64 protein-coding genes and 1 tRNA gene (1 of these 65 running past the window's edge) are annotated in these 57,402 nt (G+C 41.2%); 12 read left to right on the plus strand and 53 right to left on the minus strand.

All coding sequences use genetic code 11. The features are described 5' to 3' along the window. A protein-coding gene (locus M1D81_RS11725; protein WP_456266818.1) for an STAS domain-containing protein crosses the window boundary here: on the minus strand, nt 1–268 show its start. It extends 608 nt beyond the left edge of the window; the window shows 268 of its 876 coding nt (coding positions 1–268); the start codon lies at nt 266–268; its stop codon lies off the left edge, out of view. Nucleotides 269–365: 97 nt separating this feature from the next. Between M1D81_RS11725 and M1D81_RS11730 the strand changes: the two genes are divergently transcribed. After that, nucleotides 366–436, plus strand: a tRNA-Gln gene (locus M1D81_RS11730). Between the two features lie 55 nt (nt 437–491). Here the strand turns inward: M1D81_RS11730 and M1D81_RS11735 are convergent. Next, the gene (locus M1D81_RS11735; protein ID WP_007501232.1) at nt 492–872 is read right to left on the minus strand and encodes a Spx/MgsR family RNA polymerase-binding regulatory protein; all 381 of its coding nucleotides are present in this window, start codon (nt 870–872) and stop codon (nt 492–494) included. Nucleotides 873–1,084: 212 nt separating this feature from the next. Here M1D81_RS11735 and M1D81_RS11740 point away from each other — a divergent pair, with 212 nt between their 5' ends. Continuing rightward, a complete protein-coding gene (locus tag M1D81_RS11740; RefSeq protein WP_003217440.1) occupies nt 1,085–1,327 on the plus strand; it encodes a DUF2626 domain-containing protein in 243 nt (80 codons plus the stop codon). A gap of 246 nt (nt 1,328–1,573) precedes the next feature. Here M1D81_RS11740 and M1D81_RS11745 read toward each other — a convergent pair whose 3' ends face one another. Continuing rightward, nucleotides 1,574–2,212 carry an MBL fold metallo-hydrolase gene (locus M1D81_RS11745; protein ID WP_456266817.1) on the minus strand — a complete coding sequence of 213 codons (639 nt, stop codon included), beginning with the start codon at nt 2,210–2,212 and terminating at the stop codon, nt 1,574–1,576. A gap of 157 nt (nt 2,213–2,369) precedes the next feature. Here M1D81_RS11745 and M1D81_RS11750 point away from each other — a divergent pair, with 157 nt between their 5' ends. Further along, nucleotides 2,370–2,543 carry a DUF2759 domain-containing protein gene (locus tag M1D81_RS11750; RefSeq protein WP_003217333.1) on the plus strand — a complete coding sequence of 58 codons (174 nt, stop codon included), beginning with the start codon at nt 2,370–2,372 and terminating at the stop codon, nt 2,541–2,543. Between the two features lie 223 nt (nt 2,544–2,766). Here the strand turns inward: M1D81_RS11750 and M1D81_RS11755 are convergent, their stop codons facing one another. The 10 genes from M1D81_RS11755 to rpmG form a co-directional block, all read right to left on the minus strand. Then, nucleotides 2,767–3,081, minus strand: coding sequence for an MTH1187 family thiamine-binding protein (locus M1D81_RS11755; protein ID WP_024427984.1), 315 nt, complete (start codon nt 3,079–3,081; stop codon nt 2,767–2,769). A 76-nt stretch (nt 3,082–3,157) separates the two neighbouring features. Then, entirely contained in the window at nt 3,158–4,411 is a 1,254-nt protein-coding gene (locus M1D81_RS11760) for an MFS transporter (protein ID WP_280149440.1), read from the minus strand. A gap of 156 nt (nt 4,412–4,567) precedes the next feature. Next, the gene (locus M1D81_RS11765) at nt 4,568–5,692 is read right to left on the minus strand and encodes a M14 family metallopeptidase (RefSeq protein ID WP_456266816.1); all 1,125 of its coding nucleotides are present in this window, start codon (nt 5,690–5,692) and stop codon (nt 4,568–4,570) included. An 85-nt stretch (nt 5,693–5,777) separates the two neighbouring features. Next, entirely contained in the window at nt 5,778–7,697 is a 1,920-nt protein-coding gene (locus tag M1D81_RS11770; protein WP_456266815.1) for an LTA synthase family protein, read from the minus strand. Nucleotides 7,698–7,910: 213 nt separating this feature from the next. After that, a complete protein-coding gene (locus tag M1D81_RS11775) occupies nt 7,911–8,864 on the minus strand; it encodes an ROK family glucokinase (protein ID WP_456266814.1) in 954 nt (317 codons plus the stop codon). A gap of 13 nt (nt 8,865–8,877) precedes the next feature. Further along, complete coding sequence (locus M1D81_RS11780; RefSeq protein WP_456266813.1) at nt 8,878–9,081, minus strand: YqgQ family protein; 204 nt, start codon at nt 9,079–9,081, stop codon at nt 8,878–8,880. 70 nt (nt 9,082–9,151) lie between these two features. Further along, nucleotides 9,152–10,690 carry a rhomboid family intramembrane serine protease gene (locus tag M1D81_RS11785; protein ID WP_456266812.1) on the minus strand — a complete coding sequence of 513 codons (1,539 nt, stop codon included), beginning with the start codon at nt 10,688–10,690 and terminating at the stop codon, nt 9,152–9,154. An 86-nt stretch (nt 10,691–10,776) separates the two neighbouring features. Continuing rightward, entirely contained in the window at nt 10,777–10,950 is a 174-nt protein-coding gene (locus M1D81_RS11790; RefSeq protein ID WP_456266811.1) for a hypothetical protein, read from the minus strand. A 390-nt stretch (nt 10,951–11,340) separates the two neighbouring features. Next, nucleotides 11,341–11,901, minus strand: a complete 561-nt coding sequence (locus M1D81_RS11795; protein WP_456266810.1) for a 5-formyltetrahydrofolate cyclo-ligase — start codon at nt 11,899–11,901, stop codon at nt 11,341–11,343. Between the two features lie 47 nt (nt 11,902–11,948). Further along, nucleotides 11,949–12,098 carry a 50S ribosomal protein L33 gene (gene rpmG, locus M1D81_RS11800; protein WP_008360061.1) on the minus strand — a complete coding sequence of 50 codons (150 nt, stop codon included), beginning with the start codon at nt 12,096–12,098 and terminating at the stop codon, nt 11,949–11,951. 413 nt (nt 12,099–12,511) lie between these two features. Here rpmG and M1D81_RS11805 point away from each other — a divergent pair, with 413 nt between their 5' ends. Together M1D81_RS11805 and M1D81_RS11810 are read left to right on the plus strand one after the other, a co-directional pair. Further along, on the plus strand, nt 12,512–12,859 hold the full coding sequence (locus tag M1D81_RS11805) for a hypothetical protein (protein ID WP_456266809.1): 348 nt from the start codon (nt 12,512–12,514) through the stop codon (nt 12,857–12,859). Further along, nucleotides 12,856–13,335, plus strand: coding sequence for an endolytic transglycosylase MltG (locus M1D81_RS11810; protein ID WP_456266808.1), 480 nt, complete (start codon nt 12,856–12,858; stop codon nt 13,333–13,335). Before M1D81_RS11805 ends, M1D81_RS11810 begins: the two co-directional genes overlap by 4 nt. Nucleotides 13,336–13,378: 43 nt before the next feature. Here the strand turns inward: M1D81_RS11810 and pstB (M1D81_RS11815) are convergent, their stop codons facing one another. The 9 genes from pstB (M1D81_RS11815) to M1D81_RS11855 all read right to left on the minus strand — a co-directional run bounded on the left by pstB (M1D81_RS11815) (nt 13,379) and on the right by M1D81_RS11855 (nt 22,978). Continuing rightward, entirely contained in the window at nt 13,379–14,161 is a 783-nt protein-coding gene (gene pstB / locus M1D81_RS11815) for a phosphate ABC transporter ATP-binding protein PstB (RefSeq protein ID WP_456266807.1), read from the minus strand. 15 nt (nt 14,162–14,176) lie between these two features. Continuing rightward, entirely contained in the window at nt 14,177–14,989 is an 813-nt protein-coding gene (gene pstB / locus M1D81_RS11820; RefSeq protein WP_024422992.1) for a phosphate ABC transporter ATP-binding protein PstB, read from the minus strand. A gap of 23 nt (nt 14,990–15,012) precedes the next feature. Further along, on the minus strand, nt 15,013–15,897 hold the full coding sequence (gene pstA, locus M1D81_RS11825; RefSeq protein WP_456266806.1) for a phosphate ABC transporter permease PstA: 885 nt from the start codon (nt 15,895–15,897) through the stop codon (nt 15,013–15,015). Beyond that, nucleotides 15,897–16,823 carry a phosphate ABC transporter permease subunit PstC gene (pstC, locus tag M1D81_RS11830; protein WP_024422994.1) on the minus strand — a complete coding sequence of 309 codons (927 nt, stop codon included), beginning with the start codon at nt 16,821–16,823 and terminating at the stop codon, nt 15,897–15,899. Before pstC ends, pstA begins: the two co-directional genes overlap by 1 nt. Before the next feature lie 79 nt (nt 16,824–16,902). Then, nucleotides 16,903–17,820, minus strand: a complete 918-nt coding sequence (locus tag M1D81_RS11835) for a phosphate ABC transporter substrate-binding protein (protein WP_456266805.1) — start codon at nt 17,818–17,820, stop codon at nt 16,903–16,905. A 214-nt stretch (nt 17,821–18,034) separates the two neighbouring features. Then, on the minus strand, nt 18,035–20,170 hold the full coding sequence (locus M1D81_RS11840) for a peptidoglycan D,D-transpeptidase FtsI family protein (RefSeq protein WP_456266804.1): 2,136 nt from the start codon (nt 20,168–20,170) through the stop codon (nt 18,035–18,037). A 122-nt stretch (nt 20,171–20,292) separates the two neighbouring features. Further along, entirely contained in the window at nt 20,293–21,579 is a 1,287-nt protein-coding gene (locus M1D81_RS11845) for an MFS transporter (RefSeq protein ID WP_024422996.1), read from the minus strand. A 121-nt stretch (nt 21,580–21,700) separates the two neighbouring features. Then, a complete protein-coding gene (gene sodA / locus M1D81_RS11850; RefSeq protein ID WP_007501264.1) occupies nt 21,701–22,309 on the minus strand; it encodes a superoxide dismutase SodA in 609 nt (202 codons plus the stop codon). Between the two features lie 183 nt (nt 22,310–22,492). Next, on the minus strand, nt 22,493–22,978 hold the full coding sequence (locus M1D81_RS11855; RefSeq protein WP_456266803.1) for a DUF456 domain-containing protein: 486 nt from the start codon (nt 22,976–22,978) through the stop codon (nt 22,493–22,495). Nucleotides 22,979–23,123: 145 nt separating this feature from the next. On the opposite strand from M1D81_RS11855, the gene M1D81_RS11860 reads away from it, so the two are divergent. Continuing rightward, complete coding sequence (locus M1D81_RS11860; protein WP_456266802.1) at nt 23,124–23,882, plus strand: DUF1189 domain-containing protein; 759 nt, start codon at nt 23,124–23,126, stop codon at nt 23,880–23,882. Nucleotides 23,883–23,953: 71 nt separating this feature from the next. On the opposite strand, the gene M1D81_RS11865 is transcribed toward M1D81_RS11860, so the two are convergent. Next, nucleotides 23,954–24,499, minus strand: coding sequence for a GNAT family N-acetyltransferase (locus M1D81_RS11865; RefSeq protein WP_456266801.1), 546 nt, complete (start codon nt 24,497–24,499; stop codon nt 23,954–23,956). Between the two features lie 198 nt (nt 24,500–24,697). Here M1D81_RS11865 and M1D81_RS11870 point away from each other — a divergent pair, with 198 nt between their 5' ends. Both M1D81_RS11870 and ispG read left to right on the plus strand, forming a co-directional pair. Beyond that, nucleotides 24,698–25,000, plus strand: coding sequence for a hypothetical protein (locus tag M1D81_RS11870; protein WP_039180007.1), 303 nt, complete (start codon nt 24,698–24,700; stop codon nt 24,998–25,000). A 105-nt stretch (nt 25,001–25,105) separates the two neighbouring features. Continuing rightward, nucleotides 25,106–26,221 (plus strand): flavodoxin-dependent (E)-4-hydroxy-3-methylbut-2-enyl-diphosphate synthase, encoded by a 1,116-nt coding sequence (gene ispG / locus M1D81_RS11875; protein ID WP_024423001.1) that lies wholly within the window; start codon nt 25,106–25,108, stop codon nt 26,219–26,221. A 45-nt stretch (nt 26,222–26,266) separates the two neighbouring features. Here the strand turns inward: ispG and M1D81_RS11880 are convergent, their stop codons facing one another. Next, entirely contained in the window at nt 26,267–26,629 is a 363-nt protein-coding gene (locus tag M1D81_RS11880; RefSeq protein ID WP_456266800.1) for a cell division protein CrgA, read from the minus strand. 139 nt (nt 26,630–26,768) lie between these two features. Between M1D81_RS11880 and M1D81_RS11885 the strand changes: the two genes are divergently transcribed. Next, nucleotides 26,769–27,347, plus strand: coding sequence for a 5' nucleotidase, NT5C type (locus M1D81_RS11885; protein WP_456266799.1), 579 nt, complete (start codon nt 26,769–26,771; stop codon nt 27,345–27,347). 66 nt (nt 27,348–27,413) lie between these two features. On the opposite strand, the gene M1D81_RS11890 is transcribed toward M1D81_RS11885, so the two are convergent. From M1D81_RS11890 to M1D81_RS11910, 5 genes are all read right to left on the minus strand, one after another. After that, a complete protein-coding gene (locus M1D81_RS11890) occupies nt 27,414–28,331 on the minus strand; it encodes an ROK family protein (protein ID WP_456266798.1) in 918 nt (305 codons plus the stop codon). A gap of 120 nt (nt 28,332–28,451) precedes the next feature. Then, entirely contained in the window at nt 28,452–28,880 is a 429-nt protein-coding gene (locus M1D81_RS11895) for a Fur family transcriptional regulator (protein WP_456266797.1), read from the minus strand. Next, the gene (locus tag M1D81_RS11900) at nt 28,858–29,718 is read right to left on the minus strand and encodes a metal ABC transporter permease (RefSeq protein ID WP_263905425.1); all 861 of its coding nucleotides are present in this window, start codon (nt 29,716–29,718) and stop codon (nt 28,858–28,860) included. Before M1D81_RS11900 ends, M1D81_RS11895 begins: the two co-directional genes overlap by 23 nt. Next, on the minus strand, nt 29,718–30,494 hold the full coding sequence (locus tag M1D81_RS11905) for a metal ABC transporter ATP-binding protein (RefSeq protein ID WP_024423006.1): 777 nt from the start codon (nt 30,492–30,494) through the stop codon (nt 29,718–29,720). The genes M1D81_RS11900 and M1D81_RS11905 overlap by 1 nt, the downstream gene beginning before the upstream one ends. Nucleotides 30,495–30,629: 135 nt before the next feature. Beyond that, nucleotides 30,630–31,511, minus strand: a complete 882-nt coding sequence (locus tag M1D81_RS11910) for a YitT family protein (protein WP_024427967.1) — start codon at nt 31,509–31,511, stop codon at nt 30,630–30,632. A 140-nt stretch (nt 31,512–31,651) separates the two neighbouring features. Between M1D81_RS11910 and M1D81_RS11915 the strand changes: the two genes are divergently transcribed. Next, complete coding sequence (locus M1D81_RS11915; protein WP_456266796.1) at nt 31,652–31,906, plus strand: DUF2624 domain-containing protein; 255 nt, start codon at nt 31,652–31,654, stop codon at nt 31,904–31,906. A 48-nt stretch (nt 31,907–31,954) separates the two neighbouring features. Here M1D81_RS11915 and M1D81_RS11920 read toward each other — a convergent pair whose 3' ends face one another. After that, nucleotides 31,955–32,848, minus strand: coding sequence for a deoxyribonuclease IV (locus tag M1D81_RS11920; RefSeq protein WP_024427965.1), 894 nt, complete (start codon nt 32,846–32,848; stop codon nt 31,955–31,957). Nucleotides 32,849–32,857: 9 nt separating this feature from the next. Next, nucleotides 32,858–34,177: a DEAD/DEAH box helicase gene (locus M1D81_RS11925; protein ID WP_024423009.1), complete on the minus strand. Its 1,320-nt coding sequence runs from the start codon at nt 34,175–34,177 to the stop codon at nt 32,858–32,860. A gap of 155 nt (nt 34,178–34,332) precedes the next feature. On the opposite strand from M1D81_RS11925, the gene vrrA reads away from it, so the two are divergent. Both vrrA and M1D81_RS11935 read left to right on the plus strand, forming a co-directional pair. After that, the gene (gene vrrA / locus M1D81_RS11930) at nt 34,333–35,025 is read left to right on the plus strand and encodes a VrrA/YqfQ family protein (protein ID WP_456266795.1); all 693 of its coding nucleotides are present in this window, start codon (nt 34,333–34,335) and stop codon (nt 35,023–35,025) included. Nucleotides 35,026–35,182: 157 nt separating this feature from the next. Beyond that, nucleotides 35,183–36,127, plus strand: a complete 945-nt coding sequence (locus tag M1D81_RS11935) for a 4-hydroxy-3-methylbut-2-enyl diphosphate reductase (RefSeq protein ID WP_456266794.1) — start codon at nt 35,183–35,185, stop codon at nt 36,125–36,127. A 37-nt stretch (nt 36,128–36,164) separates the two neighbouring features. Here M1D81_RS11935 and M1D81_RS11940 read toward each other — a convergent pair whose 3' ends face one another. The 22 genes from M1D81_RS11940 to floA form a co-directional block, all read right to left on the minus strand. Beyond that, nucleotides 36,165–37,286 carry a Nif3-like dinuclear metal center hexameric protein gene (locus M1D81_RS11940; RefSeq protein ID WP_172881351.1) on the minus strand — a complete coding sequence of 374 codons (1,122 nt, stop codon included), beginning with the start codon at nt 37,284–37,286 and terminating at the stop codon, nt 36,165–36,167. After that, nucleotides 37,279–37,995, minus strand: coding sequence for a tRNA (adenine(22)-N(1))-methyltransferase (locus M1D81_RS11945; protein WP_456266793.1), 717 nt, complete (start codon nt 37,993–37,995; stop codon nt 37,279–37,281). The genes M1D81_RS11940 and M1D81_RS11945 overlap by 8 nt, the downstream gene beginning before the upstream one ends. Nucleotides 37,996–38,115: 120 nt before the next feature. Beyond that, complete coding sequence (gene cccA / locus M1D81_RS11950) at nt 38,116–38,475, minus strand: cytochrome c550 (RefSeq protein WP_024423014.1); 360 nt, start codon at nt 38,473–38,475, stop codon at nt 38,116–38,118. 301 nt (nt 38,476–38,776) lie between these two features. After that, complete coding sequence (gene rpoD / locus M1D81_RS11955; protein WP_008342392.1) at nt 38,777–39,898, minus strand: RNA polymerase sigma factor RpoD; 1,122 nt, start codon at nt 39,896–39,898, stop codon at nt 38,777–38,779. A 206-nt stretch (nt 39,899–40,104) separates the two neighbouring features. Further along, complete coding sequence (gene dnaG / locus M1D81_RS11960; protein WP_456266792.1) at nt 40,105–41,934, minus strand: DNA primase; 1,830 nt, start codon at nt 41,932–41,934, stop codon at nt 40,105–40,107. A gap of 33 nt (nt 41,935–41,967) precedes the next feature. Continuing rightward, nucleotides 41,968–42,468 (minus strand): YaiI/YqxD family protein, encoded by a 501-nt coding sequence (locus tag M1D81_RS11965; protein ID WP_456266791.1) that lies wholly within the window; start codon nt 42,466–42,468, stop codon nt 41,968–41,970. A 261-nt stretch (nt 42,469–42,729) separates the two neighbouring features. After that, nucleotides 42,730–43,551, minus strand: coding sequence for a pyruvate, water dikinase regulatory protein (locus tag M1D81_RS11970; protein WP_008342399.1), 822 nt, complete (start codon nt 43,549–43,551; stop codon nt 42,730–42,732). 25 nt (nt 43,552–43,576) lie between these two features. Continuing rightward, on the minus strand, nt 43,577–44,215 hold the full coding sequence (locus tag M1D81_RS11975) for a helix-turn-helix transcriptional regulator (protein ID WP_024423017.1): 639 nt from the start codon (nt 44,213–44,215) through the stop codon (nt 43,577–43,579). A 167-nt stretch (nt 44,216–44,382) separates the two neighbouring features. Next, complete coding sequence (glyS, locus tag M1D81_RS11980) at nt 44,383–46,428, minus strand: glycine--tRNA ligase subunit beta (RefSeq protein WP_456266790.1); 2,046 nt, start codon at nt 46,426–46,428, stop codon at nt 44,383–44,385. After that, complete coding sequence (gene glyQ / locus M1D81_RS11985) at nt 46,421–47,308, minus strand: glycine--tRNA ligase subunit alpha (protein WP_012010611.1); 888 nt, start codon at nt 47,306–47,308, stop codon at nt 46,421–46,423. The genes glyS and glyQ overlap by 8 nt, the downstream gene beginning before the upstream one ends. 329 nt (nt 47,309–47,637) lie before the next feature. Next, nucleotides 47,638–48,408 carry a DNA repair protein RecO gene (gene recO, locus M1D81_RS11990; RefSeq protein WP_456266789.1) on the minus strand — a complete coding sequence of 257 codons (771 nt, stop codon included), beginning with the start codon at nt 48,406–48,408 and terminating at the stop codon, nt 47,638–47,640. A gap of 35 nt (nt 48,409–48,443) precedes the next feature. Then, nucleotides 48,444–48,587 carry a YqzL family protein gene (locus M1D81_RS11995; protein ID WP_003217288.1) on the minus strand — a complete coding sequence of 48 codons (144 nt, stop codon included), beginning with the start codon at nt 48,585–48,587 and terminating at the stop codon, nt 48,444–48,446. Nucleotides 48,588–48,735: 148 nt separating this feature from the next. After that, nucleotides 48,736–49,641: a GTPase Era gene (gene era, locus M1D81_RS12000; protein WP_007501305.1), complete on the minus strand. Its 906-nt coding sequence runs from the start codon at nt 49,639–49,641 to the stop codon at nt 48,736–48,738. Next, nucleotides 49,634–50,032 carry a cytidine deaminase gene (locus M1D81_RS12005; protein ID WP_008356263.1) on the minus strand — a complete coding sequence of 133 codons (399 nt, stop codon included), beginning with the start codon at nt 50,030–50,032 and terminating at the stop codon, nt 49,634–49,636. Before M1D81_RS12005 ends, era begins: the two co-directional genes overlap by 8 nt. A gap of 113 nt (nt 50,033–50,145) precedes the next feature. Beyond that, nucleotides 50,146–50,532, minus strand: coding sequence for a diacylglycerol kinase family protein (locus M1D81_RS12010; protein ID WP_024423020.1), 387 nt, complete (start codon nt 50,530–50,532; stop codon nt 50,146–50,148). Continuing rightward, nucleotides 50,510–50,989, minus strand: a complete 480-nt coding sequence (gene ybeY, locus M1D81_RS12015) for an rRNA maturation RNase YbeY (protein ID WP_024423021.1) — start codon at nt 50,987–50,989, stop codon at nt 50,510–50,512. The genes M1D81_RS12010 and ybeY overlap by 23 nt, the downstream gene beginning before the upstream one ends. Further along, nucleotides 50,990–53,101, minus strand: a complete 2,112-nt coding sequence (locus M1D81_RS12020) for an HD family phosphohydrolase (protein WP_456267124.1) — start codon at nt 53,099–53,101, stop codon at nt 50,990–50,992. Nucleotides 53,102–53,215: 114 nt separating this feature from the next. Then, on the minus strand, nt 53,216–54,175 hold the full coding sequence (locus tag M1D81_RS12025; RefSeq protein ID WP_024423023.1) for a PhoH family protein: 960 nt from the start codon (nt 54,173–54,175) through the stop codon (nt 53,216–53,218). A 3-nt stretch (nt 54,176–54,178) separates the two neighbouring features. Then, the gene (gene yqfD, locus M1D81_RS12030) at nt 54,179–55,369 is read right to left on the minus strand and encodes a sporulation protein YqfD (protein WP_456266788.1); all 1,191 of its coding nucleotides are present in this window, start codon (nt 55,367–55,369) and stop codon (nt 54,179–54,181) included. Between the two features lie 18 nt (nt 55,370–55,387). After that, complete coding sequence (gene yqfC / locus M1D81_RS12035; protein WP_012010618.1) at nt 55,388–55,669, minus strand: sporulation protein YqfC; 282 nt, start codon at nt 55,667–55,669, stop codon at nt 55,388–55,390. 206 nt (nt 55,670–55,875) lie between these two features. Further along, a complete protein-coding gene (locus tag M1D81_RS12040) occupies nt 55,876–56,373 on the minus strand; it encodes a hypothetical protein (protein ID WP_456266787.1) in 498 nt (165 codons plus the stop codon). Between the two features lie 31 nt (nt 56,374–56,404). Beyond that, nucleotides 56,405–57,397, minus strand: coding sequence for a flotillin-like protein FloA (floA, locus tag M1D81_RS12045; RefSeq protein ID WP_024423026.1), 993 nt, complete (start codon nt 57,395–57,397; stop codon nt 56,405–56,407). Nucleotides 57,398–57,402 lie beyond the last annotated feature (5 nt).

The raw sequence follows: 57,402 nt of genomic DNA on the forward strand, positions 1-57,402 counted from the left end.
GCACTTCGTGCACTGCTCGATCACGTGCAATATCAACAGACCACTTTTTCAAATGGTTTTCTACTTTGTCTGACAGTGTCACAAGCGTTGCTGCAATGGTTTGAATAAACGCTGTGTTCTGTTCCTTCAGCTTCTTTTCCGTTTCCTCTGAAGCATGTTTAGAATATAATGAGCCTTCTTCTGTTCTTGTTTTTAGCCATTCTTCGGTCATGACAGGGGCTTCTTTTAGGATAAATTCATATAATTGCTTTGATTTTTCATTTTTCATTTATTTCTTTCGCTCCTTTTTCACTAAAACTCGTGGCATACAACTTTTATGTATAAATGACCGCAGATGGTGAACAATAACATTACACGTTTGATATTGGGCTATAGCCAAGTGGTAAGGCAATGGACTTTGACTCCGTGATCGTTGGTTCGAACCCAGCTAGCCCAGTTCAGCACAAAAACGAAGACGGCTGAAGCTTGTTTCAGCTGATCTTCGTTTTTTATTAGGAAACCGATTGATGAATCGCTTTCTTCTTCGATATTTTCATGAGTTCTCCGGGATTATAGCCAACCACTAATTTATTCCCATCAATGATGATTGGTCTCCGGAGCAGCTTTGGTTTTTCAATGAGAAGCTGTAAGACCTCGTTTACTTTTAAGTCATTAATATTTAAATTTAAGCTTTTAAAAGCCTGACTTCGTGTGGCTAAAATTTCATCCATTCCTTCTGTTGTTAAAGAAAGAATCTTTTTTAATTCATCTAGTGTTGGTGTTTCTCTGAATAGGTGACGCTCTTTAAAATCAATTTGATTCGCCTTTAACCAATGTTTTGTTTTGCGGCAAGACGTGCAGCTCGGGTATGAATAAAAAGTAATGTCACTCATTAGTCTTCCTCCTTAGGTCGTTAACCTTTTCTCTTATGGAGTAAGTACCCTCATGTTTTTCGGCATAAACACTTTTTCTTCATTTTTTCAAAAAAATTTTTTCTACATTCAAAATAAATTGTTCACATGATGTCAAAAATGTAAATGTTTACATAACAAGTGACGATCAGCTATAATATGAATCAAAGGGGTTATTAAGGGGAGGGAAAGAAATGAATCGCATGTTCCGCGTGCTTGGCTTTTGGACGGGTATTTTTGCTGTCATGTTCTATTTAGGACATATGAAAGATGCATCTCTGCTGTTCTTCGGTCAAACCGTTCTTTTTGTATTTTTATCCTACTTGAATTTATCCGAAAGAATGTATATTTACATTTTCGGAGCGTACTTGACGATTTTCTTTGCCGGATTTACATATTATTCGATTTTCATCATGGTTCCCGGTACCGGACATTAATTGAAAAAAGCATCTCTTTGAAAGAGATGCTTCAGATTGTTGACAAAGGGCTAAAATGATTTTTATTTTAGCCCTTTGTCTTCTTTTCAGCGTGATAGAAAACCTTTGCAGTCTAGGAAGGACGAGCACTGGCGCGGAGCGAATTTGACATTCGTGAGCACCAGCGCGCAGGACTGACAAAGAATGCGAGGGTTTGTCTACACGCTGAGCATCTCTTTGAAAGAGATGCTTTTTTCATGCCTGCAATTAAAGAGAAAATCCATTGATAAACGGATTTTGCTCCTGCTCCGCCAGCACAGTCGTTTCCCCGCCATGTCCGCTTAAAACAAGAGTTGATTCTGGCAATGACAATAATTTATGATGGATGGATTGAAGCAGTACTTCCTGACTGCCGCCTACTAAATCTGTTCTTCCGATGCCGCCTTCAAATAGCGTGTCACCAGAAATAACAAAGCCCTCTTCCGCCGAATAGTAAGACACACTGCCAGGTGAATGCCCAGGTGTATGGAACATTTCTAATGTAAACGATCCAATTTGAAGCGTTCCTTCTGACGTAATCAATTTTTCAGCTTCTTTAACCGTAATTCCATTCCCAATCAATCGAGCTGAACCGTTTAATTCAGCGTTCGTGAGCCATTCTTTTTCATTTTCGTGTACATAGAGCGGCACTCCCCACTCTTCGCGCACCTCATCTGCCGCACCAATATGATCAAAATGAGCATGTGTCAATAAAACAGCAAGCGGTGTGAGCTGTTTTTCTTTTACATAGGAAATCAGTTTTTGCGCTTCACCGCCTGGATCAAAAATTAAGCATTCTCCCTGCTCATTTTTCCAAATATATGCGTTCGCTTGTACATAGCCTAGAGGCATTCTTCTCCAATTCATTTTCATCACCTACTTTATTCATTCTTTTTTATTATGAAGGCTATTCAATAAAAATTCAAACAATCGTCAACTGGAATCTACTCGACAAGCTTTATGAAAACGGTTAAAATGAAAAGAAAGGAAATCAAGGGGATTGATGACAAAGGGGGACTTTCACATGATGCTCGTCATTATTTTTGGTCTAGTCACGATTTTAGCTGCGCTCGGTATCTATCGCTCACTAAAAAAAGTGAACGTACTTGCCATCGCTTTTGCAGGCGCTACATTTTTGGTTTTTGGATGGTTCACTGTCATGACCATCATCTATAGCGGTTATCCAACTGCACATTAAAAAGCCTGCATATAGCAGGCTTTCAGATTTCCTACAAAGGGCTAAAATGATTTTTATTTTAGCCCTTTGTCTTCTTTTCAGCGTGATAGAAAACCTTTGAAGTCTAGGAAGGACGGCTACTTTTGCGGAGCGAATTTAACATTCGTGAGCACCAGCGCGCAGGACTGACAAAGAATGCGAGGGTTTGTCTACACGCTGAAAGCCTGCATTTAGCAGGCTTTTTTTATTGATTTAAATGCTTATTCACGCTTTCTAATTTGCTTGTAAGTGTTGTGGTTTGATCCCGTCTGTCATCGATGCGAATATTGGTCGCTACTCGGTGCAGTCCCTTTTCAAAAGGGGCTTCATGAATACGCTGAATGACCTCAAATAAAACGGATAATTCACCTTCAATTAACGTATTCATCGGTGTTAATTGATATTTGATTTTCCCTTCTTGTTGAAAGCCTTCTAAAATTCTTTGTACATCTGCTACATAAGCACTGACACTTGGTGTTTCAGTGCCTATCGGAATGATGGTGACGTCTGCTATAGCCATCGTTTTTCCCCTTTCAATCAAATTCTCATGTTTTCTCGTCCTTATTGTAACCTATCCTCATTCAATCCTGCCATGCTTACGTTGCGTTTACGGCAGGTTTGTCTCGTTCTATCGTCAAATCCGCTCTCTCTACCTTCCCGATCTTTGTAAACAGAAGCAGGCATATACCTGAAACAGCTTCAATGATGCCGCCAGCCGCAATGACATACCCAGACCCAAACAGTGTTGCCATATAACCGCCAATGAGGGCGCCTAACGGAATCATTAAGTAAGAAATCATATTGATAATCGCATACACTTGCGGCTGATCCTCTGCCTTAACTGACAATTGAATCATCGTATGTTCGGGTACGTTAACTGCACTAATGGCTGCTCCTAAAGCAAAAGCTGATATAAACACAAGTGGTAACAATGCATTCATACCTGTGATGAAGAAGGCGATTCCATCAACGATCCCAGCACCTATAAACAGCAATCCATACCGATTCACTTTTATCTTTGTCAAAACAAATCCCATCAAAAATGCGCCTAGTGCGGTTGTGACTTTGATGAATGAATAGACGACCGGTCCACTATGTAAGTCTTCCGTTAAATAAATAACAGACAATGCTTCCCATGGTGCCGCAGCAAAGTTTGAGCAGACACAAAAAATCGCTAATGGAAACAAAATATGATGGCTTCTAACAAGTGAAAAACCTCGAATTAATCTTTTGCCGTAAGATAACCCTTTTTTGGCTTTATCGATGATGACTTCTGTTTGATATGAAATCATGAACACCAATAAAGCGGACAAAAAGTAAAGAGGAATGATCACAAGCATTGTATAACCTACGCCTACAAATGCAATCATGACACCACAAATCGTGACCGTCACAAGTCTTACTACATGACTTGCTGATTGGATCGTTGCATTCGCTTTTTGTATGAGGTCCTCATGAACAAGCTTTGGGATAATCGATACAGATGCCGGTTCATAGGAGCCTCCTGTCGCCGAATGCAGCAGCATACAGCCAATGATGAGGACTAATGGTGTGAAACCATAAAAGTAACTAACCACGATCACAAGGATAATCGCTCCTCGTGTTAAATCAGCAAAACACATCCAAAATTTCAATTGATGCGGCTTCATCATAGGCGTAATAAATGGTCCAACAATCGCTTGAGGAACAAAGCTGACTGCAATAAAAAAAGCTGTCCCTATGGCCCCTTTCCCTCCTAGTACTAAAAGCCACAAGATGGTGTTGAAAGATAAACTATCAGCCGTAATTTTGCACATTTTAGAAACAAATAGATAAGTAAAATTTCTTTTCCACAGGCTTTGAGCACTCAATAGTCGACATCTCCCTAAATCATATCCTTTTTTTTACATCCATATCTTTCACAATAACTTACAAGAAAGCCTTCGTCAATTACTTCAACATTGTTTTTATTGACCATAAGCAATTGATTGTTTCTCAGAATATGAAAAAGCACCAGACAGGTGCTTTTAACACTGACACGCTTCCCACAAAAGCCGTTTTGTTTTTTCATAGATCGAATCAAATTGATCCATGGAAAGAGGATTTTTCCCTAGACCAAGCTCGACTGTATAGCCCTCACTATGAAATTGATAAATAAACCAATCGCGATAGCCTGCATAGCTGTCGAGATATTGGATCGGTTTGTAACCGCTCACTAGTTCGAATCGTTTGACCGTTTCTTTTGAGATGGCTGGCTCATGGCCAAGAAACCCCCAATAGATCTCTTCTCCTTGTGTATGAAGGGCGATCAGCCGGTCAAATCGTTTTCGCAACGCAAGATTGGCCATCGCTTTCGCTTCTGGTTCTGTTAATGGCTCGCGCCCAGGATAATCCCGGTAGGACGGTGCCTTCGACTGATGACGATAGTACTCGATCTCCCAATAAGCAGGGAATTGATTGTTTAAATCCACCCCTCGAATATTTGCTTTCCATTCCTGGTAATCAGTATTTCCACCGTTTAGCGGAGTGAATTCTTCACGATGAAGACCTAGTGACTCCGGTCCATTACGAACCAAATCCACTCCATCTGGATTGACCATTGGCACGATGGATAAAGCGGTGGTCTGCAGGATATGAACCGCTTCATCATGTCTTGCCTGAACCGGGTCAGACGCTGCTAAGCAAAGCGATTTCAGCCATTTTAATAAAACAGACGTCGTGATCCATTCATTTGCATGAAATGAGGCATTGAGATGAATAGAATGTAAATGCTGAACAGGCTCTGTTCGGATCTCATAAATAGGTGTATCAAGCACTGAATGGCCAATGACGCTGATATGAAGAAAAGGAAATACGGCTTTCAAGCGGCTCAGCTCATCTTCTAATTGAGCGCTATCATATTCAAATGTTCCATTGATCCAATCATCGGATTGCTGCAGCCTGTAAGGTGCAATAAATCTCTGCACATCACCTATCGAATCAAATACATGGACTCCTTCTGGAAGTCTATATCCCGGTAAAAGAAGGTTATCAGTGCTTGATTGATTAGATAAATGAAAAGCCGCTTTGCCAATACCAAGCTGTTTTGCCACAGCATCCCTTCCTGCTTCATCCAGCTGCCATTCAATTTTTCCAAACGACGTTGTCTTCATTTACATCCCTCCTCTCATACTATATGAACCGTCAGACAAAAAAAGAAAACCTCTGCTTCTAAAATAGCAGAGGTTTTTTCATCTATTAGGACGCCTTTTTCAGCTCCGTTTCACCTTCTTTTTTGGATGGTGAATGGTCCGGGCTGTTTCGATCATAAAATCTAAGGAGATCCCCGTAGATGATTTGATCAGAGAACTGAAGCTCCTGCTTCGCCTTCTCTTCATAAGACTGACACACGTTTTTATCATCTGCTGGCTCGCCTGTCTCTTTATTGTAGCAAACACCATCTGTAAAAATACTGTCCTTCGTAATAAAGCTTCCATCACGGAGTACTGTAAAGTCATTCGTATCTTTCGATAAAAGATCATGACCAAATTGAATTTGTTTACTTGTATCAACCCCTAGAAGATTGAGTACAGTTGGACGGATATCGACCTGACCGCCTACCGTATCAATTTCTTTTGGATGTTGATCCGTTACCCCTGGAATGTGTACAACAAACGGGACTTTTTGAAGCTGTACTTCTTCAAATGGCGTAATCTCTTTATTTAAAAATTGTCCCATGGCTTCGTTATGGTTTTCAGAAATTCCGTAGTGATCCCCATACAAAACAAAAATGGAGTTATCGTATAACCCAGCTTCCTTCATCTTTTTAAAGAAAAGCTTAAGGGCTTCATCTTGATAACGCACTGTAGGGAAGTACTTGTTCAGCGTTTTGCTCTTTGAATCATATTCATCAATGAGCTTATCTTCTTCATCTAAATCAAAAGGGAAATGGTTCGTTAATGTGATCAATCTTGTATAGAAAGGCTGCGGGATCGATTTCATTAATTCAGCGGACTGCTCAAAGAACGGACCATCTTTCAGTCCCCAGCCAACTGAGTTTTCTTCATTCACATCAAATGATTTAATATCAAAGAACTTATCGTAGCCAAAGCTATCGTAGATAAGGTCACGGTTCCAGAAGCTTTTGTTATTCGCATGAATAACAGAAGAGTGGTAGCCCTCATCCTTTAACAGCTCAGGTGTCGCTGTAAACTCATTGCTTGGATTTGTGAAGAACACAGCTCCTCTTCCAAGTGGATAAAGAGAATTATCTACAATAAACTCTGAATCAGATGTTTTCCCTTGACCTGTTTGGTGATAAAAATTAGTAAAGTTATAGCTCTTCTTGATCAATTTGTTTAAAAACGGAGTAATTTCTTTCCCGTTTAATTTTTCATTGATCACGAAACTCTGTGTAGATTCAAGTGATACAAGAATGACATTTCGTCCTTTTGCTTGACCAAATGTCTTTTCATTACGGTCTGTTTGATTTGCGCTTACATAGTTTTCAATTTCAGTTAAACTATTACTGTCAGCAAGAGCTCGCTGGGCGGACTGCTTCGATTGCAATACCCCATCATAAATATGGAAGTTATATAAGCTGATATTTTTCACCAGCATCTCACGGTCAAATGAGCGAGTAAGCAGTTCTGGTCGTTCTGTTTCAGCTAAACCAAGGTTAAAGAAAAATGTAGCTGCCACAAATAAGTAATATGCCGCTCGTTCTTTTCGTGAAACGGTGACATCTGTTCTAAAGGAAGGCTGTTTTTTATAGAGCCAAATCAAAATGATGATATCAACGAACATCAGTAAATCGACTGGTTCAATTAAAGAGGTAATACTGGACCCGAGGTCACCCATATTGTTTGTTTGAAATAGGACGGGGATGGTTAGAAAGTCACTATAGAATCGATAAAACACAATGTTGGCTAACAAAACGAATGTTAGGATAAAGCTTGTCACGATGATATATCGATTGCGATTTTTTTCTTTGAAAAATAAACCGATACCGAAGATAAACAAGAGAAAGCTAAGCGGATTAATAAACAGGATAAACTCCTGCATGAAATTTTCAATTTTAATATTGAAGCTAGATTTATAGATAACATAGGTTTTGACCCACATCAGCAATGTCGCAATCAGTAAAAATGAAATCGCCTTTAATCTATTCTTTCGCATTGTAACCTCCTTATGCTAAGCGCGCACCCAGGCTCTAGATATACCCTAATTATTGGTGCTTCTAGAAAAATAACTAAAGTATATCTTATCCTGTATATGATGGAAAATCAATGTCTTTTTCCTCATGACAACCTTATGAATATGCTAAACATCTAATTTCATGCCTATCTATCGCTTTTTTTAATAAAAATGACATCATTATGACTTTTTTGTTCAAGACAGCCATTTGGTTTTTGCCATCCATGCACCGCCGATGACACCCGCATCGTTTCCGAGTGATGCGATTACCACTTCAACATCGTCTGCGCAAGGCGGGAACGCATGTTGTTTCACAACGCGCTCTACTTTACTGCGAAGAAGCTCCCCTGCTTTTGAAACACCGCCGCCAATCACAATTTTTGTTGGGTTTAAAGCACTGGCTAGATTCGCTAGGACAAGTCCAAGATGTGTGGTCACTTCTTCTACGACACGCATTGCAAGATCATCTCCGTTTTCTGCCGCTTCAAATACATTCTTTGCTGACAGCGAAGCGAGCTTGCCAAGTGAGGATGTATGCTGCTCGGTTTCTAATTTATCCTTTGCAATCCGGACGATGCCAGTCGCAGATGCGATCGTTTCAATACAGCCTGTTCTTCCGCAGTTACACGGTGCTCCTTGGAATGGAATGGCACAAATATGGCCAATTTCTCCGCCAGCACCTGTCTCCCCTTGAACAACTTCACCGTTGACGATGATGCCGCCGCCGACCCCCGTTCCAAGTGTGACCATCAAGATATTTTTTGCGCCATCTCCTGCACCCTTCCACATTTCACCGAGTGCAGCAATATTCGCATCATTTTCAATGACAGATGGAAGTCCTGTCTCTGCCTCTAGGTGATCTTTCAACGGATAGTTTGTCCAGCCTAGATTCGTTGTTTTATAGACGATTCCAGATACTTTATCGACAGGTCCAGGTGCACCCATTCCGATCCCAATTAGTGCTGATTTTGGCATACTGATTTCAACCAGTTTATGGTCAATTGATTTGGCAATATCGACTGTGATCGTCTGCCCGGATTTATCCGTAGGAATCTCCCACTTATGCTGAATTTCACCATATAGATTAATGAACGCAAGCTTAATTGTCGTACCGCCAAGATCAATACCTACAAACCAATCCCCTGTCATATGCCCTCCACCTTCACATTGTTTTTCGATTTAATTTGGCTAGTTCCATTTGAAGAATCGTCATTGCGTTTGACCATTCGGTCCGGTCAATAATGCCCGATATATACATTTCCTTCAATTCGTCTGCCATAAATTCTAATTCTACTTCACGATCTCCGAAATACACATAATTTCCAAATCTCATGAGCATCTGCTGTACATCATATAACGTTTTCATTGTTTCCACCATTTCTTCTCATCAACAGATAGGATAAGCGTATTCATAAATGCGCTTTCAGTCAAGTCATTCAACGTGTTTGACTATTTTCGATATATTGTTTCAACTTTAAAAATTGATCATTTTGAGGATCTTGCTTTAACGCTTTTTCTAATAGATCCTCTGCTTTCGCTGTCTCTCCTTTTTCTACGAATAACAACGATAAATGATACAGTTTATTTGGATCATCTGGATCTTTTTCCAGAGACTTTTGTAAAAATTGAATGGCCTTATCAAGACGGCCCTGCTGCGCTTCCGATAGTGCATAGATATGAAGTGCCTCAGCTGATGCATCTTTATCGTGCACATATTCCTCGAGTCGTTCACTTGCTTCGCTATATTTTTTCTCATCAAATAAACTCGCTGCCTCACTTGCTGCCGCTGCTTCCTTTTGATCGTCAGAATGAAACCCTGTATACAATCCAAAACCGCCAATAAAGAGCAAAGCAGCACTCGCAAGAAGCATTTTAACAGGCTGCACCTGTTTAGGCAGACGGACAGCTAACGCGGTGAAAAAACCGCCAACCAGGCCGCCAAGATGCCCTGAATTATCAATACCTGATACGGTGAAGCCTATTCCTAAGTTGATGAGGATAATGACAATAATATTTGTCCCCATCGTTCGGAAGAAAAGCTTTCGGTTTGAGATGGCTAAATATAACAGTGCGCCTAAACAGCCAAAGATCGCGCCTGATGCGCCGGCTGCAATTGCCGTATTAAACACAAAGCTCGATATGGAGCCAAAAATGCCGGAAATGAAATAGATGAGCAAAAATCTTCCCGATCCATAAATTCTCTCAACAGCCGCTCCGACGGACCAAAGAGCAAAAGTATTAAAGAGTAAGTGCGTCAAGCCAATATGTAAAAACATTGGTGTCATAAGGCGCCACCATTCACCCTCTAAGATCAGCACATTATTTTTAGCACCAAATGCTGTTAAAGTTGCGGTATTGGTACTTCCGCCAGACAGCTCAAGTAAAAGAAACATCACCACTTGAACAGCAATCAGCAAGTAGGTGAAAATGGGTCTGCCATTTTGAAAAACGGCCAATTCTCGTTCACGCTGCTTTTCCTGATCATCAAATGCCTGGAGCACGTTCATTTTCAGCTGCATGGCATCCTCAGCTGTGTCTTTCTTCGCTTCTTCTACATCAACTGCAAGCGATGTATTCAGCCATTTTTGCAGTTCGTTTACATCGTTTTGAAGCACATCTGCATTGAGTAACACAGGAGTAACTGTCACCTTATTCTCTTTTTGCGGCTGACCGTTTAGGTCTTCCCAATCATCTACTGGAACATCAGTTGTAAATTGCAGCTGCAGGAGATGAAGAGATCGTTTACGCATAGCTTCTCTCAGCTGATTGATCCGATATGTTTGCTCCTCGATATCACGAACGATCTCCTGCCTGAAATTCACATCTTTTCTATATAGACGGATGAGATCATAACCTGAGTTTCGTGGTGCTTCAAAAAAAATTTCATTTTCTGGGTAAGGACTTTGGATCATCTCGTATCCTTTTTGTCTTAGTTCATCAACAACTCGCCAAAATAAACTATCTATGATATTCATACAGTCGCGCTCCATTTTTTACATTATTATAGCAAGAATCGTTCTTATCCGCATTTCTAAACAAAAAAATCCCGGCTTTTGCGGGATTAGAATGCTTGGCGAATAAATTTCGTCCGAAAATATGGGATTTTCATCAGCCATTTAATCAAAAAGTGCCGGACTTGATTTTGCCCTAAAGCCAAATTCATGAGACGATAACGATTTTGCACGAGAACGAATGCAAATAGTGTGAACACAATGCTCCAAATCATTTTATTCATCATATTCCCTCCTATGTTCGTATCGTGGCTTAAATAGGATTTGTTTATGCATGAACCAGCATTTTTATCGCTTTAATACAAATCCAAGCTCAAAGCTTTCAAGCTGTTTTAGCCGCCTATGATATAAAGCGATATGAGCTTTGATATGCTCTATGCCAAAAATCAAACCATGAATCACGATCAAGTTTTAAGTCACAAGTATTCACTTCCTCCCACATATTACGGAAGTATCTTTTCTTTCCACGAATTTTTTTCAAAACATATCCCCCCGCCAGCTAAAATGCCTTTTAATGAAGAATGTTGATCGCTATCGTTCTTGTGACTTTTGATCACAAACAAGCACCTTCGCTCAACACAAAAAGTCCGTTCTTACGTATAAGCAGCGGACTTTTATTTTGGATATATGGTACCTTTCTCACTGACCATGATTGAGACCGGGATGTCGTGCGTTTCAGCCGGGATATGCTCGGTTTGCTGTACTGTCAAACAAAGGGCAAGCGTTTTGCCGTGATAGTCAGCTAAGTAGCGGTCATAATAGCCGCCCCCATATCCGATACGGTAGCCTTGTCGATCGAAGCACACGCCAGGCACAATGATCAAATCGATTGATTCTTTAGATGCAGCGGCCGACGTAAGAGGATCTGGCTCCGCTAGCCCAAAGTAGCGGGATATCATTTTCGTTTCCGGTGTATATTCATAAAACGTCATCTCTTTTGTTTCCGGAAAACAGGTGGGTACACATACTGTTTTCCCCTCCTGCCAGGCTTTTTCAATAAGAGGCTTTGTCGGTACCTCTTTTCCTCTAGACATGGTGAGTGCAACCGTATCCGCTTGTTTCCATGCTGGCAGTTGAAACAAGCGCTCATGAAGTAAAGCGGTGCTTCGCTTAAATTCCTCGGCACTCATTTGATCCAGCTTGGCTAATGTTTGAAGGCGAAGTTCCTTTTTCACACAGATCATCTCCCATCATAAAAAACAGCAGGAAAATTCCCTGCTGCTTACTTTGTTTCACGATGTAAAGTTTGTTTTTTATCACGTGAGCAATACTTTTTGAATTCAACGCGATCTGGATTGTTTCGCTTATTCTTTTTAGTAATATAGTTACGCTCACCGCATTCAGTGCAAGCTAGAGTAATATTTACGCGCATGTTTTTCCCTCCAAACTAAAATCAATTCACATTCAGACCTAACTATAATACCACTTCTAGCTTAGGAATGCTAGAATGTTTTTTCACCAATTTGAATTTCAGTGCAATCTGTCCGCGGTCTTATACGAATCGTACGGTCATTTCATGAAAAATGGCCTGCTCCCCTATAAAACCTCACTCTTTGTCGTACTGTATACATGAGAAGCCCTCTTTTATTTTGACAGCGAGCAAGATTTTCATACTCGTTTTTCATATAAAAAGAAAAAAGATGAAATAAAGGTGATTTTTTCAGCAATTCCTTTTGAAACTAGCTTTTTTATGGTATAAAAAAGAAGGGTCGAAAACTGTCTGAAACAATCATGAAAGCCTTTTATGGCTTTCAGCATTAAAATATGAATAAAAGGTGATGAAACATGGAAATTGCAATTATCGGATTGCTTGTTGTCAGTATCGTACTGATCGCATTCTCATATTTTCAAAGAGAGCCGATTAAAGAAGTCGAGCAGGAACTTGAAACACTTCAACTATCTGCAATGCAAGAAATCTATAAACTGAAAAAGAAAATGAAGGTTCTTGAAGAAGAATTGCTTGAAACAAATATCGTCGTCCGCAAACATTCAGAAGTTGATCCAGCTATTGCAAGACAAATCATTTCAAAACATCAAAATGGCATGTCTCCTGAAGCCATTGCGCGCGCTGAGCATGTATCTGTAGAAGAGGTCAACATGATCATTAAAGACAACGAGAAGGTGCTTGTATGACGAAAAAAAGCATCCAAACGTTTGCAGCAGGTATGATTCTTGCAACTGGTGTTCTGGCGATCGTTTTTTTCCTCACTGGAAAAGATGAAGCGGCTGCTGATACGACAACAAAAGAAACCCTCGCAGCGAAAGTAACAGACACTGACGTGAAAAACTATTTAGACTCTAAAAAAGAAGTCTCCGTCAGCCGTGAAACCTATCAGCAGCTTCTTGATTATAAAGAAAAAGCACTGAAGGCAAGTGAAGACGGCGATTCTAAGAATGATAAAGGCAAATCGGTCAAATTCGTCATTAAAAACGGGATGAGCACAAGTGATATTTCAGACATGCTTGAAAAGGACGGCATCATCAACTCGTCTAAAGATTTTAATGATTACGTGATTGACGCCGGCTACCATAAAGAAATTCGTGCAGGCAAGTTCAATTTAAAAACAGGGATGACGTTCAAACAAATCGTCAAAGCCTTAACAAAATAACAACAAAACCCCCTGGCGGCGCTGACCTCCAGGGGGGGGTTTATTATCCAAATCGACCAGATATATAATCATTTGTTCTTTGATCATTTGGGTCAGAGAACATCACATTCGTATCATTGACCTCAACAAGTTCCCCCATTAAAAAGAAGGCTGTTCTATCTGATACCCTCGCCGCTTGCTGCATGTTATGCGTCACAATGGCAATCGTGTATTTCTCTTTTAATTTCATAATCAATTCTTCAATCTTTAATGTTGAGACAGGATCAAGCGCTGATGTTGGTTCATCCATTAGTAAGATGTCTGGGCTTGTAGCAATCGCTCTTGCGATACAAAGCCGCTGCTGCTGACCGCCGGAAAGACCTAATGCAGGTGCACTTAATCGATCTTCCACTTCATCCCAAAGGGCAACATCACGAAGCGCTTTTTCAGCGATTTCTTTCAATTGCTGCTTGCTCTTCACGCCGTGAATTCTTGGCCCGTAGACGACATTATCAAAGATAGACTGAGGGAATGGGTTTCCTTTTTGAAAGACCATCCCGACGTTTTTACGCAGTTCCACTAGATCAACGCGGCCTTTTAAAATATTGTCGCCGTTATACATCATATCTCCGGTAATTTTCACACCTGGCACTGTTCTGACCATAAGATTTAAGGTCTTGATAAACGTTGACTTTCCGCAGCCGGACGGACCGATAATTGCTGTGACTTCATGCTCTCTAATGTCTAAATCAATATGCTTGAGTGCGTGATGCTGTCCGTACCAAAGGTTCATATCATTCACGCGAAACACTTCTTTTTTGGCTGTTTCAGTTGCTACTGCATTCATCAAAATCCACCCGCCTTATCCAAATCGACCATTGATATAGTCTTCTGTTTTTTGCTGCGCAGGACGTGTAAAGATACGTTCAGTAGCATCATATTCTACTAGATCACCGTTCAGGAAAAAGGCCGTATGATCAGATACACGTAACGCTTGCTGCATGTTGTGTGTCACAATGACGATCGAATAATCATTTTTCAAATCTGATAATAGCTCTTCAATTTTTGCATTTGAGATCGGGTCTAGAGCAGAAGCGGGTTCATCTAATAATAGAACGCTGGGCTTCATCGCAAGTGTACGCGCAATACAAAGCCGCTGCTGCTGACCGCCGGATAATGACAAAGCCGACCGGTGCAGACGATCTTTGACTTCATCCCAAAGCGCCGCTTTTGTTAAGCTTTCCTCTACCGCATCATCAAGCACTGATTTTCTTTTTTCACCCGCATATTTTAACGCATGGGTAATGTTATTGTAGATCGATTTAGGAAATGGGTTTGGTTTTTGGAAAACCATGCCTATTTCTCTTCTTAAATTCACCACATTAATGCGGTCATCCAAAATATTGAGTCCTTCGTACATGATCGCCCCTTCACTTCTCGCACCTGGGATCAAGTCGTTCATGCGGTTAATGCTGCGTAAAAAGGTTGATTTCCCGCAGCCAGATGGGCCGATTAATGCGGTAATTGCGTTCTTCTCAATTTCAAATGAAATGTGATTGACCGCTCTTTTTTCACCATAATAAATGCTTAAATCCTGCACCTGTAAAATCTGTTCCGCTTGAAGTGGAGCCTTTTTTGCTGCAATCTCTTTTTTTTCTGCTAGCATTTGAACCATATCCCCTTCACACCTCTCTCACATTATTTTGACGTAAGCTTTTTATGAATAAATGAACCAAGCCATCTAGCTCCTAAGTTGAATACTAAAACTGAAAGCACAAGTACGGCTGAGGCACCATTTGCAATGGCCTCTGCATCTGGAATAATTCCTTGTGTATTGACGTTCCATATATGAACGGCCAATGTTTCTGCCGGTCTAAAAATATTCAGCGGTGACGTATCAGAAAATGGACTCCAGTTTGTAAAATCAAGACGCGGTGTGGTGAGACCTGCTGTGAAAAGAAGCGCTGCTGCCTCCCCGAAGACTCTTCCAGATGCTAAAATCGCACCGGTAATAATAGAAGGAATCGCACCTGGAATCAGGACCGTCTTCACTGTATGCCATTTCGTCACACCAAGGGCAAGTGATGCTTCCTTTTGATCCTTCGGTACAGAGCGAAGTGCGTCTTCTGTCACCCTGACCATCACTGGCAAGTTAAACACCGTGAGCGCAAGAGCTCCTCCGATGATTGTATAGCCCCAGCCTGTTAAATTGACAAACATGAGTAAACCAAACATACCAATGACAATAGAAGGAAGTGAAGACAACACTTCGATACATGTGCGAATAAAATCAGTGACTTTGTTTTGAGGCGCATATTCAGCCATGTACACTCCGCCGCCGACACCAAGTGGTACTGTGATCAGCATTGTTATAAACAAAATGTAAAACGAGTTAAACAGCTGATCCCTAATGCCGCCGCCAGAGCCAATTGCACTTGAGCGGGTTGTCAAAAAGTCAAAATTTAATTCTTTTGCACCGTTGAAGATGATATAAGAAAACAAACCAACTAGGATCGCCGTAATAATGGCGGCACATAATCCAAAAACAAACGTGGCAAAACGATCGGTCATTTTGCTATTCATTAAATCTTCCTCCTAGACGACAAGTATCTGATAATGAGTATGAACATAAACGATACAACTAGAAGGACAAGCCCCATTGACCAAAGTGTATTGTTTTCAACACTTCCATACGTTGTGTGACCCATGTTTAACGTAATAATGGTTGTTAATGTACCAGCTGTATCCATAATGCTCTCTGGTAAATTACGCGTGTTTCCAATGACCATCTGAACGGCAAGGGCTTCACCAAATGCTCTTGCCATTCCAAGAACAACTGCTGTCATTAATGTTGGAAGAGCTGCTGGTACAAGCACACGTCTAATCGTTTGCCATCTCGTAGCGCCAAGTGCATACGATCCCTCACGTAAACTTTTTGGAAGGGAAGCCATTGCATCAGTTGCAATAGATGTAACGGTTGGCAGAATCATAATAGACAGGACAATCGTTCCTGCTAACACGCTATGCCCTGAGCCACTTGACTTGAAATGTCCGATAAACGGCACCAATACTGTAAGACCTATGAATCCGTAAACAACGGATGGAATCCCTACAAGCAATTCAATGACTGGCTGGAGAATTTTCCGGCCCCATGCAGGTGCAATTTCTGTCATAAAGATCGCTCCTGCGATGCCTAGCGGCGCTGCAATAAGTGCCGATAGAAGCGTGACGGCGATCGATCCAAAGATAAAAGGAAATGCGCCGTACTCCGGGTTTTCTGCTGTTGGGTTCCAATTGATACTGGTTAAGAACTCAATTGGGCTTACACCATTTACGATGAAAGATTGTAAACCCTTAATGCCAAGGAAGATGGTGATGGCGATGGATACTGCAATCATTAAGAATGCGCAGAATTTCACCAAAATACTTCCTCTTACTTCATCCATTTGCCTATTTTTCTTCGAGCTGATCAGCCGATCGCTCGCTTCTGTATGTTCTATCTGCTTCATCTTTTTCTACACTCCTATGAATGTCATAAAAGGAAAAGTGAAATGCTCCACTTTTCCTTCATCAGCAATTCAAGACCTCTTACTTATCCGATTGTTTGCCTGTTGCGTCTCTTTCTACTTTCATATTAGAGACTGAGATGTAGCCTTGGTCTTTGACGATTTCTTTTTGTACTTCGTCACTCATAAGGTAATCTAAGAATTGTTTTGCTAGACCTTCCGGCTCACCTTTTGTATAAGAGTGCTCGTATGCCCAAATTGTATATTTACCGCTTTCTACATTGTTTTCTTCTGGTTTCACACCATCAATGCTAAGCGGTGTAATTTTGTCATCTGTTAAATAAGAGAATGCTAGGTATCCAATCGCACCTGGTGTTTCTGCAATCAGCTTTTTCACTGTGTTTGAAGAATCTTCTGTGATTCCTTCTGCAGGTGTTGCACCATCAAGTGCATATTTCACAAATGTTGCACGTGTTCCTGAAGAATCAGGTCTGTTAACAAGCGTGATTTTTTGGTCTTTCCCGCCAAGCTCTTTCCAGTTTTTGATTTTACCAGTGAAGATTTTTTTCAATTCGTCCTTTGTGATGTCTTTGACACCCACTTCAGGGTTTACAGCTGCGGCCATTCCAACAACTGCTACTTTGTGGTCTTTTAAAGCTTTTGCGTCGACTCCGTCTTTCTCTTCAGCGAATACATCTGAGTTACCAATTTGTACAGATCCTTCTGAAACTTGAGAAAGTCCTGTTCCTGAACCGCCGGCTTGTACTTGAATATCGGCTTTTGGATGTTTATCCATGAATTTTTCTGCTGCCGCAAGAACTAAAGGCTGCATCGCAGATGATCCTGAGATGGTAATGGAACCTGATGCCTCATCTTTGTTTGAAGCATTTCCTTTACTGTCTTTTGAATCTCCGCTTGAGCTGCTGTTTCCGCATGCTGTGACGAATGCTAACAATGCGATAGTAAGGAAAGTAAGCAGCCATAATTTGTTCTTTTTCATTTCAAGAATACCCCCTGAATAATTTGTCCTACGAGTAATACATTAAAGGTTCTTTATTAATTTCGTTTAAATGGAATGTTAAGGTTTTGTAAATGTCGAAGTTTTGTAGAGAAATTGCGGCGTTTTTTATGAATTTTGTCAATTTATATCGGAATTTTTGAAGAAAACGTAAAAAAACGCCCACAAAAAGTGAGCGTTTTTACCTATGAAAGGTCTAGTTATTTGTTTCTGCTTCATTTTCAATTTTGTTTTTGTTTTTCGCCTGTGTATCATTGCTTTCCTGTTTTGATTTCAGTTCAAAGTACTTATCTAATACTTGTTCACCAATATCGTTTGTAATTGGATAGCGCTGGTTGTAGTCTTGATACACCCATGGCACGACAACGGAAATGGCCACTTCTGGATTATCAGCAGGCGCATACGCAACAAGAGTTGTGTTATACGTCGGTGTACCGCGCTTGCTTTTAATTGGACCGTCATAGAATGATTGAGCGGTTCCTGTTTTGCCAGCTGGATTATACTTTTTGTTGCCAAAGTTTGAATAGGCTGTCCCTCTTGGGTTCTGCATCACAAGCTTGAAACCTTGCTGGACACGCTTGATTTCATCATTTGTCATGTCTAGCTTATTCAATACATCCGGTTTGACGGATTCCGTTACAGCTCCAATGCCTCGCTGCGGATCTGGCTCTCTCACTTCTTTGACAAGCTGCGGACGTAAACGGTACCCGCCATTTGCAATGGTTGAAACGTATTGCGCCATTTGCAGCGGTGTAAACGTATCATACTGTCCAATCGCATAGTCAAGTAAGAGCCCCGATTGTGTAGACGTTCCTCTGTAGCCCGTTGCTTCGTTTGGCAGGTCAATACCTGTTTTGACGCCAAGACCAAATTTACTGAAATTATAGCGGAACGTATCAAATGCTTTCGGATCAATTGGGAGCGGCTGATTCTTACGATATTCGCTTTTCCCAATGGCGATTGCTGTTTTGAACATATATACGTTTGATGAACGCTCTAGTGCTGTTAAATCATTAATGAGTCCCATATTTTGATAGGATTTCTTTGGCGGCGACTGGGCGATATAGAGAGGCTCATCGTATTGGGTGCTTCCAATATGAATAGCGCCTGTTTTATATCCAGTCAGGACAGTTGCCCCTTTTACGGCTGATCCCATCGCATATGAGGATGTCATCGTTCCTAATGCGTAGTCATCGAATTTGTATTTTCCGTTTTTGTTTGAAATCTGCTTACCCGCAACAGAGAGAACCTCTCCATTTCTCGGGTCCATCATGACAACAAATGCGCGGTCAAGAAGCGCAGTTCCCCCTCTTTGTTTCGCACTTCTCAAGTTCTTTTCAATAATTTTTTCAACCGCTTTTTGCAGCTGAATATCAATAGTAAGCACAAGATCTTTCCCGCTCTTACCTTCTGTTAACACTTTAGAGCTTGTAACATTGCCCTGTTTATCAGTTGTACTCTGTTCTTTTTCCTTTTGGCCCTGCAGGACATCTTCATATTGATATTCGAGATAGCTTTTTCCTACACGGTCATTTCGGCTGTAGCCGAGTGATAGATAATGCTCAAGAAGTGACTGCGGAAGACCTTCATCACTCGAAGACACACTGCCGAGCATACTGCGGAGCAGTCCTTTATACGGGTAGCTGCGTGACCAGTCTGTCGTCACATCAACACCTGGCAGCTCGTCCAAATGCTCAGAGACGTAAGCAATTTCGCTTGGCTTTACATCTTTATTTTTAATAAATTGAGGCGTCAGTGCATAGCCTCCATCCATCTGTCTTTTAATGGCAAGCACTTGTAAATCTTTTTTCGTCAGTTGATTTAATTCCTTGTCTGTGATGCGATTTAGCTGAAGCTCATATAGTTTATCATCAGAGACCTTATCGTCACCCTTTAATTCTGATTCCTTTTGAACAAGCTTTTTCGCTTCATTCGGATGCGTTAAGATCCAGAAATCTTTTTTGTCACGATCTGTGATTTTTTTCGTACTCACATGAATCATATCCGCTAATTTTGTTGCCACTTTGAGCCGCTCTTCTTGTGAAGTCGTCGAGGTTCTCGTATATGTAATGGCATTCAGCGCTTTATTGCTGACAATCGTATTGTAGTTTCGATCATAAATTTTTCCGCGCGGAGCAGATGAGCTGACATTCACATCCTCTTGTTTTTCTGCCTGCTTTTTATAATCTTCTCCATTGACAATTTGCACAAACCCGAGTCTAACGACAACGCCGGTAAAAATAATAAAGGCAGCTAAAAATAATAAATTCAGCCGGATCGGAAGTGTTTTGCGCCCTTCCTTCGCGTCTTTTTTGTTTTTCTTGTTTCTCATCACATCACCTTTTCTATCAAGAAAGAAATGGCACCCCTTTTTGTGTATAAAAGGTGCCATCATCATTTTAGCGGTTTTTCTATCATTTATCTAGAAATTTGATGTTCCATAGGTAAGAAATTTTACCTTTCTCCCTTAATAAGGTTCGTTTGAGAAACTGGCTTTTGACCGTCAGCCTCTTTCATATCAGCTGTTTTTTCTTTCAAATGAATATCTTTTACAAAGTAATAAATGAGGGTGTGTCCCGCTCCGAGCACAACAAGTGATGCAGGGATTCCGAGCTCATCACCTAGTAAGGTGACAGACAGCAGGAACAAAACAATCGAACAAATACGGCCGGCATTTAAAAATAGCTCTCTAACTACAATATATTCAATTCGGGCCTTTCTGGCGTATCTTGCATGGCCGATGACATCATATGTTAAGGATACATAAGGAACAAGCAGAAGCGGATATCCTATCGCAATGGCTACCGCATACATCAGAAGTGATACATAGGACAAGTGGAAAACGATTAAAAACAAGGCGCCGTATAAAATCAGCCCGCCAAGCATGATGGCCTTCTTCCGCCACTTTTTCTTAATCAAACGTGTAGCGAAGAAATAAGCAAAAAAGGCAACACCTGAATTCACTAAACCAAACGTCCCGAGAGCAAGCTCACTGTTTGTTGCAATAAACACGAAGACACTGATTAAGAAGACAAAGACCCCTTCACGAAGCCCTTGAAAAAAATGAGCTGTTGTAATTCTACGCCAATTCTCGTCTGCATGGCGTTCTTTCCATATTTGTTTGATCATAAATTTACCTTTTGACTGCCTTCTTTTAAGAAAAAAGCTCATCACAACCGCTAGTGAAAACAAAAAAAGCGATAATGTGAAAATGACTGTGTAGCCTGTATCATCCGTTAACTGAGAAATGACAATCCCCGCAATGAGAGGACCGATCATGCCGGCAGTTGAGGAAAGCACCCCGAGAAATCCATTAAAGAAGTCTCTAGTTTCAGGCTCGGTGATCTCAAAGGTGAGTACGTTAAAAGCAAGCCAGTAAAAACCATAGCCGATCCCAAGGACACTTCCCAACAAAACAAGCCGCGCGGCCGCTTGTTCTCCTGCCATTAAGACAATTAAATAAAAAGCGGCTAAAAAGATGACACCGAAACGAAGGACAAACGCCCGGTCTATTTTTTTTGCAAGCCGGCCAGCGAATAAAAACGTAATGGGCTGAAGCACCACAATGGCCAAGTTATAAATCGCAAGATCCGTGAATTTCCCAGACTGTTTCCATAAGTACACGTTTACAAACGTATTCGAAAGTGCAATGGCAAGTGCGTATAACCCGCCAATCGTGAGGAGGAGCAATAAATCTTTTGTTACATCCATGTCCCCGAACATTTTCTTTAATCTGCTCATACCATTCATTCTCCTTTTCTACACAATAGTCTGTCTCATCAAAAGGCAGATATGTAAAAAAAGGAGGGAAAATATAAAAAGACCTGCTTTCAAGAGAAGCAGGTCTTTTCAAATCAAATCATTATTTTGCTTCGCTGTAAAGGCGAGCTACTTCATCCCAGTTCACAACATTCCAGAATGCTGAAATGTAATCAGGACGACGGTTTTGGTAGTTTAGGTAGTAAGCATGCTCCCAAACGTCTAGTCCTAGAATTGGCGTTTTTCCTTCAGTTAAAGGAGAATCTTGGTTTGGCGTGCTTGTGATTTCAAGTTTTCCGTTGTTCACAACAAGCCATGCCCAACCAGAACCAAAGCGTCCTGCAGCTGCTGCAGCGAAATCAGATTTGAATTTTTCAAATCCGCCTAATTCTTTTTCGATTGCATCTGCAAGTTCACCAGTTGGTGCGCCGCCACCGTTTGGTGAAAGAAGCGTCCAGAATAATGAGTGGTTCGCATGTCCTCCGCCATTGTTACGTACAGCTGTACGGATGTTCTCAGGAACAGAGTTTAGGTTAGCCACTAGCTCTTCGATTGATTGATCTTCAAGAGCTGATACACCTTCGATTGCTTTGTTTAAGTTTGTTACATATGTGTTGTGGTGTTTTGTGTGGTGAATCGTCATTGTTTCCTTGTCGATATGTGGTTCTAATGCATCGTAAGCATATGGTAATTCTGGAAGTTTAAAAGCCATGGTTAAATTCCTCCTTAAAATGTATGTACTGAAATGCTTCCTTTGTAAGTCAGCAATTCACCCTACTCAAAGAGTATCAAAAGAAACAGCTTGTTTCAACGTTATTGCTCATGTTCTGAAACATTTCAGTGTTTAATTTGTATTTAGCCCTTTTGAAAAAGTTTTAAACACCGTTTTTCAAAATTAGCGAAGAACATAAAATAAAAAGATGCCCAGCATCAGCGCTTGAATCAATCCTTTTGCAAAAACACCTGATACAAATCCGATTAATGAACCTAATCCGACCTTCACACTCGTCTTCAAATCTTTTTGGTGAACAAGGAGCTCTGCGATGACACTCCCAAGAAATGGACCAATAATAATTCCTGCAATGGGTATCACAAAAGGACCCGCTAATAACCCAATGGTGCTTCCCCAAATAGCTGCCTTGCTGCCGCCAAAGCGCTTTACCCCCATAAGGTTTGAGACATAATCTGCCGCAAATAAGACGGCAGTAAACATGGCTTGAATAAGCCAGAACGTCAGTGTAAGCGGCTCGAAGCTAAAGAAGAAACCATATAGAATAAATCCGAGAACCATAAAGACCACACTCGGGATAATTGGATAAACCAGTCCAACAAACGCAATGATAAATGCACAGCCAATCAATATCCAATACAGAACGTCCAAGACCCCGCCGCCTCCTTTTTATATGCTGTATACATTATGCCTCATTCCCTCTATCTTAACCAGTGATGAAGGCCATACTTGTACTTGATGGATAGACACTGATACAATATGAGAAATAGAAAAGAATGTAGGAAGTGAATGGGTATTGAACGTATTTAATCTATTGATAAAAGGAATTTATTCTCCAAAAGATATTGCTAAAGCACGGTTTACAGGGATCGGTAAAGCGATTTTATTCATTTTTATCCTCTCAATTATCGCAGCAGTTCCTCAGGGGTATTATATGAGCCAAGAGATTTCGAATGCGATGTCAGGATTTCAGCATGTGATCAAAAAAGATTTACCCGACTTTTCAATCGAAAAAGGAAAGCTTCAAGCGGATCAAAGTGAACCAATAGAAAAAGAAGAAAACGGCATCACGATCATCTTTGATCCTGCTGAAAAAATAAAAGCAAGTGAGCTTGAATCAAAGCAAATGGCTATCGCTTTATTAAAGGAAAAAGCAGTGATTGCCATCGATGGACAAATGACAGATATTCCCTACCAGCTCCTTGGTGGAACGCTGACAAAAGATGAGCTCGCCCGCGTCACAAATCAGAACCAAGCGATTATCATCCCTGTCATTAGTGTACTGCTATATTTATCAACTGCGGCTCTCATGTTTATCAGCGCAACATTCCTTGCGATGCTTGGTACATTTATTAAACGAATGCAGCAAAAAGAGCTCTCCTTCCAAATGCTTTGGAAGCTCTCCGCTTATTCACTCACACTAACAACGGTCTTTTTCGCCATCATGAATGCATTGAACACGCCTGTTGCAAACTCATTTTTATTAAATTGGGGCATTAACTTTATCTTTTTATATCTTGTTGTAAATGAAATACCTGCCAAAAAAAGCAAATGATCCATCCAACAGGATGTGTCAACACAATGAAAGCTCCCCCGGCTCGGAGGAGCTTTTTATGTATATTCATGCTAGGACTCATCTGGATGGATGATCGCAAACAAACAGTGATCCTCCCATACTCCATTAATCTTTACTTTTTTACGATTTAGTCCCTCAAGTTCAAAACCTGTCTTTTCAAGTACACGAATGGAACCCTTATTACTTGGCTTTACTCCAGCCTCAATCCGATGGAGATTCAACTCAAAAAAGGCATAGTCAATGATTAAACGAATGGCTTCTGTCATATATCCATTTCCGCCCTGTCTTTGATCGAGTACATACCCTAGCCAAGCTCCTTCTATCGGACCTCTTTCGACAGAACTTAATGAGATCGTCCCAATTAAAGCACCTGTTTCATTTAAGAAAATACCATGCATGTAAGATTCATCTTGTGCAATTCTTTGCCTACTCCGCTGAATCCGTTCAATTTGACGAGGTAACGTGAAGAAATCATCTTTGACCAAAGGTGTAAATTCCTGAAAATATGAGCGATTCTCAAGCTCTAATGTTAACAGTGATTCTGCATCATTTTCTGTTAGTGTTCTCACATATATATGCTGACTAACTTTCTTCATTAAATCTCCCCCCTTTTTTATTTTATCATAATCGTCATATGAGCTTGCCCTCTTATTTACACAAACGACCCAAGCAGTTTTATTACAAGACATACTAGAACGAACTAGAACCATCCTTTCCAGCTTTTCTCCTCTTTTTGGTTCTATCATTTCAGGACATGCATAGACTGAAGTAAACTCTTAAAAGCGGTGAGTAAAATGCGGCGAATTCTTTTTTTACTAATCAGTTTGTTTGTCCTCTTTATTATCTTTTTTGATTTAAAAAATGGAACCATCCCTGTTGAAGAAAATCCAGCCGTTCCAGCAAGTGCGCTTCAAACAGCTGAGAAGAAGACTTATAAGAATGTGACTGTTAAACAAGGTGAAACGGTTCTCTCCATCGTACATACAAGCAAGCCACTTGATGATGTCATTAAAGATTTCGAGGAGCTGAATCAAGGAGTGAAAGCGAACGAAATCAGGGCAGGCAGCACATATAAGTTTCCTGTCTATAAGAGATAAAACGTTAATTCCTTGTCATTCATACAAAGAGACTGTTACAATATGAACTGTAAAACACGACGTACACGGCAAACGATTGCTTGTACACTAAGGAGCGATTGACAAGTGAGTGAAGTCACACATCGTACTAAAACGCGTCCCGTCAAAGTGGGACCTTTAACTATAGGTGGAAATAATGAGGTTGTCATTCAAAGTATGGCAACAACCAAAACACATGATGTCGAAGCGACAGTCGCTGAAATTAAACGTTTAGAAGAGGCAGGCTGTCAAATCGTGCGTGTCGCATGTCCGGATGAGCGTGCAGCAAATGCAATTGCGGACATTAAAAAACAAATTAACATCCCGCTTGTTGTGGATATTCATTTTGACTACAAGCTTGCACTAAAAGCGATAGAAGCAGGCGCAGACAAAATCCGAATCAATCCAGGAAACATTGGAAGAAGAGAAAAAGTCGAAGCGGTTGTCAAAGCAGCAAAAGAAAAAGGCATTCCAATCCGTATTGGCGTAAACGCTGGTTCATTAGAGAAAAAAATTCTTGATAAATACGGCTATCCAACAGCAGATGGCATGGTCGAAAGTGCACTGCATCACATTAAAATTCTAGAAGACCTCGACTTTCATGACATCATCGTCAGTATGAAAGCATCTGATGTAAACCTTGCAATTGAAGCATACGAAAAAGCGGCTAAAGCCTTTGATTATCCTCTTCACCTTGGGATTACAGAATCAGGTACGTTATTTGCAGGTACAGTCAAGAGTGCAGCTGGACTTGGCGCTATTTTGAATATGGGGATTGGAAACACACTCCGTATTTCATTAAGTGCTGACCCAGTTGAAGAAGTAAAAGTGGCACGTGAATTGTTGAAATCATTTGGTCTTGCATCAAATGCAGCAACACTGATCTCCTGCCCAACTTGTGGACGAATTGAAATTGACCTCATCAGCATTGCAAATGAAGTCGAAGAATATATTTCTAAAATCAAAGCACCGATTAAAGTAGCTGTTCTCGGCTGCGCTGTAAACGGTCCAGGTGAAGCGCGTGAAGCGGACATCGGAATTGCAGGCGCTAGAGGCGAAGGCTTATTGTTCCGTAAAGGTGAAATTGTTCGTAAAGTACCGGAAGAAACAATGGTCGAAGAACTGAAAAAAGAAATCGATAAAATCGCTGAAGAACATTATGCAAAAATGGAAGCTGAAAAAGAAAAACAAGCGAATGCCTAACAAAAAACACGCCTGACGTCATAGTCAGGCGTTTTTCCGTTCTTGTTAAAAGAACGGGGTGATAAATATACCTAGGATGACGGAAACAATTCCGATCCCAATTGACCACGCGCCAAGCGCATGTGCTCCTTTTCTTCGTGCAATATAACCAACGACGATTGCCGCTACCCCTAATAGCACCGGCAAGACAAATAATGAGATAATCGCAATCGCGAGTGCTGTATAGCCTATCCCTTTACTGCCTGAATCGTCACCTGCTTGGTCACGTCCTCGTCTATCTTCTTGATCTCTTGAAGCTTGATATGGCTCTGCAATTTCGGCAGCTGTTTCCTCTAAATAGCCATCATCATTACTAAAGTGTGTGTCGATTTCACGATCATTTCTTCTGAAATCCTCGTCTCTTTCCATGATCAATTCCCCCTTTTGGTTAATAGAAAGGAGCTTTTTTAGTATGAGCAAAAATGTCTGTTTCATGATTGCTAAAACTTGCTGGAATTGTGAATTGATTATGTTACACTTTAAGAGTATAAAAATGAGGAGTGTGGGCATGTTACGTTTAGGAATTGATATTGATGGTACAGTGACGGCGCAGGACACCTTTGTTCCCTACTTAAATGAGTCGTTCCAATGTGCCATGACACTAGATGATATGACAGAGTATGATTTGACGAAGCTTTTAAAGATTTCTCATGAAGAATTTTGGGGCTGGATGGATCAGCACGAGCCTCTTATTTATAAACAGGCAAAGCCTGCTGAGGGCGCAAAAAAGATCCTCGACGAAATGAAGCAGCAGCACAGACTGATTTATATTACCGCAAGAAGGCAGCAGCATTCGGATATCACCTACAAGTGGTTTCAAGAACATGACGTGCACTATGATGCTATTGAGCTGGTTGGCGGTCATCATAAGCTGGAAGCCGTTCAAAAGCACAAAATTGATGTGTTTTTTGAAGACCATCATGGCAATGCCACAATGATTGCAAAAGAGGCTGACATCCCGGTAATACTTTTCAACTCCCCTTATAACCAGATGCCAATCGACGACAGAATTATACGCGTAAACAACTGGCAGGAAGCATCTAAGTGGATCAAACAATACGAGCAGCGTCTGCAAACTGCTTATTAATGTAACTGAGCGAGCACCGAAGCGGAACAAACATGAAGATTTGTCTACACGCTGAAGCCGATACATTTAATGTATCGGCTTGTTTGATGGAGCAAGCTGCCCTTCTTTCATGAGAAAATGGTACAATGCCCCCTTCATGCCTGCCTGATTCAAGTAGTAGCAAGTTTCCAGCTTCACCTGAATGTTCTTCCACGCATGCAGTGTATGTAAATGTTTTTCAATGTTTTGTAATAAATCTGGTCTTGCACTTACGCCTCCGCCGATGAGGATTTTCTCTGGGTTAAGAACAGTCGCTACATTGTAAACGCCAATGGCTATTTGCTTGTACCATTGATCCACCAGCTTCTCAATGGCCGGATCATGCTTTGCCTTTTCAAAAATTTCTTGACCGTCTATTTGAGTACTTTGCGGAATTCCTTGCTTTTCTTTATAGCTCCGAATTAATCCAGCCGTTGAAGCGCTGCTGTTAAGAGTTGTAAACTGGCCATTTTCCGTCTCTGTCAGCATCATGCCAAATTCACCGCCGCGGAAGGATGCACCGCGCACAAGCTGACCATTAGCAAAAATACCCCCGCCGACACCCGTGCCAATTGTCATACAAATAAAGCTGTCACAATCTTTCGCATGACCGCTGTATTTTTCTGCGAGAGCTGCACAATTCGCGTCATTTTCCACTTCTACACGAAGAGACGTTTTCTCTTCTAAAAGTGTTTTTACATTTTGACCATTTAAGGCGATGATGGCGCCTGCAAATTCTGTATAACCTGATTCACTGTCCACAAAGCCTGGAAGACTGATGGCGATACCGCTGACATCCGTCATCCTTTGATATTCCCTGACCACATCCGCCATGGCTTCTAAAAACGGTTCAAGCTGCCGGCAGTTCGTCTCATAGTCACCGCTTGTGACAAGCTCCCCATCCTGATCCATTAATCCATGTTTCGTTTTCGTCCCGCCTACATCAAATACAACGTAATAAGCCACTTTTAACCCTCCCTTTACTTCAAAAATGTAGTACCTTGATCTCATTTTAATGAAACAGCCTCCCTTTGTAAAACGTTTTCAAAAGACAAAACAAAAAAGCCAGCTCCATGGCTGGCTTTTTCATGAGTGAACTTCTTTCGGTTCGCAGGTAGGACAAGTTCCATATATTTCAAATTTATGCCCGCTAATATGATAATCCTTTAAATCGGCGTCGAGCTTGTCCATAGGGCAGGCATCGATCTCTTTTGTTTTTCCGCATGTAAGACAAATAAAGTGATGGTGATGATGGGAAAATGAACATTTAAAACGGAATAGTTTCTCCCCTGACAATTCTGTTGTTTCTAATATTCCAAGGTCTTCATATAGTGACAAGTTTCGATAAATCGTATCAAAGCTGAGACCCGGGTAATCTTCACTTAGTGCCGTCAGCACATTTTTAGCGGTCAAGTATTTATCAGAATCAGAAAACAATTGAAGCATATCTTCACGTTTGCTTGTATATTTGTAGCCTTTTTCCTTTAATAAATCAAGCGCTTCTTGTACGTTCATGTTGATTCCCCCTTCTGAATTTCCCAATACTAATACATCCGATTAAAATCAAGATCGACAGCATCACAATGGTTCCGCCTGGCGCTAAATCAAGATAATAGCTTAAAATCAATCCGGCCAATACAGACAATTCACCAAACAAGATCGAAAGGAAAATCGCCTGTTTGAATCCTTTGGCAATGCGGATACTTGCCGCAACAGGAAGCGTCATGAGCGCTGACACAAGCAGTGTACCGACGATACGCATCGATGCCGCAATGACAAGTGCAACGACTAAGATAAAAATAAAATGAATCCATTTTGCTGAAATACCAGAAGCCTTTGCATGCTCTTCATCAAAAGAAAGCAGAAACAATTCTTTATATAAAAGCACAACAACTAACACAACAACGAGTGAGATCCCCACAATAATCCAAAGATCAAGTCTTGAAACCGCGCTGACACTTCCGAATAAATAACTAAACAAATCTGTATTAAAGCCATTCGCTAGTGAAATGAAGATAACGGAGATCCCAATACCCCCTGATAAGATGATGGGAATGGCAAGTTCCTGATAATGTTTATACACGGAACGGAGGCGTTCAATAAACAATGAACCTGCCACAGAAAAAGCCATCCCTAAGTAGAGCGGGCTTACCCCTGTCAAAAGACCAAACTTTTTATCAAGAAATAGACTTGCGGCAATACCGGCAAGTGATACGTGACTGAGGGCATCTGCAATAAGCGAGAGCCTTCTTACGACAATAAATACACCAAGTAAGGGCGCAATAAAACCAATCAGTAACCCTGAGATAAACGCATTTTGTAAAAATTCATAATGAAAAAATGGAAATAGCATTATTCATGTCCCCCATGATGGTGATGGTCGTGATGAATCACTTGAATGTCATGCCCGTAAAATTGGGATAGCGCCTGATCATCCATTGAATCAAACGCTTCTGCATCCCCGTGGAAATGCAGTGTCTGATTTAAACAAGCCACATGGGTGACTTTATCGGAAACGGTGCCAACGTCGTGTGTGACGAGAATTAAAGACATTCCTTTTTCTTTGTTCAATGTTTCGAGCAGCTGATAAAAGCCTTCTACTGTCCTCTGGTCAACCCCAACCGTAGGCTCATCCAAAATGAGCAGCTTCGGCTGACTGACAAGCGCACGGGCAATAAATGCACGCTGCTGCTGCCCGCCAGAAAGCTCACCGATGTTTTGATGCTTTAAATCTTGTATGCCAACTGAGCGAATGGCATCTTCCACTTGCCATTTATCCTGTTTGCTCATTCGTTTAAACAAACCAATTTTTGCGGTCAGTCCGCTTGCGACGACCTCATATACAGAAGCAGGGAAACCTGTATTAAAGCTATTCGCTTTTTGAGAAACAAATCCAATTTGATCCCAGTCTCTAAATTTTGAAACAGGCGTGCCAAACAGCTTTAATTCACCTTGCTGCGGTTTAATGAGCCCAAGCAGGCATTTTAATAAGGTTGTTTTACCAGAACCATTCGGTCCAACAAGTGCTAGAAAGTTTCCTTCCTCTACTGTTAAATGAATGTGATCAATGACATTTCGCTGTCCATACGAGTACGAAATGTCCTTCATTTCAATAATTGGCTTTGCCATGAATCTTTCCACCTTTAATCAATATAAAAAGAATGATTACGATTTATACAACAAAAAGAAAATGGCTTTTGCCATTTTCTCTGTCCATACATACATTTCATTATATAAAAGAAAGATAAAAAAGTAAAATAAAAGCTAATGAATGGCTGTTTTGAACTTACCGCCTTTTGTTTCATGCGTATCCATAATCGTAATAAATGCTTGGTCATCAATTTCAAATACAATGGATTTCAGCTTTGTAATTTCAAGCCTTGTGACAACGGCGTAGATGACATCTTTTTCTTCATCTGTATAGCCGCCTTTTCCTCTCAGCTTTGTCGTTCCCCTGCCGAGTCGATGAAGAATCGCATCTGAAATTTCATCATAATAGTCTGAGACGATAATGACAGCTTTTGTTTCATCAAGCCCTTGAATGACAGCATCAATTGTTTTCATTGCCAAATAATATGTCATGACAGAATACATAGCCTGCTCTGGTCCGAAAACAAAGCCCGCCCAAATAAAAATGAACACATTGACGATCATGACAAACTCACCGACGGAGAAAGGAATTTTTTTCGTCAGAAGAATTCCCAAGATCTCTGTTCCATCCATTGAACCTCCATTTCGGATGACAAGTCCAACACCAAACCCAAGTAATAGCCCGCCAAATACAGTGGCTAAGATCGGCTGTGTTGTAAATGCCTCCACATGATGAAGTGAAGATTCAATCACGGCTAAGCTGACAATCCCAATCACAGTGGAAATCAGAAAGGTTTTCCCAATATGTTTGTATCCTGATATCATAAATGGAATATTTAAAATGACAACAATCGTCGCAAAATTAATAAACGGGTTATCTGTAAAGAGATAATCCAAAATAAGCGAAATGCCGATGATGCCCCCATCAATAATATTGTTTGGCACTAAAAATAATTCAATGCTGACTGCTGCACATGCAGCTCCTACTAGAATCAGAAAAATTCTCAAAATAAAATGAGGCACCGATTCCTTTCTATGCTGTTTACTATTTGCCATACGTTCTCCCTTCTACACAAATTAAATTTTCACTGAACATTTTATCCACTTTACTATTTTATCATTTCAGAGAATAAAATAAAATTTTTTGCACATTTTCCGTTTTCGTCCATACATTGTTACAGAGGGGAGGAATGGAATTGATTTTAATTCAAAAAATTGTCCTGCAGCGGCTCAATCAGATCACAGCAAGTGATCTGTTAAGGTATGCGAAACAGTATGGCGTTAGTTTAACGTCTCATCAAGCTGCTGAGGTGGCCAAACTCATGAACGGGAAAAATATCAATATTTTTAATGACTCAGAGCGTCACCGGCTTCTTAAGCAAGTGGAAGCAATTACTTCTAAACAGACAGCACAAACTGTGAATGATTTGTTTAACCAGTTTACAAGTTAAGCAAAAAAGGGCCGCATTTAGCGGCACCTCAACATGTTGCATCCTTTTTTACTGACCCGTAATTTTATCTAGTAAGCCTTCATCAAATTGCTTTTCTTTCAGCATGGCAATTTCGAATTTGTAAGGTGGTTTTTTGTTCTTTTTATCTTCACCTACATAAGGCGTTTCTAGAATTTTCGGCACATCTTGAAGCTGCGGATGATGCACAATATAGCTCAGTGCATCGAAACCAATTTCACCAAAACCGATATTTTCATGTCGGTCTTTTCTTGCGCCTTGCACGTTTTTACTGTCATTAATATGAAGAACTTTGATTCGGTCAATACCAACAATTCGATCAAATTCTTCTAATACACCATCAAAGTCACTCACAATCGGATAACCAGCATCGTGCGTGTGACACGTATCAAAGCAGACAGAAAGAGCTTCGTTATGTGTCACTCCGTCGATAATTTGGGCAAGCTCTTCAAAGCTTCTTCCGCACTCTGATCCTTTTCCCGCCATTGTTTCAAGTGCAATTTGAACCTCTTGACCTTTCACAATGACTTCGTTTAAACCTTCAATGATTTTTTGAATCCCTGCCTCTGCCCCTGCTCCGACATGCGCACCCGGGTGGAGAACAATTTGTCTTGCTCCCAGCGCTTCCGTACGCTCAATCTCAGAGCGAAGAAAGTCTACACCAAGCTCAAATGTCGCTGGATTCACTGTATTTCCAATATTGATAATATACGGAGCATGCACGACGATATCCGTCATGCCATGCTCTTTCATATGCGCTTGTCCAGCTTCAATATTGAGGTCTTCAATTTTTTTACGGCGCGTATTTTGCGGTGCACCTGTATAAATCATAAACGTATTCGAACCATAAGAGGCAGCTTCCTCACTCGCTGCAAGAAGCATATGTTTTCCGCTCATGGATACATGTGAACCAATCTTTAACAATGTTTCCCCCTACTTTCCATTACGCTTTGACTTTCTACGTTCCTGTCTTTTGATTTTATCCATCTCACGTGTCATTTTCTTTTTATATCCAGGTTTGACGGCTTTCGGTTTTCTCACAAGACGTTTTGCTTTTTCTTCAATTTCATTTGGGGCTTTTTTACGTCTTTGACGCTTCAGACGGTCATCTGCATCTCGCCATTCGCCATGAACAATGGTTTTGTTTTCAAACACAACGCCCATTTTCTCAATTTGAATGAGTGCATCCTCATCAGCCAGCTCATAAATGGTCATGGCAATTCCAGATGAACCCGCACGAGCTGTTCTTCCAACGCGGTGCACATAAAAATCAAGATCAGATGGAAGTTCATAGTTAATCACGTGGCTGACGCCTTTAATGTCAATCCCGCGAGCTGCAAGATCAGATGCCACAATATAAGTGAACTCCAAATCTTCAATTTGTTTCATGACTTTTTTACGTTCGCGCGGCGTCAATCCGCCATGGAGCACACCGATTTTCATTCCTTTTTCTTGTAGGAACGATGCGATTTCATCAACAGTTGTTTTTGTATTGGCAAAAATGATCCCTAAATATGGCTGTACATTCGTCACCATTTCATGGAGCAATTTTAATTTATCACGCTGTTTAGACGGAACTAAAATATGCTGAATGTTTTCAGCTGTAATCCGTCTTGGTTCAACATGCGCATACTTTGGATTGTCCATATATTTTTTCAGGAAAGGCTTTAGTTTTTCTGGGATGGTTGCAGAGAACACAAGCATTTGCAGCTGTTCTGGCATTTGTGCACCAATACGGTCCACATCTTCTAAAAATCCCATATCCAGCATTAAATCAGCTTCATCAATAACAAGAGATGTCGCTTTGTAAACATTCAGCGCCTGCTCATGAATGAGGTCAGCAATACGTCCAGGTGTACCGACAACCAAATGCGGCTGGTTTTTTAGTTTTTGAATTGATTTCTGCTTGTCCGTTCCGCCAATGTAAAGCTTTGCTTTGATCTCTTCTTCTGGAGAAGCATTCTTTAAAATCGTTTGAGCTTCTTTGAAAATTTGATTGGCTAATTCTCTTGTAGGTGCAGTAATCACCACTTGTACCTGCTCTTTGCTTGGATCAATTGAATGAATCAGCGGCAGTAAGTACGCATGAGTTTTTCCTGTTCCGGTTTGTGACTGGCCGATCACGCTTTCTCCTTTTAAAACAGCAGGGATGATTCTTTTTTGAATATCAGTCGGCTCATAAAAGCCTAGTTCATGAATAGCATCTATAATAAAAGGCTTTAATTCATATGTCGTAAATTTCGTTTCTTTCATGTTTTCACTCCTTAAGGCAATGCCTTTTTGCTCATCTCCTCATTATAGCTGATTTTCAGTAAAAAAACCATGTCCGCTTTTCCTACAGGAAACCAATTGGTGCTTCCTTGCATAACCTATGAAGAGAAAGAGAATGCAGTAAGGGAGGTACAAGTATGTTAGGGCAAAGGCCTATGGGCGATTTTCAGCCGCGCCGTCCCTCACGCCGGCACCTTGGAAATGGCGGACAGCCCGGAATATTTCAAAGAGGGCAGCATCCTCCTATCCAGCAGCCTTTTCAAGGGCAGGGCAATCCATTTCAGCAAATGATGCCTCGCTCCCCGTCTGTAGAGGGAGGCGGTTTACCCGTTCCAGGAGGTGAGAGCCGTGCACTAGGCGGCGGAGCAGGAATTAAAGGCATGCTCTCTAAATTTCTTCCTGGCGCAGGAGGAGCAGGAGTCTCTGGAGGTGGGGCGGGATTACAAGGAATCCAGAGCTTCACAAATCCTGCGACCCTCTCAAGCATGTTAGGAAATGTTCAAAAAGTGCTCGGGATGGCGCAGCAATTTACGCCAATGATTCAGCAATACGGTCCTTTAGTAAGAAATTTGCCGGCGATGATTAAACTCTACAGCCAGCTTGGCAGTGCGGATGATGATGAAGAAAGTGCAAATGATGCTGATGCAGAATCAACGGAGACCAGCGCGGAAACAGAAGTGCACGAGGAAGAAGCACAAACTGACGAAATAGAAAAAAATGAAGAACCAGAAGACATCCTGGTCAAAAAAACAACACCTCACACATCACCTGCTCCTGAAGCAAAACCGAAAAAAAGATCTGGCAGCTCTGTTCCAAAACTATATGTCTAGTGGTCTTTTAACGGCGAAGTGTTCACTGCGTATAACAATCTTTGATATATACGCTTACTTTGGCTATAATGGAAGCAAGAGAATGATAAAAAGCCGTTTTTTACGGCTTTTTATATTGTTCTTCTCTAGCAGCACTTCCCTACAGGAGGACGAATAAATGAATGTAATTAAAATATCGCCGCGTGGCTATTGCTATGGCGTTGTGGATGCAATGGTCATTGCTAAAAATGCCGCACTTGATAAAAACTTGCCACGCCCAATTTATATATTAGGCATGATTGTGCACAACAAACATGTCACTGATGCCTTCGAGGAAGATGGTATTTTCACACTGGACGGACCAAACCGCTTAGACATTTTAAAGCAGGTTGAAAGTGGCACAGTCATTTTCACAGCTCACGGCGTTTCTCCTGAGGTTCGTCAAATCGCAGAAGAAAAAGGCCTTGTCGCCATTGATGCGACCTGTCCAGATGTAACGAAAACTCACGAACTCATTTCAGAGAAAACAGCCGATGGCTATGACATTATTTATATTGGGAAAAAGGGTCATCCTGAGCCAGAAGGAGCTGTCGGAGTAGCCCCTGACAACGTACACCTTGTCGAAACAGAAGCTGACATTGAGGCGCTCGATTTAACATCAGAAAAACTGCTCATCACGAACCAAACGACGATGTCTCAATGGGATGTCCACGATCTGATGGAGCTGATTAAAGAGAAATACCCTCACGTCGAGTATCATCAAGAAATTTGTCTTGCGACACAGGTGCGCCAGGAAGCGGTATCGCAGCAAGCTGGCCAAGCCGATTTAACCATTGTTGTCGGCGATCCAAAAAGTAATAACTCTAACCGTCTCGCACAAGTATCAATGGAGATTGCCGGAACGCAGGCTTACCGTATTGGCGACTTAAGTGAACTCAAGCTGGAGTGGCTGGAGGGCGTCAAAACCGTTGCCGTTACTGCTGGTGCTTCAACACCAACACCTATTACAAAGGAAGTCATTCGTTTCTTAGAAAACTATGAACCAGATGATGAAACAACTTGGAAGATTGAACGAACCGTTCCTCTTTCTAAAATTTTACCTCGCGTCAAAACAAAGAAATAAGAAAACGTCAGAGCGGATATGCTCTGACGTTTTTTGATTACATAAATTGAAATGGGTTTGTGTTTGATTCAGAAACAAAGAGCTGTACGTCATATTTTTTATCCGCACATAGCGATTGAAGCTTCGCCTTTACGCCCTCTTTCATAATCTTTTCAGCATAATGTCCTGGGTCCACAACGTTCAGCCCCAGCATCATGGCATCGTGCGCAACATGGAAATAAAGGTCTCCTGTCACATACACATCGGCACCCATTCTTTTCGCTTGATGGATATATTTATTTCCGTCTCCGCCAAGCACCGCCACTTTTTTCACAACAGCGTTTTGGTCTCCTACAAAACGAGCACCATTCACATCTAGCTTCGTTTTCACAAATTGTGTGAAATCTCTCAGTGTCATTGGCTCATTTAGCTCTCCAATACGGCCAAGACCTTTTTGAATAGGAGGAAGGTCTGTCGTGTGTACACTATAGGCGACTTCTTCATAAGGATGTGCTTTGATCATTTCACGAATCACTTGTTTTTCTATACTTGCTGGGAAAATGGTTTCAATCCGCACTTCTTTCACAAATTCTAATTGACCCGATTCACCAATAAACGGCTCAGCTTCTTCTGATGGCAGAAAGCTGCCTGTCCCTTCATTTGAAAACGCACAATGGCTGTAGTTGCCGATATGGCCGGCGCCCGCATTTCCTAAAGCTGTCCGGATGGCCTCTTCAAATTCCTCTGGGACATAGAGAGCAAGCTGTTTGATTGGATCTTCGTATGTCGGCACTAACACACTTGTTTCTTCCAGCTCTAAAGCCTCAGCAAGCAAGTCATTGACTCCCCCATCAGCTACGTCTAAATTCGTATGTGCCACATATACCGCAATATCATGTTTGATGCATTTTTCAATGATCCGTCCAGCCGGCTGATCCGTTGCTACATGTTTTAATGGTCGAAAAATCGGCGGATGGTGGGCAATAATAAGATCCACTTTTCGCTCGATCGCCTCATCTACTACATTCTCTAATACATCCAAGGTGATCATCACATTGGTTACTTTTTTATTTAATGTCCCAATCTGAAGACCAATTTTATCCCCTTCCATGGCGTATGCCTTTGGTGAAAATTGTTCAAACAATTGGATGATTTCATGCCCGTTTACTGTTTTAGCCAACAGTCAAAACCTCCTTTAGCATCTTTATTTTCGCATTCAGCTCTTCAAGGCGTTCTTTATTTTCTGCTGTCCGCGCCGCCTGCTGAATTTGACTTTCTATCTTCTCCATATGCTGAAGCTCTTGCATCCACTTGCGAAGGAAGACGTCATTTTGCTCTTTTGCAAGAAACGGGCCAACCAGCATGCCTGCTTCAAGTAACATCCCTTCATAAGCTTTATCTTTATCGCCTTTTTCTGCGATGATGATTTCGTATATTTTGCCGTCCTCTTCTAAAATGACTTCATCTATCAATTCATACCCCTCTTGATAAAGCCATAAACGAATATGGTGGGCATGGATATTCGGCTGAAGAATGAGCCGCTCATGGCCTGCGAGCTTATGCCTTCCTTCATTTAGAATGCTTGCGATAAGTGCCCCTCCCATACCTGCAATCGTCACTGCATTTACTTCGCCTTTTTCAATGACTTCAAGACCATTTCCTTTTCTGACCGATATCTGTTCATCTAATTCAAGTCTATGTACTTGCTGCTGCGCCGATTGGAGCGGTCCATTGGTAATTTCACCAGCAATGGCTTTCACTGCTTTTTGATGCAGAATCGCATAGCATGGCAAATAGGCATGGTCTGAGCCGATATCAGCGAAGACTGCCTCATCTGGTAAAAAGTCCGCGACTTTTTTTAATCGTTTCGATAAATTCATTTCATTCATACGTATCACTACTTTTCTTTAATGTTCATACTTGTCTATCTTATATAAATTATGGACTTTTTAAAAGTCGTTTTCAAATGAAAAAAGCTCTTCTTTTGAAAAAGAGCTTTTTGTATAAGATTATTTAATTTTAGACACCCATTCTGCCATTTCATCGAGCTTTTCATTTGGAATCAGCCCGCCTGGCATCCCGTTGCCGCCTTCTTGAATTTTCTTCTTAATGTCAGCTACTTCAAGCTTGTCTCCAACACCTTTTAATGCAGGACCTGCGCCGCCTTCATAGTTTTCCCCGTGACAGCTTATGCAGTTCTGCTTATACAATTCTTCTGGCGTTGCATTTGCTGTCTCTTCTTGCTTTTGCTCTTTGCCCCCTGAGGCAATTTTTTCTTCATCTTTCAGCCCCTTCATTGATAAGAAAAAAGTGAGTCCAATACCTAAAATGGCAATCAATAAAAATGGTATAAGTGGATTCCGTTTCATTTCTTTCATCCTCCCCTTTGTGAAAACCCCTTTGAGACTATGCAAACAATTCTAATTCTACTTTAATTTTACAAAAAGTAAACGAATTATGATACAAAACTTTGGTCAAGTTCACAGATTAGACAAAAATGATTCAAGATGAGAAATGAAGCCTTCAGCACATTTAGATGTATTTTTTATACATCTTTTCTCTAAGAACGTTGCAAATTCATTTGTTATTCAGTAAAATATAATCAGATTGAAAAAAGCGTTTTCATTTTTGATAAGAAAGAACGGATCTCTTTCAAGATCCGTCCGGTTTCTATTCTAAGAAGTCTTTTAATCGTTTACTTCTGCTTGGGTGTCTTAATTTACGAAGAGCTTTCGCTTCAATTTGTCTGATACGCTCTCTTGTTACGCCGAACACCTTTCCAACCTCTTCTAACGTGCGAGTTCTTCCGTCGTCTAGTCCGAAACGTAGTCTTAGCACATTTTCTTCACGGTCCGTCAGCGTGTCTAAAACATCTTCAAGCTGCTCTTTTAAAAGTTCGTACGCAGCGTGGTCAGATGGAGATGTCGCCTCTTGGTCTTCGATAAAATCACCAAGGTGCGAGTCATCTTCTTCACCAATAGGTGTTTCTAAAGATACAGGCTCTTGCGCAATTTTAAGAATCTCTCTTACCTTTTCTGGAGTTAAATCCATGTCTTCAGCAATTTCCTCAGGCGTTGGTTCTCTGCCTAGGTCTTGCAGAAGCTGTCTTTGAACACGGATCAATTTATTAATCGTTTCCACCATATGAACCGGGATCCGGATTGTTCTCGCCTGATCGGCAATCGCACGTGTGATCGCCTGTCTAATCCACCAAGTCGCATATGTTGAGAATTTATATCCTTTGCGGTAATCAAACTTCTCAACCGCCTTCATCAGACCCATGTTTCCTTCTTGAATCAAGTCAAGGAACAGCATACCACGACCGACATAGCGTTTCGCAATGCTGACCACGAGACGAAGGTTCGCTTCCGCTAATCTTCTTTTTGATTCCTCATCGCCCTCTTCGATCTTTTGAGCATACGTAATTTCTTCTTTAGCAGATAACAAATTGACGCGTCCGATTTCTTTTAAGTACATACGAACAGGATCATTGATTTTGACACCTGGTGGTACGCTTAAATCATTCAGGTCAAATTCTTCTTCTGCTTTAGCCAGCTGCTGAACATTTGGGTCTTCTGTCTCTTCGTTTTCACTAATGAGCTCTACACCCTGTTCGCCTAAGTATTCATAGTATTCATCCATTTGGTCTGATTCAATTTCAAAGCTAGACATACGCTCTGCAATTTCTTCGTATGTTAAAACGCCCCGTTTTTTACCCGTTTCAGTGAGCTTATCTCTCACCTGTTCAAAGGTTAATTCAGTTTCGGTTTCGTGGGCTTGTTTATCAGCCATTATGGATCCCTCCTTCCAAAGCTTGCAACGAATTCTAAAGTAACTTGCGATTTACTTCCGCCCTGCTTTTCTCTCTCTATCAAACAGATGACGAAGCAAATAGGAAATAAAATAAATAATGATGAAGGCAAGATGCTTGCGGTCTTATGCTCCTCCCGTAAAGGATTCATTGCCAGCCGTAAGTCCTGTCATTAATAATAGACGTATTACTTCAGCGAACGGTTCAACTGAATAATTTCTTTTGCAAGTGTTGCCGCTTTGAAGAAATCTTTTTGCCTCTCCGCTTCTGCACGTTCTAGTTCTTTTTCCTTTATCATTGACAAATTCCGATGATTCAACACTTTTTTTACATAATCACTTAATTCAGCTTCACTGAGTTCGTCTCCGACTTGAATCATCAATATATCCGTCAACAGCTGATTCATGACATCATCTTCTATCCGGTTCATCAGGTGCTGCGGCGTTGGTTCTTTGCCTTCTTCATATAAAGCATAAATGTACGTTGCCAGCGCCCTGTGCGAATCTATATTAAATTCAATCCCGATTCTGTCAAGTACTTTGCGGATCACGTCATCGCTTTTTAACATATGAGCAAGCAGCATTCGCTCTGCATTTTCATATGCCGGCCGCAGACGCTTTCTTCTCACTTGTGTTGACAGATGTGCACGCCGTTTTTCAAGCCCGTTTTCTTCCTGCGTGCTTTTGGTTTCTTGCCGCTGCTGTTTTTCAAACAGCTCCAGTTGTTCTTTTAATGAATCAAGTGAGATCGAAAACTCCCCAGCAAGCTGTTTCATGTAAATCTCTTGCTCCAAAGAGCCGTTTAACCGGCTGATTTCTCGGAGAACCTGCTTCATATAAGTAAGACGGTCTCCTTCGTCTGATAAGTTTTTTCCTCTTCGGAAAAAATTCATCTTAAACGTCATTAATGTCACACTTGCATCTATGATGTCATTCCTAAATTTCTCGCCGCCATATTTACGAATGTAATCATCTGGATCAAGTCCATCTGGTATCATGGCAACGCGAACTTTACATCCTCTTTTTCCAAGCAAATCTGATGCTTTCATGGTCGCTTCGTAGCCGGCCGTATCAGAGTCATAGCAAAGGATGATCTCTTCTACGTTCCGCCTGAGAAGCTTTACGTGCTCTTCTGTAAGAGACGTACCCATTGTTGCAACACTTTCACCGACACCTGATGTAACAGCTGAGATGACGTCTGCAAATCCTTCAAAAAGAACCGCCCGTTCGCGTTTGCGAATATGCATACGTGCGTCATGAAAGTGATAAAGCAGCTTACTTTTATGAAAAAGCGGCGTTTCAGGACTATTCATATATTTAGGCTGCTGATCACCAAGCGATCTTCCGGAAAAAGCGATGACCGTTCCATGATGATCATGAATGGGAAACATGACACGATCTCTAAAGCGGTCAAAAAAGCCTGTGCCGTTTTCACGTTGAATCAAAAGACCAGCCTTCTCCATCATCACAGGATCAAATCCTCGTTTTTCTAAAAACTTGGTCACGAAATCCCAAGAATCAAGAGCATACCCGATCTCAAACTTGGCAATTGTTTCATCCGTAAAGCCTCTGGACCGTAAATAATCGAGTGCGTTTTGACCTTCCTTTGTATTTACCAGCAAATGGTGGTAAAATTTCTTAAGAAGCTCATGGGCCTCAATCATTTTATGATCTGCAGTGTCCTCATGCTGAGATGAACTCATCTGAGCATTTGCCACCTGATCAGGCAGATCAATATGGTACTTATCAGCCACATGTGAAACGGCTTCAATAAATGAGTAGCCTTCCATTTGTCTGAGGAACGAAAACACATTGCCTCCCGCACCACAGCCAAAACAATGGAAGATTTGCTTATCTGCTGAAACAGAGAATGAAGGAGTATTTTCACCATGGAATGGACAAAGACCGAAGTAATTTCGACCTTGCTTTCTAAGCTGTACGTATTCTCCAATCACTTCGACAATGTCTGCGTTTTTTTGGATCTGCTCCAAAAGTTCATCTGGTATACGTTTGCTCATCCTAATAACACTCCGTCGTACATTATTCGCCTTTTAATTTAAAAATCCTTCATGATTCGACAGGATTTTTTGTAGTTGCGCTATAAATCGCTTCTTATCCTCTTCTAAAAGCTTTTTGGGACCTTTTCCGTATACACCTTTTCTTCGCTGTTTGCTGGAAACATGCCTGCGTTCCAAATCAAAATCAATTGTTTCGTTTGTGTACATTCGTCCTCTTTCAGACAGAACAATGACCTGTGCCGGAAGCAGTAAGGAGGCAAGACCAATATCTTGGGTGACGACAATATCATGTGCGGCAGCTGAGTTTGCAATGACTAAGTCCGCTGCTTCCTTATGTGTATCTACAAACCGCCAATCTTCAAGTGGAGATCTTTTGGTTTGAAAATGCTCATATGAAGCAATGAACGTCACTGGTACTTGAAATTGAGATGCGACAGAAAGGATTTCGTCTTTTACAGGACAAGCATCTGCATCGACATAAATCGTCCTCTCTTTTTTACGTTTATTCAGGTGACTAATTCTCCATCCCTCCACCTTATTCCTGCTTTAGAGTAGCAAAAAGACCATACTTTTCCCCTATAAAGCAATCAACAGTAAAACTCATTTTGTCGAAAAGTTATGTTCAGAATCACTTGACTTCTGCCAATATTAGTTTATTCGTTCTTGACTTAACTTAAACCTAAAATCAATCATTTTATCACAATTTTTTATTATAATACAAATGCAGCAAATATGCCATTGTTTTTGTTTACCCGTTTCCCACCATAGGAAAAACCCAGGAGGAGCATCCTGAGTTTATTCGGAACCTCTTTTGGTCAGCATTTGATGAATGACATTTGCCGTTTCCTCAACTGCTTTATTCGATACATCAACAACTTGACAGTTAATGCGGTCAACCACTTTTTCAAAATACTCTAGTTCCTCTTTAATCCGCTCAATGTTCGCATATATAGCGCGATCATTTAAACCAAGAGATTTTAAACGCTCTTTGCGAATATGATTTAGTTTGTCTGGACTAATTTTCAAACCGATACATTTCTTCGGATCTACTGAAAATAACTCTTCTGGCGGATCAACTTCAGGTACAATTGGAACGTTGGCTACCTTCAGCCGTTTATGTGCCAAATATTGAGATAATGGTGTCTTAGACGTGCGTGATACACCAATGAGTACAATATCAGCCTTTAGAATACCTCTTGGGTCTCTGCCGTCATCATATTTCACAGCGAACTCGATGGCTTCTACCTTTTTAAAATAGTCCTCATCTAATTGACGTACACGACCCGGTTCATGTTTCGCTTCATTTCCATATGCCGTCTCCATTTTATCAATGAGCGGACCGATGATGTCATAATAAACGACACCGTTTGCTTCTGCTTCCTCGATTAAGAATTGGCGCATTTCTGGCACAACAAGAGTAAAGCAGACGATCCCATTATCTGCTTTCGCCAGTGAAATGACTTCTTTAATCGTACCAACATCCTCTACATACGGGATTCTTCTAATATTTGAATGGTCTGATGAGCCGCCATCAAATTGGCTAAGTGCCGCTTTGACCACGAGCTCTGCCGTTTCTCCAACTGAATCTGATACCACAAAAATTACGCGATTACTCATAACATCCCCTCGCAGTCTTCTGTCATTAGATTATTTCGTTCTCCGATAAGCTGACAAGTATTTTCGTCATGTTTGTTTTCGTAATTCTTCCGACCACTTCAAAACCTTTATCCGTATCTTTTATCACAGGAAGTGCATCTATTTGCTTTTCAATCAAGTGCTTCGCCACATCCATAATGAAATCTTCCTTGCGGCAAACGGTGATGTTCGGCATTCTTGTCATAATAATATGGACAGGGATAGATGGAAGCTCCTGTTTCCCTATACTTGCACGAAGGAGGTCTTTTCTTGATAACACGCCTGTTAAAATAGAGTGATCGTCTACAACGAATAATGTGCCCACATCCTCTAAAAACATCGTACAAATCGCATCATAAACCGAAACATTCTCATGTATCACCACTGGAATGGATTGAAAGTCTTTCACTTGAAGTTTTTTCAGCTTATCTGCGAGAAGCTGCGTGCCTGTTTTTCCTGTGAAAAAGTAGCCGACCCTTGGTCTTGCTTCTAAAAAGCCTGACATTGTTAAAATGGCTAAATCCGGTCTGAGGGTCGCCCTTGTTAAGTTCAGCCGATCGGCGATATGCTCTCCAGTGATCGGACCATTCTCTTTGACAATCTGTAAAATCTGCTCTTGCCGTTTATTTAACTCGATTGTACTCACCACCTTTAAATAGAGAGAGCGAAATCTTTATTTTATGTATATCATTTTCATAACTCATCATATTATAGCGCATCTTTGTCCGAATGAAACAAAAATCCACTCAAAAACCGTGAATTAAATGAGTAAAAAACGATTGCCCTTCGGAAAAGGCAACCGTTCTTAGGTATTTATTTTACAATTAAATTGTTCATATTCGCAAATGATTGAATGACTTTGGCTAGTTTGACCATTTGTGCCAAACGATTTCGCTTCAGTTTTTCATCATCCGCATGAACCATTGTATGATCGAAATAATGAACAATCGGTGTTTTTAACGTATCCAGCGCCTCAAGTGCCAAGCTGTATTGTCCTGCTGCTACATGTTCCTTTACAGTTTTCTCTACTTGCTGATACGCCTCAAACAGCTTTTGCTCATGTTCATTTTCAAACAGTTCAGGCTGAATCTCTGCGTCTTCCCCTTTTTTACTGATTGAAATGACGCGACCCAATGCTTCAGCCGTTTCTTTGAAGCTTTCTTGTTTCACACTCTCTTCAAGAGCAGCTGCTTTTTTGACGGCTGCATATGGCTCAATATTTTCAACATCCAGCACTGCATCAACAACATCATGGCGGATATGCTCTGCTTGAAGAACATATTTTAAACGATGCGTTAAAAATTCAATCAGAGCAGCTTCATGTTCTGCCTTTACTTGAGCAAGTGCTAACAGCTCTTTAAATGAAATATTCCAATGACGGTCGAGCAGGATTTGAACGATACCGCTCGCTTGTCTTCTAAGTCCATAAGGGTCTTGAGAACCCGTTGGGATCACATCAATTGAGAAGAATGAACAAATAGAATCAAGCTTATCTGCTACTGCCACAATCGCACCAATCAAAGTGGATGGCGCCTCGTCACCAGCAAAGCGCGGCATATAGTGCTCGTTGATGCTTCTTGCTACTTCTTCATGTTCACCAAGAGCTCTTGCATATTTCTCACCCATGATTCCTTGTAATTCTGGGAATTCATAGACCATTTGAGTCACAAGGTCAAACTTCGAAATACTTGCTGCTCTCGCCACACGTTTAGTGGTTTCGTCATCTGCTCCGACATGCGCCGCTAGACGGGTTGCAATGTCTGTCACTCTCTTCAGCTTGTCGCCGATTGTTCCAAGTTTCTCATGGAATACCACTTTATCAAGCTTTTTAATATTGTCTTCAATCACTAGTTTTTCGTCTTCTTTATAGAAGAATGCAGCATCTGATAAACGCGCACGAAGTACTTTTTCGTTCCCTCTTGCGACATTTTCCAGCGCCTCACTGTTTCCATTTCTGACTGTAATAAAGTGCGGCAATAATTCCCCTTGCTCATTTTTCACAGGGAAGTAGCGCTGATGCTCTTTCATTGTCGTCACCAATACTTCTTCCGGCAATGCAAGAAACTCTTCTTCAAAGGAACCAGACAGCACAGTTGGATATTCTACAAGATCGTTCACTTCTTCTAAAAGTTCAGGATCAACAGGAATGACCCAGCCTTTTTCTGTAGATAGCGCATCTAGCTGTTCAGTAATGAATTGTTTTCTTTTCTCTGAGTCTGCAATCACAAATTGATCGCGCAATGTTTGTTCATAGGAAGCAGGTGTGTCAATGCTGGCTGTTGTTCCAAGGAAGCGGTGTCCTCTTGTCTCACGGCCGCTTTTCACCCCAGCAATTTCAACAGGTACAATCTCTTTTCCAAATAAACAAACAATCCATTTAATCGGACGGATATAGCGTAAATCCTCGCTTCCCCATCTCATGTTCTTTGGAAAGCTTAATGAAGCGGCGATCTCACCTAACGCTGGCAGAAGGTCTTTGACTTGCTTTCCTTCTTGAAATTTTTGGACATGGACATAATCCACTCCTTTGATCTCTTTGAAATAGAGATCATCTGTTGAAGCACCTTGTCCTCTTGCAAAGCCTTCAGCTGCTTTTGTCCAATTGCCTTCAGCATCTTGGGCAATTTTTTTAGCCGGGCCTTTTGCTTCTTCTTTGATGTCTTCTTGTTTTTCTGCGACACCTTTCACAAGTACAGCAAGACGTCTAGGTGAGTTAAATAAAGCAGTCTCTTCGAATGAAATATTTTGCGTTTCAAACCATGCTTTTACTTTCTCACCCAGCTGTTTTGTGCTCTCTGGCATGAAACGAGCCGGCATCTCTTCTAAGCCGATTTCAAGTAATACATCTTGTTTATTCATGAGAAGCCGCCTCCTCTTTTAGCATAGGGAATCCCAGTTTTTCGCGTTCTTCATAATAGGTTTTGGCTACTTTTCTTGCTAACTGACGCACTCTTCCGATATAGCCAGTTCGCTCAGTCACAGAAATAGCACCCTTTGCATCGAGCAGGTTAAACGTATGAGAGCATTTGAGGACATAATCGTATGCCGGGTGAACAAGCCCTTTGTCCATTTGGCTATGTGCTTCTTTCTCATAGGTTGTAAATAGCTCGAACAGCATGTCAGTATTAGATGTTTCAAATGTATAAACAGAGTGCTCGTATTCAGCCATTAAGAATAAATCTCTGACCGTAAATCCGTCTGTCCATTCAAGATCGAAGACATTTTCTTTGTCCTGGATGTAAGAAGCAAGACGTTCAATACCGTATGTGATTTCAACAGAAACAGGCTTACATTCTAAGCCGCCGACTTGTTGGAAATACGTGAACTGCGTAATTTCCATGCCATCAAGCCATACTTCCCAGCCAAGTCCTGCACAGCCAAGAGATGGATTTTCCCAGTTGTCTTCCACAAAACGAATATCATGTTTCAGCGGGTCAATGCCAAGTGCCTTCAATGATTCAAGATATAGCTCTTGAATATTGTCAGGTGATGGCTTAATGATCACTTGAAATTGGTGATGCTGATACAATCTATTTGGGTTTTCTCCATATCTGCCATCAGCCGGGCGTCTTGAAGGCTCTACATATGCTACCTTCCACGGCTCAGGGCCGATGCTTCTCAGGAAGGTGTATGGACTCATCGTTCCGGCACCTTTTTCTGTGTCATACGCCTGCATTAATACGCAGCCTTCATTTGACCAATGCTTTTGCAGCGTCAAAATCATGTCTTGAATATTCAATGATCGCACCTCCGTCTTTTCTACACCAACCGCTATGTATGGCGGGTGGGATTAGAACCTTGTAAGAGAACACAAAAACTCCCGTCTCTATGCTCGCAAGGTTCTTGCAAACATAGGGACGAGAGTTTTTTCCCGCGGTTCCACCCTATTTGCTGGTGTCGTAGCACCCAGCCGCTTTGTTTTACGTTGCTCAAGAATGCCTTTCGTTACGCCTCCATCCTTAGCTCACACCGCCCTAAGGTCGCTTTTATGGATTTTACGTAAGTACTTCTTTCTGTCAATGCAACATATTTTATCTTAGATGATCTTACAAAAAGTCATGGGAGATGTCAACTTTTGTTTTCGTCACCCATTAGCTTTTTCATGGATTCCATCTGATTCATGAATTTTTTTGATTTTAAATAGAGGCCGGAATATTCGTCATAGTAGTGATCAAGCACTTGACGAATTTCTTGTTTCGTCTGCTGCTTCACATCAACCTGACCAAGCCTTGATAAATCAAAATAATGAAACAAACGGAGCAGCCTTGCAGCTGCAGGGGATAAGGGCAGTTTATATGGATCTTTCGAAAAACAATTTTGGCAAATGAAGCCGTTATCTCTTATCGAGAAATGGAACTGCCCTTCTTTTTGACCACAGTGCACACATTGATCAAGTTCAGGTTTCATCCCCATCACTGATAACATTTTGACCTCTACGATAAATAAAATAATATCAGCATCTGTGCCTTCGTTGAGATGACGCAGAGATTGAAGCAGAAGCTCAAACAAATAAGGGTTTGGCTTTTTTTCGTCTGTCCCTTTATCCATCAATTCCGTCATATATGCGGCATATGCGGTCAGAAATAAGTCTTCCCGAATGGTCCGCATACTTTCAATCATTTCGCCTTGCTGGAGCGTTCCAAGTCCTGTTGATGATTGGATAAGAAAAGTGCCGTATAAAAACGGTTGGCTTATGGCTGACAGGCGGCTGTTTGATTTTTTAGCGCCTCTTGCCATCACGCCAATTTTTCCATGTTCTCTAGTGAGCAGCGTGACAATTTTGTTTGTTTCGCCATAATCTGTTGTTCTAAGGACGATTCCTTCACTTTTAATGAGCATTTGTCTACACTCCGAGCACTGGAGGGGGTCAAGAATTATAAGATTGGAAAATCAAATCGTGCTATTTCTTCTTCAAGTACATCGGGTCTTTCCAGGTTCTCCTTTTCTAACTCTTTGAAAAGCAGATACGTGTCAACGCTTCCTGTTTGTGAAAATACGTTCCATGTAAAATTCAACATAAAAACCCCACCTTTCTTTATTAGAAGCAGCAACGCTACATCCAACATATTAATTTTATCTTGACCAGGCTACCTCCATTTCATGATAAACAATTTTTACTAATCGAACCGCACCATTGTCAGATTTGCTGACAAATGCAGCGATTTTTTAATATTCGTCTTCTCTAAATCCGAAGTCACGCAGGTGAGTGGATTTATTACGCCAGTCCTTCTGAACTTTGACCCAAAGCTCTAAATACACTTTTGAGCCTAGAAGTGCTTCAATATCTCTGCGCGCTTTTTGTCCCACTTCTTTTAACAAGCTGCCTCGTTTACCAATGACGATCCCTTTTTGCGAATCTCGTTCTACGACAATGGTCGCCGCGACATGGATCTTGCCATTTTCATCTGGCTTAATCGATTCAATCGCAACCGCAATACTGTGCGGAATCTCTTCTCTCGTTAAATGCAGCACTTTTTCACGAATTAATTCAGAAATAATAAACCGTTCTGGATGATCTGTTACTTGATCTGCCGGATAAAATTGAGGGCCCTCTGGAAGATAACCTTCAATCTGCTGAAGAAGCGTGTCGATATTGTTTCCTTCAAGAGCTGAAATGGGCACAATTTCCTTGAATGGATAACGTGTGCGGTATTCATCAATTAAAAGGAACAGTTCATCTGGATGAATTTGGTCAATTTTATTGACGACTAAAAACACCGGTGTAGATGTTTGCTTTAGTCGTTCAATGATGAATTCATCACCTTTGCCATAGCCTTCCTGTGCGTTGATCATAAACAAGATCAGGTCGACTTCCTTCAGTGTATTTTGAGCCACCCTCATCATAAAATCACCAAGCTTATGCTTAGGTTTATGAATCCCCGGTGTATCGATAAAGATCGTTTGTGATGTGTTTGTTGTCAGAACACCTTGCACTTTGTTTCGCGTCGTTTGGGGCTTATCGCTCATGATGGCGATCTTTTGTCCAATGACACGATTAAGAAAAGTTGATTTCCCTACATTTGGTCTTCCAATAATTGATACAAATCCTGATTTGAAGCTTTCGTTAGTCATTTAAATCCTCCGGTGAAAATGCGCCTGGCAATAGTTCGTTTACTGTTGTTTCGTATATATGTCCTTTTAAGTTCGTTAGAATCACTGGCATATCAGGTGCACATAGCTCTGAAATGACCTGTCTGCATGCGCCGCACGGCGAAACAGGACGGTCTGTATCAGCCACCACTGCTAACATTTGAAAAGATGTAATGCCTTCTGAATAGGCTTTAAAAAGTGCTGTTCTTTCCGCACAATTACACATACCATATGCTGCATTTTCAATGTTGCAGCCGCCATACACTTTTCCATCATTCGACAGTAATGCTGCACCGACTTTGAATTTAGAATAGGGTACATATGCAAAATCTCTTGCTTTGATTGCTTCTGAAATCAACTCTTGTTTGTTCATTCCTAGTTCCCACTTTCAGAAGAAATGGTACCACTGTCACATTTATATTTTACATAATTCACGTGACATTTTCACGCCCATTTCTAAAAATGTTAATAAATAGTAATATTGTTCTATTGCATGATCTTCGGTAAGAAGATGATCAACCCAATCATAACCGAAATCGCGGCGTAAACGCAAACAGCGCCTGCCGCAGCGTCCTTCGCTCTCTCTGCAAGCGGGTGTCTTTCTTCTGTCATCAGATCCACTGTATGTTCAATGGCTGTATTGACAAGTTCAAGCGCAAACATCCCCCCGCAAAGAAGAAGAACGATCAGCCATTCAAATGGGTCAATGCGGAACCAAAAGCCGCAGATCACCACGATGATGGCTGCGACTGTGTGAAATCGAAAATTCCGTTCATTCAAGAAAGTTCGCCATATTCCTCTAAATGCATAGTAAAAACTCCGAAAAAAACGGGCGAGCGGCCTTCTTTTCTTACGATGATCTCGAAAGGCCATAATCATCCAAGATTTTTGTCTGTTTGGCGAACATTTCTTTTTCATCTTCCTCTGTCATATGATCGTACCCGAGCAAATGGAGGAAGCCATGAATCGTTAAGAATCCAAGCTCTCTCATAAAGGAATGTCCATATTCCTCTGCCTGCTCTTTCGTTCGATCCACACTAATGATAATGTCACCAAGTACAGGCGGGATATCATCCGCTCCTATAATTTCAATCTCCCCTTCTCCTTCTTCCTCAAGTGCAAAGGAGATCACATCCGTTGGTGCGTCTTTTCCGCGGTATTCTTTATTGATTTGATGAATCTCTTCATTCGAAACGATCGTCACTGACACTTCCGCTTGATCCTTGACCTCAAGTTCGTCTGCAGCAAACTGAAGAAGCTTTTCCACTTCTTCAAGCTGCTCTTTTGATACTTGTCCTGTTTCATCTATTAAATCGATTAACAATGTCATTTACTTCACCTTCTGCTTCGGGGCATCTGGATATTCAATCCGAGAATGGAAAATCCCCTTTAATGTTGTACAAATCGTTTGGCTGATAATATTTAATTCTTTAAATGTGAGGTCACATTCACTAAATTGCCCGTCCTGCATTTTATCTGAAATAATGCCTTTGACAAGCTTTTCAATCCGTTCTGGATTTGGATTATGCATGGAACGAACCGCCGCTTCAACGCTGTCAGCCACAGAAATAATCGCTGCTTCTTTTGATTGCGGCTTTGGACCAGGGTAACGGAATTCTTCTTCTGTCACCTGATCATCACGCTCTTTTGCCTTATAGTAAAAGAACTTTAAAAGAGACTTCCCGTGATGCTGTTCGGCGATGTCGACAAGTTCTTCAGGAAACTTCTTTTCTCTCAGCATATCAGCGCCATCTGTCGTATGGGCAATAATAATATTTTTACTCAGCTGAGGAGAAAGCTTGTCATGCGGATTATCAATGTTCATTTGGTTTTCGATAAAGTATTGCGGTCTTTTCGTTTTCCCAATGTCATGATAATAAGCGCCGACCCTTGCTAAAAGACCATTTGCGCCGACTGCTTCACATGCGGCATCCGCTAAATTCGCTACCATGACACTATGATGATATGTACCTGGTGTCTCGGTTAAAATCTTTTTGAGCAGCGGATGATTTGGATTGGATAATTCAATCAGTTTCATTGTCGAAAGAATACCAAACATGCTCTCAAAAACAGGCATTAACCCAATGACCAAGATAGATGATGCAAACCCTGACACAATCGCCATAATGAGGTTCACACCAATTTCAAGCCCTGATGGTGAAGAGTTTTGGATCAGTGTAATAGATAAAACCACAAGTACATTCACCAAAGCCACCAAAAGCCCAGCCTGCAATATTTTTGATCTTGCATTATGTTTTCTTAAAAATAAAATACCCGCCATCCCGCTCATTAGATAATAAGCGCAGATCACATAGTTAAAGACGCCGGTTACTCCTTGATTAAACATCATGCTGCCGCAAAGAGCAAATACAAGACCGGAGAAGATCGCTAACCGCTCATTAATGAGCAGCTTGATCAGCATCGTGCCAAGTGCCACTGGCACGACATAGCCTATCGTCGTATACTTCGTTTCCTGGAAGAGGCTGAACACTTCCATGATAATTAATATAATCGTGAAAATCAGCGAGTAAAGCAGTAATGACTTATTCTTATGGACAAGCGATTTTTTCCTTGATTCAAGGGAATGAATAATCGCTGCTAAGAAAAGTCCAATTAATATGAGAAGACCACTGACAGGCTTAAATAAATTTGAGCTGTTTAACAGACCCGTCAGTTCTAATTTGCGATAAACTTCCCGGTCGATGAGCTCTCCTTCTTCAACTAAGATTTGCCCCTGCTTAATTTGCACAGGCTGAATATTGTCAGCCGCTTCCTGTCTTTTCTTTTCTGTTGCCACTGGGTCAAATACATAGTTTGGAATGATCGCAAATTCACCGATTTCTGTCGCTGCATTTAAGTATTTTGATGGAATTGAATTGTTTTTAAGCTCTGTTTTGACTTGTTTTTTCTCATCTTGTAATTTCGCTGCTGTGATTTCTTTACTCATCAGTGAATTCACCACTGTGATGATGGAATCTTTAGTAAATGAGAGATTTTCATCACTTGCCTGAAGCAGTGCTTTGATGGATTGATCCGAAACAGCCTCCTGCATATCTGTTGTGAGCTTTTCTTTGACACGCTTGACCATTTCTTGATCTGATGGCGCGTTCTCTTTATCATCAGCTGCTTTCTTCTCTTCTTTAATGGCTTCAAAGAGGGATGAGATGAGGTCTACGCGATTATCAGAATACGCTTTTTTGAGCGTATATTGATCTTCTACCTGATCTGTTGCTTCTTGTTTCTTTTCTTCTGTCGCTTCTTGATCATCAACGGTTGACGGAGAATAGATGGTCTGTTCGCTCACTGAAAATAAATCTAAGTCGAGCGATTCAGGCTTTACATGGAAGAAGAGCACCACGAATAAAATAGCTGCTAAACCAGCGTACAGCAAAACATTTAAATAACGTGAGCGCTCCATTTTCTGAGGTTCTTTTTTAGACAGCAGTCTTTTGCGCTTACTGCCTTTTTGATTCTTTCTCAAGGAAAGTACCTCCTTTTTTACTTTAAACCACGATCGAAACAAAATGACCCGATGAAGACGATCGGGTCACTCAGTTCATTTTTGCTTTTCGTATGCGCCAATGATCTTCGCCACAAGCGGGTGTCTGACCACATCTGTCTGGTCTAATTCAATAAATGAGATGCCCTTGATCTCTGCAAGCATGTCCTTTGCAGCCGCAAGACCTGACTGCATGCCCTTTGGCAGATCAATCTGTGTAATATCTCCTGTAATGACCATTTTAGAGCCAAACCCAAGTCTCGTCAAAAACATTTTCATTTGGGCAGGTGTTGTATTCTGCGCTTCATCTAAAATCACAAATGCATCATCAAGCGTCCGGCCTCTCATATAGGCAAGAGGCGCTATTTCAATCACGCCGCGCTCGATTAAACGTTCTGTATGATCACTGCCAAGCACATCATGCAGGGCATCATATAGTGGTCTTAAATAAGGATCTACTTTTTCCTTTAGATCACCTGGTAAAAAGCCAAGGCTCTCCCCTGCTTCAACAGCTGGTCTTGTCAGGATAATCCGTTTTACATGTCCATTTTTCAGTGAATGTACCGCATTGACGACTGCCAAATACGTCTTCCCTGTACCAGCAGGTCCAATCCCAAAGACCAGGTCATCTTTTTTCATCGCCGCAGCATATTCACGCTGGCCGATTGTTTTCACCCTGATCGATTTTCCTTTGGCATTTTTCGTAATTTCATCTTCATACATATTTTCAAAATAATTCAGCTTGTTTTTTTGCGCCATTTTAATGGCATAGACGACATCTCGTTCAGATATCTCAATTCCTTTACGGATGAGATGTAAAAGAGATGTGATCAAACGGCTGACTGTATCTCTTGATGCTTCCTCACCAGAAACATACACTTTTTCTCCACGCGTAATAATGGAGACGTTCAGCTCGTTTTCCATTAGTTTCAGATAAGCATCTTGATTGCCAAATAAAGCAATCGCTTCGTTTGGGCTATCCAATTTTTGTTGAATCTCAAGTAAATGTTCTGTCATTCTCTAGTCTCCCTGAACAATAGGTGTTGGTTGAACAATATCTTCTATTACTTGGTAAAGGATGATTAACTTAACTTTACCATTCCCTGTTGTCTCGTGCAAAACTTTTTCACTTTTCACCTCTCCTGTTTGACCTAGCTTCTCTTCTAATTCTTTTTTACCCATTTTAATCCCTGCTTGAACCGCTTCTTTATTTGTGTATTCTCGATTTATTTTCTCACTTTCGCGTGTGATTTCCTTTTCATAAGAGAATGGGAGCTGCATGTTTAAGAAATGAAGCGGATGAACTTCTGTTTCTGTTTTTGGCTGCTTAAAATCATCCTTTTTAAAAGAAAAGCCCCAAAATGGCAGTGAGCCTCCAAATGCGGAGAGCTTGTGCTTTGTCTTCATTTTACCCGTAAAGACGTCAAAAGATGTTCGAAGAGGGACAGAAACTTCAGAACGATACCACGTTTCACCATAGATTTTCGCTTTGGCTCCTACCGTTTTTTGCTGATCTTCGCTGCCAATGAGTCCAGAGACAAGCATCTGTCCTTTCTTTACATGTTCATCAACCGCGGCGAGCGGCTCCCCTTTTTCTACATACATTCTCGTGATAACAGCCTTTTTCTTGGCGACGATATGCTGAGGACTCGTGTATTTTTCTTTTTCGGGTTCATTTTTTTCCACAACTTTCATTTGAAAGGTTGTGCCGTTTAGTTCTACGCCGACCCATGTGATGCTTGGAATATTGGTTGTCAGGGATTTTTGAATTTTTTCAGGTGTTCCCATTAGAAACTGAAAACGTCCTTTTTGCACCCCGATATCATCTAAATGCTTTCTCATTTGATGTTCAGTTTCTGGATTGGCTCCTTTAATATCAATTTTCCATACCATGTTTGAAAGCGCCAATATCGTCACTAGAAAGCATACAATCCCAAAGGTAAATCCGATATTCTTCCTTGACCATAGGAGTAGAAATGGAAAGCCCTTTTTTTGATGAAATGAACATGTCACGTCATGATGTCTGCGTACCTTTCTGAAGGCATGTACATCTGATAAGCGAATAAATAAGCGCACGCTGTCTTGACGGCGGCTCACTTGAAACATTGTGATCCCCTGCCTCGTGCACTCATTAATGAGCCGCTCAATGCCATTACCTTTGATCTCCACTTCCACTCTGCCAATAAAATAGGCGAACCATTTATTCTTCACGCTTCTCCCCTCCGTCAGTTAAGAATCAATATAACGGACCTCATCGATTTTCCCTTCCAATAAAATCTCTTCTGGCAAAATCGTTTTAATCACAAAATCTTTCCCTGAAATAATGCATTGTCCCTGTTTGAGCATCAGCCTTACCTCTTGATCACTGAAAAGCAAAAGCCCTTTATGGTTCTCTATGTAAATGTGGAGTCTGCCAACCATCGTAATACGGGGAAGATCCATCATCACGTCTGGAGGGATTTCAAGTGTTCTTGTCAGCCATGCTTTAAGTCGATTTTTTCTTTTTCCCATTCAATAAGAACCCCTTCCCACCTCATGTGTATGAGATCAAACTGAAAGATGGTGAGACTGATGAGAAAGCCTCTATATCATCCTATTCCTCAAGGGTTCATATCATGCTAATGAATCCCGTAAAATAGCCTTTTCAGCATTTTCTTTAAGAAAAATCGTCATCAGGCAAAAAAAGCCCCCCTTTTTCATAAAGGGGGCTTTCTTCTTTATCTTTTATATGGCCGTTTCATCGTTCTGTGCGGCTTTTTCGCGCGCGGCTCTCCAAATACTTCTCCAAGGATCATTCCTTGAACAATTGTATCTTGGTTCAGCTTCTCAATGAATTTTGGCCTCATTTCAGCAGATGCAGCCTTTGGCCTTGTCAGCTCTCTTTCAAGCGATTGGAACTCTTTGTTCAGCTCGTTTTTTCTTTCTTCCATTTCGGCAAGTGTAGCCGTATAGCGATCTTGTAAGGACTGAGAAGTTTTTTTCTTCATCCCGCCATGATCATGCACATCGCCGAAATCGTCCTGCTGATCGGTCACGACTGGATCTGGACTTGTTTGCTTTGTTTGCTTTTGGGGCACCTGCTTACGCTGAGGAGCGGGCTTCTTTTGCTGATTCTGCTCTTCGTTCTCCTCTTGTTTGCCGATCTTCCCAAAGACGGCAGAGATGATACCGATGATAATCGCAATTAGTAGCGGATTTTCAAATAGAATGTCCAATGGGCTCCCTCCTTAAAGCGTGAGAGGATGCTTATTTGTTTTCATTATCAGATGGACCTTTTGTCATTTTGCCAAATGAATCTCTCATATCCGTATCAGCATCGATATTCTTAATGTTCATGTAGTCCATGACACCAATATTGCCTTCACGTAATGCTTCAGCCATTGCAAGTGGTACTTCAGCCTCTGCTTCCACGACTTTCGCGCGCATTTCTTCAACTTTCGCACGCATCTCTTGTTCTTGTGCAACAGCCATTGCGCGGCGTTCTTCTGCTTTCGCCTGTGCAATGTTTTTGTCTGCTTCTGCTTGGTCTGTTTGCAGAATTGCCCCGATGTTCTTACCGATATCAACATCTGCGATATCAATCGAGAGAATTTCAAATGCAGTACCTGAATCTAATCCTTTACCAAGAACCGTTTGAGAAATCATATCAGGATTTTCAAGAACCTTTTTATGATTATCTGATGAACCGATTGTAGAGACAATCCCTTCACCTACACGGGCAATAATTGTTTCTTCCCCTGCACCACCGACAAGTCGGTCGATGTTTGCACGAACTGTAATACGTGCTTTTGCTTTGACCTCAATCCCGTCCATCGCAACACCAGAGATAAATGGTGTTTCAATGACTTTAGGGTTTACACTCATTTGAACTGCTTCAAGTACGTCACGGCCTGCTAGGTCGATGGCTGCACAGCGGGCAAAGTTCAATTCGATATTCGCGCGTTGAGCTGCAATTAATGCGTTCACAACTCTGTCCACGTTACCACCTGCAAGATAGTGGCTCTCCAGCTGGTTAATCGTCACATCAAGACCTGCTTTATGTGCTTTGATGAGCGGGTTGACCACTCGGTTTGGAATCACTCGGCGCAGTCTCATTCCGACAAGAGTAAAAATGCTCACTTTTACGCCAGCCGCTAGGGCAGAAATCCACAGCATCACCGGTACAAAGGTGAAAAAGATCGATAGAACAATCAAACCTGCTGCGATAATCACAAATAATAGTAAAGTAGATGGATCCATTTTAT

It is taken from the genome of Bacillus sp. JZ105, assembly GCF_053903125.1.

Excerpts from the sequence above, each read along its gene's own strand:
- M1D81_RS11735 (WP_007501232.1), bottom strand. The coding sequence starts at position 872 with ATGAGTGACATTACTTTTTATTCATACCCGAGCTGCACGTCTTGCCGC.
- M1D81_RS11740 (WP_003217440.1), top strand. The coding sequence starts at position 1,085 with ATGAATCGCATGTTCCGCGTGCTTGGCTTTTGGACGGGTATTTTTGCT.
- M1D81_RS11745 (WP_456266817.1), bottom strand. The coding sequence starts at position 2,212 with ATGAATTGGAGAAGAATGCCTCTAGGCTATGTACAAGCGAACGCATAT.
- M1D81_RS11750 (WP_003217333.1), top strand. The coding sequence starts at position 2,370 with ATGATGCTCGTCATTATTTTTGGTCTAGTCACGATTTTAGCTGCGCTC.
- M1D81_RS11755 (WP_024427984.1), bottom strand. The coding sequence starts at position 3,081 with ATGGCTATAGCAGACGTCACCATCATTCCGATAGGCACTGAAACACCA.
- M1D81_RS11765 (WP_456266816.1), bottom strand. The coding sequence starts at position 5,692 with ATGAAGACAACGTCGTTTGGAAAAATTGAATGGCAGCTGGATGAAGCA.
- M1D81_RS11770 (WP_456266815.1), bottom strand. The coding sequence starts at position 7,697 with ATGCGAAAGAATAGATTAAAGGCGATTTCATTTTTACTGATTGCGACA.
- M1D81_RS11775 (WP_456266814.1), bottom strand. The coding sequence starts at position 8,864 with ATGACAGGGGATTGGTTTGTAGGTATTGATCTTGGCGGTACGACAATT.
- M1D81_RS11780 (WP_456266813.1), bottom strand. The coding sequence starts at position 9,081 with ATGAAAACGTTATATGATGTACAGCAGATGCTCATGAGATTTGGAAAT.
- M1D81_RS11785 (WP_456266812.1), bottom strand. The coding sequence starts at position 10,690 with ATGAATATCATAGATAGTTTATTTTGGCGAGTTGTTGATGAACTAAGA.
- M1D81_RS11790 (WP_456266811.1), bottom strand. The coding sequence starts at position 10,950 with ATGAATAAAATGATTTGGAGCATTGTGTTCACACTATTTGCATTCGTT.
- rpmG (WP_008360061.1), bottom strand. The coding sequence starts at position 12,098 with ATGCGCGTAAATATTACTCTAGCTTGCACTGAATGCGGTGAGCGTAAC.
- M1D81_RS11805 (WP_456266809.1), top strand. The coding sequence starts at position 12,512 with ATGGAAATTGCAATTATCGGATTGCTTGTTGTCAGTATCGTACTGATC.
- M1D81_RS11810 (WP_456266808.1), top strand. The coding sequence starts at position 12,856 with ATGACGAAAAAAAGCATCCAAACGTTTGCAGCAGGTATGATTCTTGCA.
- pstB (WP_456266807.1), bottom strand. The coding sequence starts at position 14,161 with ATGAATGCAGTAGCAACTGAAACAGCCAAAAAAGAAGTGTTTCGCGTG.
- pstB (WP_024422992.1), bottom strand. The coding sequence starts at position 14,989 with ATGGTTCAAATGCTAGCAGAAAAAAAAGAGATTGCAGCAAAAAAGGCT.
- pstA (WP_456266806.1), bottom strand. The coding sequence starts at position 15,897 with ATGAATAGCAAAATGACCGATCGTTTTGCCACGTTTGTTTTTGGATTA.
- pstC (WP_024422994.1), bottom strand. The coding sequence starts at position 16,823 with ATGAAGCAGATAGAACATACAGAAGCGAGCGATCGGCTGATCAGCTCG.
- M1D81_RS11835 (WP_456266805.1), bottom strand. The coding sequence starts at position 17,820 with ATGAAAAAGAACAAATTATGGCTGCTTACTTTCCTTACTATCGCATTG.
- M1D81_RS11840 (WP_456266804.1), bottom strand. The coding sequence starts at position 20,170 with ATGAGAAACAAGAAAAACAAAAAAGACGCGAAGGAAGGGCGCAAAACA.
- M1D81_RS11845 (WP_024422996.1), bottom strand. The coding sequence starts at position 21,579 with ATGAGCAGATTAAAGAAAATGTTCGGGGACATGGATGTAACAAAAGAT.
- sodA (WP_007501264.1), bottom strand. The coding sequence starts at position 22,309 with ATGGCTTTTAAACTTCCAGAATTACCATATGCTTACGATGCATTAGAA.
- M1D81_RS11865 (WP_456266801.1), bottom strand. The coding sequence starts at position 24,499 with ATGAAGAAAGTTAGTCAGCATATATATGTGAGAACACTAACAGAAAAT.
- M1D81_RS11870 (WP_039180007.1), top strand. The coding sequence starts at position 24,698 with ATGCGGCGAATTCTTTTTTTACTAATCAGTTTGTTTGTCCTCTTTATT.
- M1D81_RS11880 (WP_456266800.1), bottom strand. The coding sequence starts at position 26,629 with ATGGAAAGAGACGAGGATTTCAGAAGAAATGATCGTGAAATCGACACA.
- M1D81_RS11885 (WP_456266799.1), top strand. The coding sequence starts at position 26,769 with ATGTTACGTTTAGGAATTGATATTGATGGTACAGTGACGGCGCAGGAC.
- M1D81_RS11895 (WP_456266797.1), bottom strand. The coding sequence starts at position 28,880 with ATGAACGTACAAGAAGCGCTTGATTTATTAAAGGAAAAAGGCTACAAA.
- M1D81_RS11900 (WP_263905425.1), bottom strand. The coding sequence starts at position 29,718 with ATGCTATTTCCATTTTTTCATTATGAATTTTTACAAAATGCGTTTATC.
- M1D81_RS11905 (WP_024423006.1), bottom strand. The coding sequence starts at position 30,494 with ATGGCAAAGCCAATTATTGAAATGAAGGACATTTCGTACTCGTATGGA.
- M1D81_RS11910 (WP_024427967.1), bottom strand. The coding sequence starts at position 31,511 with ATGGCAAATAGTAAACAGCATAGAAAGGAATCGGTGCCTCATTTTATT.
- M1D81_RS11925 (WP_024423009.1), bottom strand. The coding sequence starts at position 34,177 with ATGAAAGAAACGAAATTTACGACATATGAATTAAAGCCTTTTATTATA.
- vrrA (WP_456266795.1), top strand. The coding sequence starts at position 34,333 with ATGTTAGGGCAAAGGCCTATGGGCGATTTTCAGCCGCGCCGTCCCTCA.
- M1D81_RS11935 (WP_456266794.1), top strand. The coding sequence starts at position 35,183 with ATGAATGTAATTAAAATATCGCCGCGTGGCTATTGCTATGGCGTTGTG.
- M1D81_RS11945 (WP_456266793.1), bottom strand. The coding sequence starts at position 37,995 with ATGAATGAAATGAATTTATCGAAACGATTAAAAAAAGTCGCGGACTTT.
- cccA (WP_024423014.1), bottom strand. The coding sequence starts at position 38,475 with ATGAAACGGAATCCACTTATACCATTTTTATTGATTGCCATTTTAGGT.
- rpoD (WP_008342392.1), bottom strand. The coding sequence starts at position 39,898 with ATGGCTGATAAACAAGCCCACGAAACCGAAACTGAATTAACCTTTGAA.
- dnaG (WP_456266792.1), bottom strand. The coding sequence starts at position 41,934 with ATGAGCAAACGTATACCAGATGAACTTTTGGAGCAGATCCAAAAAAAC.
- M1D81_RS11970 (WP_008342399.1), bottom strand. The coding sequence starts at position 43,551 with ATGAGTAATCGCGTAATTTTTGTGGTATCAGATTCAGTTGGAGAAACG.
- glyS (WP_456266790.1), bottom strand. The coding sequence starts at position 46,428 with ATGAATAAACAAGATGTATTACTTGAAATCGGCTTAGAAGAGATGCCG.
- recO (WP_456266789.1), bottom strand. The coding sequence starts at position 48,408 with ATGCTCATTAAAAGTGAAGGAATCGTCCTTAGAACAACAGATTATGGC.
- M1D81_RS11995 (WP_003217288.1), bottom strand. The coding sequence starts at position 48,587 with ATGTTGAATTTTACATGGAACGTATTTTCACAAACAGGAAGCGTTGAC.
- era (WP_007501305.1), bottom strand. The coding sequence starts at position 49,641 with ATGACTAACGAAAGCTTCAAATCAGGATTTGTATCAATTATTGGAAGA.
- M1D81_RS12005 (WP_008356263.1), bottom strand. The coding sequence starts at position 50,032 with ATGAACAAACAAGAGTTGATTTCAGAAGCAATCAAAGCAAGAGATTTT.
- M1D81_RS12010 (WP_024423020.1), bottom strand. The coding sequence starts at position 50,532 with ATGGCCTTTCGAGATCATCGTAAGAAAAGAAGGCCGCTCGCCCGTTTT.
- ybeY (WP_024423021.1), bottom strand. The coding sequence starts at position 50,989 with ATGACATTGTTAATCGATTTAATAGATGAAACAGGACAAGTATCAAAA.
- M1D81_RS12025 (WP_024423023.1), bottom strand. The coding sequence starts at position 54,175 with ATGACAGAACATTTACTTGAGATTCAACAAAAATTGGATAGCCCAAAC.
- yqfC (WP_012010618.1), bottom strand. The coding sequence starts at position 55,669 with ATGGGAAAAAGAAAAAATCGACTTAAAGCATGGCTGACAAGAACACTT.
- floA (WP_024423026.1), bottom strand. The coding sequence starts at position 57,397 with ATGGATCCATCTACTTTACTATTATTTGTGATTATCGCAGCAGGTTTG.